The organism is Pseudomonas sp. KD5, from assembly GCF_012932895.1.
GTDB lineage: Bacteria > Pseudomonadota > Gammaproteobacteria > Pseudomonadales > Pseudomonadaceae > Aquipseudomonas.
The window spans coordinates 55,970-99,972 of sequence record NZ_JDWJ01000018.1; the positions used below are offsets into that span (position 1 = coordinate 55,970).

Annotated in this window: 44 protein-coding genes and 1 rRNA gene (1 of these 45 cut by a window edge); 18 read left to right on the forward strand and 27 right to left on the reverse strand. The window is 59.7% G+C overall.

Annotated elements, in window-relative coordinates:
- The 3 genes from cysN to AF70_RS28035 form a co-directional block, all read right to left on the reverse strand.
- Positions 1-1,612 carry the 5' portion of a sulfate adenylyltransferase subunit CysN gene (gene cysN / locus AF70_RS28025; RefSeq protein WP_028940296.1) on the reverse strand. Its footprint begins 287 nt before the window's first position, so only the first 1,612 of its 1,899 coding nucleotides appear in the window; it begins with the start codon at positions 1,610-1,612; its stop codon lies off the left edge, out of view.
- Between the two features lie 9 nt (positions 1,613-1,621).
- Positions 1,622-2,539 (reverse strand): sulfate adenylyltransferase subunit CysD, encoded by a 918-nt coding sequence (gene cysD / locus AF70_RS28030; RefSeq protein ID WP_007941268.1) that lies wholly within the window; start codon positions 2,537-2,539, stop codon positions 1,622-1,624.
- A gap of 146 nt (positions 2,540-2,685) precedes the next feature.
- On the reverse strand, positions 2,686-3,444 hold the full coding sequence (locus AF70_RS28035) for a Nif3-like dinuclear metal center hexameric protein (protein WP_018927191.1): 759 nt from the start codon (positions 3,442-3,444) through the stop codon (positions 2,686-2,688).
- 102 nt (positions 3,445-3,546) lie between these two features.
- Between AF70_RS28035 and algW the strand changes: the two genes are divergently transcribed.
- The gene (gene algW / locus AF70_RS28040) at positions 3,547-4,707 is read left to right on the forward strand and encodes a Do family serine endopeptidase AlgW (RefSeq protein ID WP_018927192.1); all 1,161 of its coding nucleotides are present in this window, start codon (positions 3,547-3,549) and stop codon (positions 4,705-4,707) included.
- Positions 4,708-4,762: 55 nt separating this feature from the next.
- Here algW and hisC read toward each other — a convergent pair whose 3' ends face one another.
- The 10 genes from hisC to AF70_RS28090 all read right to left on the reverse strand — a co-directional run bounded on the left by hisC (position 4,763) and on the right by AF70_RS28090 (position 12,713).
- On the reverse strand, positions 4,763-5,815 hold the full coding sequence (gene hisC, locus AF70_RS28045; RefSeq protein WP_028940295.1) for a histidinol-phosphate transaminase: 1,053 nt from the start codon (positions 5,813-5,815) through the stop codon (positions 4,763-4,765).
- Between the two features lie 2 nt (positions 5,816-5,817).
- On the reverse strand, positions 5,818-7,143 hold the full coding sequence (hisD, locus tag AF70_RS28050) for a histidinol dehydrogenase (protein ID WP_018927194.1): 1,326 nt from the start codon (positions 7,141-7,143) through the stop codon (positions 5,818-5,820).
- A 125-nt stretch (positions 7,144-7,268) separates the two neighbouring features.
- Positions 7,269-7,904: an ATP phosphoribosyltransferase gene (gene hisG, locus AF70_RS28055; RefSeq protein ID WP_007941260.1), complete on the reverse strand. Its 636-nt coding sequence runs from the start codon at positions 7,902-7,904 to the stop codon at positions 7,269-7,271.
- Positions 7,905-8,030: 126 nt separating this feature from the next.
- Complete coding sequence (murA, locus tag AF70_RS28060; RefSeq protein WP_018927195.1) at positions 8,031-9,296, reverse strand: UDP-N-acetylglucosamine 1-carboxyvinyltransferase; 1,266 nt, start codon at positions 9,294-9,296, stop codon at positions 8,031-8,033.
- Positions 9,297-9,318: 22 nt separating this feature from the next.
- Positions 9,319-9,558, reverse strand: coding sequence for a BolA family protein (locus AF70_RS28065; RefSeq protein ID WP_018927196.1), 240 nt, complete (start codon positions 9,556-9,558; stop codon positions 9,319-9,321).
- A 114-nt stretch (positions 9,559-9,672) separates the two neighbouring features.
- Positions 9,673-9,978 (reverse strand): lipid asymmetry maintenance protein MlaB, encoded by a 306-nt coding sequence (locus tag AF70_RS28070; protein ID WP_028940294.1) that lies wholly within the window; start codon positions 9,976-9,978, stop codon positions 9,673-9,675.
- Positions 9,975-10,628: a phospholipid-binding protein MlaC gene (locus AF70_RS28075; RefSeq protein ID WP_028940293.1), complete on the reverse strand. Its 654-nt coding sequence runs from the start codon at positions 10,626-10,628 to the stop codon at positions 9,975-9,977. The genes AF70_RS28070 and AF70_RS28075 overlap by 4 nt, the downstream gene beginning before the upstream one ends.
- Before the next feature lie 11 nt (positions 10,629-10,639).
- Positions 10,640-11,107 (reverse strand): outer membrane lipid asymmetry maintenance protein MlaD, encoded by a 468-nt coding sequence (gene mlaD, locus AF70_RS28080; RefSeq protein ID WP_018927199.1) that lies wholly within the window; start codon positions 11,105-11,107, stop codon positions 10,640-10,642.
- Positions 11,107-11,904: a lipid asymmetry maintenance ABC transporter permease subunit MlaE gene (mlaE, locus tag AF70_RS28085; protein ID WP_019581164.1), complete on the reverse strand. Its 798-nt coding sequence runs from the start codon at positions 11,902-11,904 to the stop codon at positions 11,107-11,109. Before mlaE ends, mlaD begins: the two co-directional genes overlap by 1 nt.
- The gene (locus AF70_RS28090; RefSeq protein ID WP_019581165.1) at positions 11,904-12,713 is read right to left on the reverse strand and encodes an ATP-binding cassette domain-containing protein; all 810 of its coding nucleotides are present in this window, start codon (positions 12,711-12,713) and stop codon (positions 11,904-11,906) included. The genes mlaE and AF70_RS28090 overlap by 1 nt, the downstream gene beginning before the upstream one ends.
- Before the next feature lie 275 nt (positions 12,714-12,988).
- Between AF70_RS28090 and AF70_RS28095 the strand changes: the two genes are divergently transcribed.
- The 10 genes from AF70_RS28095 (at position 12,989) to AF70_RS28140 (ending at position 20,010) form a co-directional block, all read left to right on the forward strand.
- Entirely contained in the window at positions 12,989-13,963 is a 975-nt protein-coding gene (locus tag AF70_RS28095) for a KpsF/GutQ family sugar-phosphate isomerase (protein ID WP_028940292.1), read from the forward strand.
- A complete protein-coding gene (locus AF70_RS28100) occupies positions 13,963-14,487 on the forward strand; it encodes an HAD family hydrolase (RefSeq protein WP_008037377.1) in 525 nt (174 codons plus the stop codon). The genes AF70_RS28095 and AF70_RS28100 overlap by 1 nt, the downstream gene beginning before the upstream one ends.
- A 7-nt stretch (positions 14,488-14,494) precedes the next feature.
- Entirely contained in the window at positions 14,495-15,067 is a 573-nt protein-coding gene (lptC, locus tag AF70_RS28105; protein WP_019581167.1) for an LPS export ABC transporter periplasmic protein LptC, read from the forward strand.
- Positions 15,054-15,599: a lipopolysaccharide transport periplasmic protein LptA gene (lptA, locus tag AF70_RS28110; RefSeq protein WP_019581168.1), complete on the forward strand. Its 546-nt coding sequence runs from the start codon at positions 15,054-15,056 to the stop codon at positions 15,597-15,599. Before lptC ends, lptA begins: the two co-directional genes overlap by 14 nt.
- Entirely contained in the window at positions 15,599-16,324 is a 726-nt protein-coding gene (gene lptB / locus AF70_RS28115; protein WP_018927206.1) for an LPS export ABC transporter ATP-binding protein, read from the forward strand. Before lptA ends, lptB begins: the two co-directional genes overlap by 1 nt.
- Positions 16,325-16,508: 184 nt before the next feature.
- Positions 16,509-18,002: an RNA polymerase factor sigma-54 gene (locus AF70_RS28120; protein ID WP_026331852.1), complete on the forward strand. Its 1,494-nt coding sequence runs from the start codon at positions 16,509-16,511 to the stop codon at positions 18,000-18,002.
- A 74-nt stretch (positions 18,003-18,076) separates the two neighbouring features.
- The gene (gene hpf / locus AF70_RS28125) at positions 18,077-18,385 is read left to right on the forward strand and encodes a ribosome hibernation-promoting factor, HPF/YfiA family (RefSeq protein ID WP_007941242.1); all 309 of its coding nucleotides are present in this window, start codon (positions 18,077-18,079) and stop codon (positions 18,383-18,385) included.
- A 12-nt stretch (positions 18,386-18,397) separates the two neighbouring features.
- Positions 18,398-18,862, forward strand: a complete 465-nt coding sequence (gene ptsN, locus AF70_RS28130; protein WP_018927208.1) for a PTS IIA-like nitrogen regulatory protein PtsN — start codon at positions 18,398-18,400, stop codon at positions 18,860-18,862.
- 2 nt (positions 18,863-18,864) lie between these two features.
- Positions 18,865-19,722, forward strand: a complete 858-nt coding sequence (rapZ, locus tag AF70_RS28135; RefSeq protein ID WP_018927209.1) for an RNase adapter RapZ — start codon at positions 18,865-18,867, stop codon at positions 19,720-19,722.
- Between the two features lie 15 nt (positions 19,723-19,737).
- On the forward strand, positions 19,738-20,010 hold the full coding sequence (locus tag AF70_RS28140; protein WP_018927210.1) for an HPr family phosphocarrier protein: 273 nt from the start codon (positions 19,738-19,740) through the stop codon (positions 20,008-20,010).
- A gap of 127 nt (positions 20,011-20,137) precedes the next feature.
- On the opposite strand, the gene pmbA is transcribed toward AF70_RS28140, so the two are convergent.
- Entirely contained in the window at positions 20,138-21,484 is a 1,347-nt protein-coding gene (gene pmbA, locus AF70_RS28145; RefSeq protein WP_019581170.1) for a metalloprotease PmbA, read from the reverse strand.
- 108 nt (positions 21,485-21,592) lie between these two features.
- Here pmbA and yjgA point away from each other — a divergent pair, with 108 nt between their 5' ends.
- Positions 21,593-22,117 (forward strand): ribosome biogenesis factor YjgA, encoded by a 525-nt coding sequence (gene yjgA, locus AF70_RS28150; RefSeq protein ID WP_007941230.1) that lies wholly within the window; start codon positions 21,593-21,595, stop codon positions 22,115-22,117.
- A 60-nt stretch (positions 22,118-22,177) separates the two neighbouring features.
- Here yjgA and tldD read toward each other — a convergent pair whose 3' ends face one another.
- The 8 genes from tldD to mreB all read right to left on the reverse strand — a co-directional run bounded on the left by tldD (position 22,178) and on the right by mreB (position 33,475).
- Entirely contained in the window at positions 22,178-23,620 is a 1,443-nt protein-coding gene (gene tldD, locus AF70_RS28155; RefSeq protein ID WP_018927212.1) for a metalloprotease TldD, read from the reverse strand.
- A 12-nt stretch (positions 23,621-23,632) separates the two neighbouring features.
- Positions 23,633-24,487, reverse strand: a complete 855-nt coding sequence (locus AF70_RS28160) for a carbon-nitrogen hydrolase family protein (RefSeq protein ID WP_026345655.1) — start codon at positions 24,485-24,487, stop codon at positions 23,633-23,635.
- A 106-nt stretch (positions 24,488-24,593) separates the two neighbouring features.
- Positions 24,594-28,397 (reverse strand): YhdP family protein, encoded by a 3,804-nt coding sequence (locus AF70_RS28165; protein WP_028940291.1) that lies wholly within the window; start codon positions 28,395-28,397, stop codon positions 24,594-24,596.
- A gap of 75 nt (positions 28,398-28,472) precedes the next feature.
- A complete protein-coding gene (gene rng / locus AF70_RS28170) occupies positions 28,473-29,930 on the reverse strand; it encodes a ribonuclease G (RefSeq protein WP_007941226.1) in 1,458 nt (485 codons plus the stop codon).
- A 57-nt stretch (positions 29,931-29,987) separates the two neighbouring features.
- Positions 29,988-30,584 carry a nucleoside triphosphate pyrophosphatase gene (locus AF70_RS28175; RefSeq protein ID WP_028940290.1) on the reverse strand — a complete coding sequence of 199 codons (597 nt, stop codon included), beginning with the start codon at positions 30,582-30,584 and terminating at the stop codon, positions 29,988-29,990.
- Positions 30,585-30,675: 91 nt separating this feature from the next.
- Positions 30,676-31,167 (reverse strand): rod shape-determining protein MreD, encoded by a 492-nt coding sequence (gene mreD / locus AF70_RS28180; RefSeq protein ID WP_018927216.1) that lies wholly within the window; start codon positions 31,165-31,167, stop codon positions 30,676-30,678.
- Positions 31,167-32,294, reverse strand: coding sequence for a rod shape-determining protein MreC (mreC, locus tag AF70_RS28185; protein ID WP_081791064.1), 1,128 nt, complete (start codon positions 32,292-32,294; stop codon positions 31,167-31,169). The genes mreD and mreC overlap by 1 nt, the downstream gene beginning before the upstream one ends.
- A 143-nt stretch (positions 32,295-32,437) precedes the next feature.
- Complete coding sequence (mreB, locus tag AF70_RS28190; protein WP_002555108.1) at positions 32,438-33,475, reverse strand: rod shape-determining protein MreB; 1,038 nt, start codon at positions 33,473-33,475, stop codon at positions 32,438-32,440.
- 210 nt (positions 33,476-33,685) lie between these two features.
- Between mreB and gatC the strand changes: the two genes are divergently transcribed.
- From gatC to AF70_RS28220, 6 genes are all read left to right on the forward strand, one after another.
- Complete coding sequence (gene gatC / locus AF70_RS28195; protein WP_007901429.1) at positions 33,686-33,973, forward strand: Asp-tRNA(Asn)/Glu-tRNA(Gln) amidotransferase subunit GatC; 288 nt, start codon at positions 33,686-33,688, stop codon at positions 33,971-33,973.
- Between the two features lie 16 nt (positions 33,974-33,989).
- Positions 33,990-35,441: an Asp-tRNA(Asn)/Glu-tRNA(Gln) amidotransferase subunit GatA gene (gene gatA, locus AF70_RS28200; RefSeq protein ID WP_028940288.1), complete on the forward strand. Its 1,452-nt coding sequence runs from the start codon at positions 33,990-33,992 to the stop codon at positions 35,439-35,441.
- Positions 35,442-35,451: 10 nt separating this feature from the next.
- Complete coding sequence (gene gatB / locus AF70_RS28205) at positions 35,452-36,897, forward strand: Asp-tRNA(Asn)/Glu-tRNA(Gln) amidotransferase subunit GatB (RefSeq protein ID WP_019581176.1); 1,446 nt, start codon at positions 35,452-35,454, stop codon at positions 36,895-36,897.
- 191 nt (positions 36,898-37,088) lie between these two features.
- Positions 37,089-37,463 (forward strand): septal ring lytic transglycosylase RlpA family protein, encoded by a 375-nt coding sequence (locus tag AF70_RS28210; protein ID WP_007941217.1) that lies wholly within the window; start codon positions 37,089-37,091, stop codon positions 37,461-37,463.
- Positions 37,464-37,513: 50 nt separating this feature from the next.
- Positions 37,514-38,575, forward strand: coding sequence for a calcium/sodium antiporter (locus tag AF70_RS28215; protein WP_019581177.1), 1,062 nt, complete (start codon positions 37,514-37,516; stop codon positions 38,573-38,575).
- Entirely contained in the window at positions 38,572-38,952 is a 381-nt protein-coding gene (locus AF70_RS28220) for a carboxymuconolactone decarboxylase family protein (RefSeq protein WP_019647644.1), read from the forward strand. Before AF70_RS28215 ends, AF70_RS28220 begins: the two co-directional genes overlap by 4 nt.
- Positions 38,953-38,982: 30 nt before the next feature.
- Here the strand turns inward: AF70_RS28220 and AF70_RS28225 are convergent, their stop codons facing one another.
- From AF70_RS28225 to rrf, 5 genes are all read right to left on the reverse strand, one after another.
- Positions 38,983-39,924 carry an AEC family transporter gene (locus AF70_RS28225; RefSeq protein WP_018927222.1) on the reverse strand — a complete coding sequence of 314 codons (942 nt, stop codon included), beginning with the start codon at positions 39,922-39,924 and terminating at the stop codon, positions 38,983-38,985.
- Between the two features lie 129 nt (positions 39,925-40,053).
- The gene (locus AF70_RS28230) at positions 40,054-42,357 is read right to left on the reverse strand and encodes an intermembrane transport protein PqiB (RefSeq protein ID WP_028940287.1); all 2,304 of its coding nucleotides are present in this window, start codon (positions 42,355-42,357) and stop codon (positions 40,054-40,056) included.
- Positions 42,350-42,973: a paraquat-inducible protein A gene (locus AF70_RS28235; protein WP_007941211.1), complete on the reverse strand. Its 624-nt coding sequence runs from the start codon at positions 42,971-42,973 to the stop codon at positions 42,350-42,352. Before AF70_RS28235 ends, AF70_RS28230 begins: the two co-directional genes overlap by 8 nt.
- Positions 42,960-43,619 carry a paraquat-inducible protein A gene (locus AF70_RS28240; RefSeq protein ID WP_019581179.1) on the reverse strand — a complete coding sequence of 220 codons (660 nt, stop codon included), beginning with the start codon at positions 43,617-43,619 and terminating at the stop codon, positions 42,960-42,962. Before AF70_RS28240 ends, AF70_RS28235 begins: the two co-directional genes overlap by 14 nt.
- A 149-nt stretch (positions 43,620-43,768) precedes the next feature.
- Positions 43,769-43,884, reverse strand: a 5S ribosomal RNA gene (gene rrf, locus AF70_RS28245).
- Positions 43,885-44,003: the final 119 nt, after the last annotated feature.

A 44,003-nucleotide genomic window follows, 5' to 3' on the forward strand; every position in this document is an offset into this window, starting at 1 on the left:
GCAGGCCGGCTTCGTTGAACTGACGCGCAACGTGCGCCGCGCGACGCCAATTCTCGGTACGCCCGGCGCGATCCTGTGGCAGACCTTTGTTCAGGTCATGACGCAGGTTCTGGCCATCGAGTACGAACACCGCGCGACCCATGTCGAACAGCTTGCGTTCAACCGCATACGCCAGGGTGCTTTTGCCCGCGCCCGACAGGCCGCTGAACAACACGGTAGCCGGTTGCTGACCGAAGCGCTGGGCGCGTTCTTCGGTGGCTACATGGGCCAGTTTACCGTGGTGGGAGCTGCTGCCATGCGCCAGCGGCTGAGCGATGATCATGCCGGCCGCGACCGTGCCGTTGGTCAAACGGTCGATGACGATGAACGAACCGGTGGTGCGGTTGCTGTCGTAACCGTCCAGCGCAATGGCCGCGTCGAGGCTGATCTTGACCCGACCGATCTCGTTCAGCTGCAACGAGCTGGCAGGCCCTTCGGCCAAGGTGTTCACGTCCACGCGATTGACGATGCTGGTGATCGAGCCCGGCACGTAAGTCGTGGCGCGCTTGATGTCGTATTTCTTGCCCGGCAGCATCGGTTCTTCGGCCATCCACACCAGCATGGCGTCGAAGGCGTCGGTCACTTGCGGCTGGTTATCGGCGTGCACCAGCAGGTCGCCGCGGGAGATGTCGATCTCGTCTTCCATGGTCAGCGTCACCGCTTGACCAGGACCAGCATGCTCCAGCTCACCTTCGAAGGTGACAATGGATTTCACGCGGCTGCTCTTGCCCGATGGCAACACAACGACTTCGTCACCCTTGTGCACGATGCCGCTGGCCAGGGTGCCGGCGAAACCACGGAAGTTCAGGTTCGGACGGTTGACGTACTGCACCGGGAAACGCAGGTCGGTGTAGTTGCGGTCGCTGGCGATTTCGACGGTTTCGAGGATTTCCATCAGCGACTGGCCGGTGTACCACGGCGAGCGCTCGGACTTGTTCACCACGTTGTCGCCCTTGAGCGCGGACATTGGCACGAACGCCATGGTGCTCGGCTTGAACGCGATGCCTTCGGCGAACTTCAGGTAATCGGCCTTGATCGACTCAAATACGCTTTCGTCGAAGCCGTTGAGGTCCATCTTGTTGATGGCGACCACGATGTGCTTGATGCCCAGCAACGAGGCGATAAAGCTGTGGCGACGGGTCTGGGTCTGCACGCCGTAACGGGCGTCGACCAGGATGATCGCCAGGTCACAGGTGGATGCACCGGTGGCCATGTTGCGGGTGTACTGCTCATGGCCGGGGGTATCGGCGATGATGAATTTGCGCTTGGCGGTAGAGAAATAGCGGTAGGCGACATCGATGGTGATGCCCTGCTCACGCTCGGCCTGCAAGCCGTCGACCAGCAACGCCAGGTCGATGTCTTCGCCGGTAGTGCCGACTTTTTTCGAGTCGCGGGTAATGGCTTCCAGATGATCTTCGTAGATCATTTTGGAGTCGTGCAGCAGGCGCCCGATCAGGGTGCTCTTGCCGTCGTCGACGTTGCCACAAGTCAGAAAGCGCAGCATTTCCTTGCGTTCATGCTGGCCCAGGTAGGCGAGGATGTCCTCGCTGATCAAATCAGATGCGTGCGACATGACAACCCCTTAGAAATAACCCTGACGTTTCTTTTCTTCCATGGAACCGGCGCCATCGTGATCGATGACTCGGCCCTGGCGTTCGGAAGTTCGCGTCAGGAGCATTTCCTGAATGATGTCGGTCAGGCTGGTGGCCTCGGACTCGACAGCACCGGTCAACGGGTAGTCGCCCAGTGTACGGAAACGGACCTTCTTCTTGACGATGCGCGCCTTGTCTTCGTCGCTCAGGTGATTGAGCAGGCGTTCGTCGTCGATCATGATCCAGGTGCCGTTCATCTCGATGACATCACGCTCGGCAGCGAAGTACAGCGGCACGATCGGGATGCCTTCCAAGTAGATGTACTGCCAGATGTCCAGTTCGGTCCAGTTCGACAACGGGAATACGCGGATCGATTCGCCCTTGTTGACCTTGCCGTTGTAGACGTTCCACAGCTCCGGGCGCTGGTTTTTCGGGTCCCAGCGGTGCTTGCTGTCACGGAAGGAATACACGCGCTCTTTGGCACGGGACTTCTCTTCGTCACGACGGGCGCCACCGAATGCAGCGTCGAAGCCGTACTTGTCGAGGGCCTGTTTGAGGCCTTCGGTCTTCATGATGTCGGTGTGCTTGGCACTGCCGTGGGTCAGCGGGTTGATACCCTGCGCAACACCCTCGGGGTTGACATGTACCAGCAGGTCCAGGCCGAGCTCTTCGACCATGCGGTCGCGGAACGCGTACATTTCCTTGAACTTCCACTGGGTGTCGACGTGCATCACCGGAAACGGAAGTTTGCCCGGGAAGAATGCCTTGCGCGCAAGGTGCAGCATCACGGCGGAGTCTTTACCGACGGAGTACAGCATCACCGGGTTATCGAACTCGGCGGCGACCTCGCGGATGATGTGGATGCTTTCGGCCTCCAGCTGTTTCAGATGCGTCAGTTTGTCGACCATGGCTACTCACGAAAACGATCTTATGGACGGCCTGCGGGCCGTGTTCGAGCGGGGAATCCTAGCACAGCGCCCTCTTCTAATCAGGACGGCGGCTAGATCGAAAGGGTATATGAATATACCCCCTCGTTTGGGCTCCAGCCCTGTAGTCAAATCGGGTTCGGGCAATCGATGAAGATGTGCTCGAGGGCGAAACGTCGCGCCAGGTAATCACCCAAAGCCTGCACACCGTAACGCTCGGTGGCATGGTGGCCGGCGGCGATGAAACTGATGTCGTTTTCCCGGGCGCTGTGGAACGTCTGCTCGGAGGCCTCGCCGCTGAGGTACAGATCGACACCGGCCAACACCGCCTGGTCAATGTAACCCTGGCCGCCACCGGTGCACCAGCCGACCCGACGAATCATCTCGCTGCCTTCGATCAGCAGCGGCTCGCGCCCCATGACTTCCTGTACCCGACGGGCAAAATCGCGGGGAGTCATCGGTTCGCTCAACGAGCCGACCAACCCGACGATTTTCAGGTTGTCCGGATCCAGTGGGCCTTCGACGGTAATGTCCAATTGCCGGGCAAGCTGTACGTTGTTGCCGACTTCAGGGTGCAGGTCCAGCGGCAAGTGATAGGACAGCAGGCTGATGTCGTGCTTGAGCAGGGTTTTCAACCGGCGCTGCTTCATGCCAGTGATGCACGGGTTCTCGCCTTTCCAGAAATAGCCGTGATGCACCAGCACCAGATCGGCCTGGGCCTCCACCGCGGCGTCCAGCAACGCCTGGCTGGCGGTGACACCGCTGACGATGCGCATTACTTGCGGCCGGCCTTCGACCTGCAAGCCGTTGGGGCAGTAATCGGCAATCTTCGCACTTGCCAGGTAACGGTCGGCTTCTTCGACCAGGGTGCTCAGGGCGACGGCCATAAAAGACTCCTAAATATCCCGTTCAGAGGCGCGCGCGGCCTCGTATAATGCGCGACATTATGGGCGGTCTCATACCGCCTGCAACCTCTCAGGACGTGCTTAATGCTCAAGGCGCTGCGTTTTTCCGGCTGGCCGCTGTTGGCCGGCGTGCTTGTCGCTCTACTGATTATTCAGCGTTACCCGCAGTGGGTCGGGCTGCCAAGCCTCGACGTCAATCTGCAACAAGCCCCGCAAACCCTTGGTGTGCAGCAGGGCCCGGTGTCCTATGCCGATGCGGTGACCACGGCTGCGCCGTCGGTGGTCAACCTTTACACCACCAAAGTGGTCAACAAACCCAGCCATCCGCTGTTTGAAGACCCGCAGTTCCGCCGCTTCTTCGGCGACAACTCGCCCAAGCAGAAGCGCATGGAGTCGAGCCTCGGTTCGGGCGTGATCATGAGCCCGGAAGGTTACCTGTTGACCAACAACCACGTGACCAGCGGTGCCGACCAGATCGTGGTGGCGCTCAAGGATGGTCGTGAAACCCTGGCCCGGGTCATCGGTAGCGACCCGGAAACCGACCTCGCGGTATTGAAGATCGACCTGAAAAACCTGCCGTCGATCACCGTCGGCCGTTCTGACAATCTGCGCATCGGCGACGTGGCCCTGGCCATCGGCAACCCGTTCGGCGTCGGCCAGACCGTGACCATGGGGATCATCAGCGCCACCGGGCGCAATCAGTTGGGCCTGAACAACTACGAAGACTTCATCCAGACCGACGCCGCGATCAACCCCGGCAACTCCGGCGGTGCACTGGTGGACGCCAACGGTAACCTGACCGGCATCAACACGGCGATCTTCTCCAAGTCCGGTGGCTCGCAAGGCATCGGCTTCGCGATCCCGGTCAAACTGGCGATGGAAGTGATGAAGTCGATCATCGAACACGGCCAGGTGATTCGCGGCTGGCTCGGTATCGAAGTGCAACCTTTGAGTCAGGAACTGGCGGAATCGTTTGGCTTGTCGGGACGCCCGGGAATTGTGGTCGCGGGGATTTTCCGTGACGGCCCGGCGCAGAAGGCCGGCCTGCAACTGGGCGACGTGATCCTCAGCATCGATGGTGAACCGGCTGGCGATGGTCGCAAGTCAATGAACCAGGTGGCGCGCATCAAACCGACCGACAAGGTCACGATTCAGGTGATGCGCAACGGTAAAGAACTCAAGCTCACCGCAGAAATCGGTCTGCGTCCGCCGCCGGCACCGATCCAGGAAAAAGAAGAAGAGTAAGCGGGGCCCTGTGGGAACGAGCCGCACCGCTCGCTCCCACAGGAACAGTGTTGGTCTAGAGGTCGCCGAGGCCGTCGATCAGTGCCTGGTTCTGCTCCGGTGTGCCGATGGAAATACGCAGGAACTGGGCAATCCGCTCTTGCTTGAAGTGCCGAACGATCACGCCCTGCTCACGCAACTTCGCCGCCAGCCCTGCCGCATCGTGCTTCGGGTGACGGGCGAAAATGAAGTTCGCCGCCGACGGCAACACTTCAAACCCCTTCGCCTCCAGTTGCGCGATTACCTTCTCGCGACTCTCGATGACCAACCGGCAAGTCTTGTCGAAATACTCGCGATCCTCGAACGCCGCCGCAGCCCCCACAATCGCCAGACGATCCAGCGGGTAGGAGTTGAAGCTGTTCTTGATCCGCTCCAGCGCCTCGATCAGGTCCGGATGCCCCACCGCCAGGCCAACCCGCAGGCCGGCCAAAGAACGGGACTTGGACAGGGTCTGAGTCACCAACAGATTCGGATAACGGTCCACCAGAGTGATCGCCGTTTCCCCACCGAAGTCGATGTAAGCCTCATCCACCACGACCACCGAATCCGGGCTGGCCTTGAGGATTTGCTCAACAGCGTCCAGTGCCAACAGGCAACCGGTTGGCGCATTCGGGTTCGGGAAGATGATCCCGCCGTTCGGCTTGGCATAGTCCGCCGGGTTGATCTGGAACTGTTCGTCCAGCGCAACCGCATCGAACGTGATGCCATACAACCCGCAGTAAACAGGGTAGAAGCTGTAGCTGATGTCCGGGAACAGCAGCGGTTTATCGTGTTGCAGCAAACCGTGAAAGATGTGCGCCAGGACTTCATCGGAACCGTTACCGAGGAACACCTGATTGCCCTGCACGCCGTAGTACTTGGCAACGGCTTGTTTGAGCAGGTCGCTGTTCGGGTCCGGGTACAGACGCAGGTTGTCGTTCAGTTCGGTTTGCATCGCCGCCAGGGCTTTTGGCGATGGACCGTACGGGTTTTCGTTGGTGTTGAGCTTCACCAGTTTGGCCAGTTTCGGCTGCTCGCCCGGCACATAAGGCACCAGATTCTTGACGAACGGGCTCCAGAATTTACTCATGTTCAGTTCCCCTGCTTGTCATCAAGAATGCGGTATTCAGCACTGCGGGCGTGAGCGCTCAGCGATTCGCCACGGGCCAGTACGGAGGCGGTCTTGCCCAGTTCGGAGGCACCCTGCTCGGAGCAGAAGATGATCGACGAACGTTTCTGGAAGTCGTAAACACCCAGCGGCGAAGAGAAGCGCGCAGTGCCGGAGGTCGGCAATACGTGGTTCGGACCTGCGCAGTAGTCGCCCAGTGCTTCGGAAGTGTGGCGGCCCATGAAGATCGCGCCGGCGTGACGGATCTGCGGCAGCCAGGCCTGCGGATCGGCGACCGACAGCTCCAGGTGCTCCGGGGCAATGCGGTTGGCCACTTCGATGGCCTGTTCCATGTCGCGAACCTTGATCAGCGCACCACGGCCATTGATCGAGGTTTCGATGATCTCGGCGCGTTCCATGGTTGGCAGCAGTTTGGCGATGCTTGCCGCGACCTTGTCGAGGAACTCGGCGTCCGGGCTGACCAGAATCGCCTGGGCGTCTTCGTCGTGCTCGGCCTGGGAGAACAGGTCCATGGCGATCCAGTCCGGATCGGTCTGGCCGTCGCACACCACCAGAATCTCCGACGGGCCGGCGATCATGTCGATGCCGACCTGGCCGAACACGTGGCGCTTGGCAGTGGCGACATAAATGTTGCCCGGGCCAACCACTTTGTCGACCTTCGGCACGCTTTCGGTGCCGTAAGCCAGCGCCGCAACCGCCTGCGCGCCGCCGATGGTGAACACCCGGTCGACGCCGGCGATGCAGGCTGCGGCCAGCACCAGTTCGTTGACTTCACCGCGCGGGGTCGGCACGACCATGACCACTTCGGTCACGCCCGCCACCTTGGCCGGAATCGCGTTCATCAACACCGAGGACGGGTAGGACGCCTTGCCACCCGGCACATACAGACCGGCGCGATCCAGTGGCGTGACCTTCTGGCCCAGCACCGTGCCATCGGCTTCGGTGTAGCTCCAGGAATCCTGTTTCTGCTTTTCGTGGTAGCTGCGCACACGGGTCGCGGCTTTTTCCAGGGCTTCGCGCTGAGGCACTGTGATGCGGGTCAATGCCAGTTCCAGGCGTTCGCGCGGCAGGATCAAGTCCGCCATGGACGCCACTTGCAGGCCATCGAACTTCTGGGTGAACTCGACCACCGCCGCATCGCCACGCTCGCGCACGGCCTTGATGATGTCCAGCACCCGCTGATTGACCGAGTCGTCAGACACACTTTCCCAGCTCAGCAGATGATCCAGATGATGTGCGAAATCCGGGTCAGCAGCGTTGAGTCGGCGAATTGCAGTCGGTGCGGTCATAGCGAGAGCCTCATAGGATTGGCAAAAACTCGGGCGCCCTAAGCTAGCCGTTGATCCGCTTGGGCACCCGAGAATTCTGGCTATGAGGCGGATAGACGGGCGCGACTCAAGGTCGCGCAGGTGAATCAGCCGCGGTGTCGAGACTCCACTGCCTTGCGCAGGGTGTCGATCAACGCCTGGATACGGGCATGCTGCATTTTCATCGACGCCTTGTTGACGATCAGACGGGAGCTGATGGCAGCGATAAAATCCTGTGGCTCCAGGCCATTGGCCCGCAGCGTGTTACCGGTGTCGACCACGTCGATGATCTTGTCCGCCAGACCGATCAGCGGCGCCAGCTCCATCGAGCCGTAGAGCTTGATGATGTCGACCTGACGACCCTGTTCGGCATAGTAGCGCTTGGCGACGTTGACGAACTTGGTGGCAATGCGCAGACGGCCCTTGGGCTCGACTGCGCCGACTTTGCCGGCCGTCATCAGTTTGCACTGGGCGATTTGCAGGTCCAGTGGTTCGTACAAACCCTGGCCGCCGTATTCCATCAGCACGTCTTTACCGGCGACGCCCAGATCGGCGGCACCATGCTCGACATAGGTCGGCACATCGGTGGCACGCACGATCAGCAAGCGCACATCGGCCTGGGTCGTGGGGATGATCAGCTTGCGGCTCTTGTCCGGATTCTCGGTCGGCACGATGCCCGCTTCAGCCAGAAGCGGCAGGGTGTCGTCAAGGATGCGGCCCTTGGACAGTGCGATAGTCAACATGGGAAACGTCAGTCCTTATCAAGGTACTCATGCCCGGTCGCAAACGGCGCCGGACACACATCGAGCCGGAAACCGGCTCGACTTCAACAAATCAACGGACGCGTCCCTGCGCCCATGCAGCAGAAACTAGCCCGGTACGCGGCGGATCTTGGCGCCGAGCATCTGCAGCTTCTCTTCGATGCACTCATAACCACGGTCGATGTGGTAAATGCGATCGATCAGGGTATCGCCTTCGGCGATCAGCGCCGAGATCACCAGGCTGGCCGAAGCACGCAGGTCGGTGGCCATGACTGGCGCGCCCTTGAGCTTTTCGATGCCGGTGACGATGGCGGTGTTGCCTTCAACCTGGATGTGCGCGCCCATGCGGTGCAGTTCGTAAACGTGCATGAAACGGTTTTCGAAGATCGTCTCGATCACGGCACCAGTGCCTTCGGCAATGGCGTTGAGGGAGATGAACTGCGCTTGCATGTCGGTCGGGAACGCCGGGTATGGAGCGGTCCGCACGTTGACGGCTTTCGGCCGCTTGCCGTGCATGTTCAGCTCGATCCAGTCTTCACCGGTGGTGATTTCGGCGCCGGATTCGCGAAGTTTTTCCAGAACGGCTTCGAGGATGGTCGGATCGGTGTCCTTGACCTTCACACGCCCACCGGTGACCGCTGCCGCCACCAAATAGGTGCCGGTCTCGATACGGTCAGGCATCACTTTGTAAGTGGTCGTGTGCAGACGCTCGACGCCATCGATGGTGATGGTGTCGGTGCCGGCGCCGGAAACCTTCGCGCCCATGGCGTTCAGGAAGTTCGCCAGGTCGACGACTTCAGGCTCGCGAGCAGCGTTGGCCAGAACGCTGCGGCCCTTGGCCAGAGCGGCCGCCATCATGATGTTCTCGGTACCGGTCACGCTGACGGTGTCGAAGAAGAAGTGCGCACCGCGCAGGCCGCCTTCAGGAGCCTTGGCCTTGATGTAGCCGCCTTCAACGTCGATGACCGCGCCCATGGCTTCAAGACCACGGATGTGCAGGTCAACCGGACGCGAACCGATGGCGCAACCGCCAGGCAGTGCAACTTCGGCTTCACCGAAACGGGCAACCATCGGGCCCAGCACCAGGATCGAGGCGCGCATGGTTTTAACCAGTTCGTACGGCGCGATCAGGGTCTTGATGGTGCGTGGGTCGATTTCGACGCTGAGTTTCTCGTCGATCACAGGTTCAATGCCCATGCGACCGAACAGCTCGATCATGGTGGTGATGTCGTGCAGGTGCGGCAGGTTGGCCACGGTCACCGGGCCATCGCACAGCAAGGTGGCAGCCAGAATCGGCAAGGCAGAGTTCTTTGCCCCGGAGATGCGGATCTCGCCATCAAGACGAGCGCCACCAGTAATAATCAATTTATCCATAAGAATCTCGACGCCCTTGGGCTCAGGTGCGCTCGGCCCAGGCCGCGCTGCTGAAAAATTTCATAGTGACCGCATGGATGCTGCCATCGACAATCCACGGGTTCAAATGGGCATAGACCTGCTGCTGACGCTTCACCGGGCTCAACGCCGCCAGTTCATCGCTGATCACGTTCAGCTGGAAATTGCAGCCTTCGCCTTCAACTTCCACCTTCGTGTTTGGCAGCTTTCCTTCAAGGAAGCTCTTCACTTCTACGGCCTGCATGCTCAACCTCAATCGGCGCCCTGTGCGCGCGGGTCGGACATCATACAAAAAAGCCCCGCGCCTGCGAACCCCGCGAAGCAGGACTCTGACGGGGGGCTTCTTTATAGATGCGGTTCAGGGGCGCGCCAACAGCTCGGTCAATTCGCTGACCTGAGCGATTTTGCGCATGTCTTCGGGCATCGCGCGAATGCTCACGGCCTTGCCGGCCACCTGAGCATCGCGCATGAAGCACAGCAGCAGCGACAAGCCGACACTGCTGGACTTCTCCACTGCGGAGCAATCGACCACCAGCGCAGGCGCCTTGCTGGACTTGATCAGTACCTGCCCCTGCTTGCGCAAGTTCGGGCCGGTCCGGTAATCCAGCACACCGCTGAGCAGCAGCTCGCCGGTTTCGCTTATGCGAATGGCCGACTCACTCATTGGGCTTTCTTCTCAACAGCTTTTTCGGTGTTTTCCTTGGCTTTGGCGACTTCCCCGGCCCAACCATTGATGGTCTTGTCCAGGTCGTTGCCATTGCGCTGCATCGCATCAGCGAACTGATCGCGGAACAGCTTGCCGATGTTGATGCCGTTGATGATGACGTTACGCAGCTTCCATTCGCCGTTGATCTTTTCGAGTGTGTAAGACACAGGATAGATCGCGCCGCTGCTGCCTTTGACCGTCATGCCAACGCTGGTACGGTCTCCCGATTCATCCTTGGCAGGCTCAACAGTGATGCCCTGGTTGTTGTATTCGAGCAATGCGTTGCCATAAAACTGGAACAGGCCCTTTTTGAAGTTTTCTTCAAACGTCTTCATTTGCTCGGGCGTTGCTTTGCGCGAGTATTTGACGGTCATGATGCTTTTGGAAATGCCTTCGGCATCCACCACGGGGCCGACGATGGTGTTCAACGCCGTATAAAAGTCTTGTGGATCCTGCTTGTACTTCTCTTTATTGGCCGACAGGTCGGCGAGCATCCGGGTCGTGGTGTCCTGAACCAGATCGTGCGCCGACTGCGCCGCCAGGGCGTTAGCCATCAACGGCAAGGCCGCGAGCAATATCAACAGGCCACGTCGCAAGATAGAGATCATTGAAAAGCTCCTCATTTGGCGTCTTTGCTAACGGTATTGAGCAGAAATTTACCGATCAAGTCCTCGAGCACCAACGACGACTGCGTGTCGTGGATGGTTCCACCATCCTTGAGCAGGGCTTGTTCCCCACCCACGCTGATACCGATGTATTTCTCACCCAACAGGCCAGCGGTCAGGATAGATGCAGTGGAGTCAGTCGGCAGGTTATCTACGCGCTTTTCCAGTTGCATGGTCACCCGACCGGTGAAGCTGTCGCGATCCAGATCGATCGCCGTGACCTTGCCGATGGTCACACCGGCCATGGTCACTTTAGCTCTGACAGTCAAACCGGCGATATTATCGAAATATGCATAAAGTTTATAAGTATCGGTGGTTGCGCTCGGGGACAGGCCACTGACCCGCAACGCAAGCAACAGCAAAGCCAGGATGCCAGCCAGCAAGAAAAGGCCGACACCGATTTCCAGGGTGCGGTTTTGCATCAGAAATCTCCAAACATCAAGGCGGTCAGAATAAAGTCCAGGCCGAGTACCGCCAAAGAGGCGTACACCACGGTCTTGGTAGTGGCACGACTGATCCCCTCGGAAGTGGGCTCGCAGTCATACCCTTGGAATACGGCGATCCAGGTCACGACGAAGGCAAAAACGATGCTTTTGATAATGCCGTTCAGCACATCGTCGACAAACATCACGCTGTTTTGCATGTTCGACCAGTAGGAGCCCTCATAGACACCCAGCCAGTCGACGGCCACCCACGAACCACCCCAGATACCCACCACGCTGAAAATCATCGCCAGCACCGGCAGGGAAATGAAGCCGGCCCACAGGCGCGGAGCAATAATGTACTTGAGCGGGTCAACCCCGATCATTTCCAGACTGGACAGTTGCTCGGTGGATTTCATGTTGCCGATTTCGGCGGTCAGCGCCGAACCCGCACGCCCGGCGAACAGTAAGGCCGTGACGACCGGCCCCAGTTCACGCAGCAGCGTCAGCGCAACCATCTGCCCGACGGCCTGCTCCGAACCGTAGCTGGACAGGATGTTGAAGCCCTGTAGCGCCAGCACCATGCCGATGAACACCCCGGAGACCACGATGATCACCAGGGACATCACGCCAACCGAATGCAGTTGCTTGACCAGCAGGCCAAAACTGCCGCCGATGCCACCGCGACCGAGCAAGGCATGAAACAGGAACAGCGCCGAACGCCCGAACACCGCCAGCACATCGATGCCGGCGTGGCCGAAACGGCGCACTCTTTCTATTAATGAAATCTTGCGCATCAGCGCTTCCCCAGAAGATCTGCGCGGTAATCCGTCGCTGGAAAGTGGTATGCGACCGGGCCGTCGGGTTCGCCAGTCATGAACTGGCGAATCCGTGGCTCCTGCGAATTCATCAATTCCTTGGGTGTGCCCTGCCCCAACACTTGCCCGTCACCTACCACAATGATGTAGTCGGCGATGCTCGCGGTCTCGGCCAGATCGTGGGAGACCACGATGCTGGTGATGCCCAGCGCATCGTTGAGCAAGCGGATCAGGCGCACCAGCACGCCCATGGCGATCGGGTCCTGGCCAACAAAAGGCTCGTCGTACATGAGAATTTGCGGGTCGAGGGCAATCGCCCGGGCCAGCGCGACTCGACGTTTCATGCCGCCAGACAATTCGTCAGGCATCAGGTCTAGGGCGCCACGCAAGCCCACGGCCTGCAATTTGAGCAGGACAATGTCGCGAATCATCTCTTCCGGCAGCGTGGTATGAACACGCAGCGGAAAGGCGACGTTCTCGAATACATCGAGATCGGTAAACAGCGCGCCGCTCTGAAACAGCACGCCCATGTGCTTGCGCGCATCGAACAAATCGCTGCGCGACAACGTTGGCAGGTTCTGGCCATTGACCCAGACTTCGCCGCTGGTGGGGCGCAATTGGGCCCCCATCAACCGCAACAGCGTGGTCTTGCCACACCCGGAAGGCCCCATGATGCCGGTGACCTTGCCGCGTGGTATGCGGATATCAATGTTATTGAAAATGCTGCGCGCACCGCGCTTGAAGGTCAGTCCCTTCAGCTCGACCGCGTAGGCGTTATCGGCACTCATCTAAACTCCTTGCGATGCAGCCTCTCACTCGGACGCCTGGCTTTCTGACGAAAGCACATACCTTCCCGGGCAGGCCGAACTGGCGGCGAACTATATCACTGCAATCACCAAGCGCCCAAGGCCCAAGCCGGGCACTATCAACAACATGAGCGCCTGGAATCATCTATTTAGAGGATTCGGCAACAAGGAATGACAAACCGCGACGAACTTACGTGAGGGTTTTGATCATTACCGTTATAATCGCCGCCTTTTCATCAGGCTATACGATTTCTGACATGAGCCAATCCAGCGACCTGATTCAATCTGCACAACGCACCATCCGTCTCGAACTGGAAGCCGTGCAAGGCTTGTTACCCCATATCGACGCAGATTTCGTACGCGCTTGCGAGATGATTCTGGCCAGCAAAGGCCGCGTAGTCGTGGTCGGCATGGGCAAATCGGGGCACATCGGCAACAAGATTGCCGCCACCCTGGCCAGCACCGGCACCACGGCGTTCTTCGTGCATCCAGCCGAAGCCAGCCACGGCGACATGGGCATGATCACGCGTGACGACATCATCCTGGCACTATCGAACTCCGGCTCCACCAATGAAATCGTTACCCTGCTGCCACTGATCAAGCGCCTGGGCATCAAATTGATCAGCGTCACCGGCAATCCCGACTCGGCGCTGGCCAAGGCCGCCGAGGTCAACCTCAACGTCCACGTCGAGCACGAAGCCTGCCCGCTGAACCTGGCGCCAACCTCATCGACCACCGCCGCTCTGGTGATGGGCGATGCCCTGGCGGTGGCGCTGCTGGAAGCCCGCGGCTTTACCGCTGAAGATTTCGCCTTTTCCCACCCAGGCGGCGCACTTGGCCGACGCCTGCTGTTGAAAGTGGAAAACGTCATGCACGCCGGGCAAGAGCTGCCGCAGGTTAAGCGCGGCACCCTGCTCAAGGACGCATTGATGGAAATGACCCGCAAGGGCCTGGGCATGACCGTGGTTCTAGAGGCCGACGGTAAACTTGCCGGGATCTTCACCGACGGCGATCTGCGTCGCACCCTGGACCGCAGCATCGACATCCACAGCGCCACCATCGAGCAGGTCATGACCGCCCACGGCAAGACCGCACGTGCCGAGATGCTGGCTGCCGAGGCGTTGAAAATCATGGAAGACCACAAGATCAACGCATTGGTCGTGGTCGACAGCGAAGACCGCCCGGTCGGCGCCTTGAACATGCACGATTTGCTGCGCGCTGGAGTAATGTAATGAGCACGGACCTGCTGCAACGCGGCAAACAGATCAAACTGGCGGTATTCGACGTCGACGGCGTGCTGACCGACGGGCGCCTGTACTTCCTCGAAGACGGCAGCGAATTCAAGACCTTCAACACGCTCGACGGCCAAGGCATCAAGATGTTGATGGCAGCCGGCGTGCAGACCGCTATCATCAGCGGACGCAAGACCCCGGTGGTCGAACGACGGGCCAAGAACCTCGGCATTCCACACCTGTATCAGGGTCGCGAAGACAAACTGGTGGTGCTCGACGAGCTCCTTGCCCAACTCAACCTGAGCTATGAACAAGTGGCCTATCTCGGCGACGACCTGCCAGACCTGCCGGTGATTCGCCGCGTCGGCCTGGGCATGGCCGTGGCCAACGCCGCCAGCTTCGTGCGCGAACACGCCCACGGCATCACCCAGGCCCGTGGCGGCGAGGGTGCCGCGCGCGAATTCTGCGAATTGATCCTGCGCGCCCAGGGCCGCCTCGATGCGGCCAACGCCGCGTACCTGTGAGCCCATCATGCTGAGCAAAAAGATTCGCAACATCCTGATATTCGGTTGCATCGCGGCGCTATTCGCTGCGGTCGGCTACTGGAACATCAGCCCGGAACGCTTCCTCGACAAGCCAGTGGCGCATGTCGATGAAGCCATGATCGACTATTACGCCACCAACGCCCACAGCGTGCAGTACCTGCCGGACGGCAAATTGCAGTATGAAATGACGTCCGACAAGGTCGAACACCTGAAAGCGACGGAAGTGACGTTGCTGTCCAACCCTGACCTGAACATGTTTCGCGGCACCGAATTTCCCTGGCACGTCCAGAGCGAACGCGGCGAAGTCAACCCGGACGGCACCCAGGTCGAGCTGATCGACTCGGTACGTATCACGCGTTTCGACGAAAAAAACCGTAAAACCCTGATTACCACCACCCGTATGACAGTGTTCCCGCAGCAGCAATATGCGCAGACCGATCAACCCGTTAGAATCGACGGCGCCGGCGGTGTATCGACAGGCAACGGAATGAAAGCGTACTTGAAAGAAAGCAGGATACACCTGCTATCGAACGTAAGAGGACAGTATGAGGCTCGTTAAAACCCTCCCTATTTTGCTCAGTCTGAGCGCAGCACTGGGAAGCGTGAGCGCCTGGGCTCTGCCGACCGATCAAGCGCAGCCTATCCGCATTCAGGCCGACGACGCCCAACTGGACGACAAGAACGGTGTTGCCACCTATAAAGGTGATGTGATCATCACTCAGGGCTCGATGAAGGTCACCGGCAACACCGTGACCATCACTCGCACCCCGACTGGCGACATCGACGTGGTGACCTCGGTGGGCAACCTGGCGTACTTCGAGCAATTGCAAACAGCTGGCGACACCAAGCCTGTTCAGGGTTGGGGCGTGACCATCCAATATCACGCCGCGCAAAACCGCGTCGTACTGATCGACAAGGCCAAAGTTGTCGACAAGGACAACAACGTCACCCAGGGCGAAAAAATCGTCTATGACACGGTGAAAAAATTGGCCAGCGCCGGTCGCGCCACGGGCAGCAAGGTCACCGAGGCACGTCCGCGTATCGACATGGTGATCCAGCCGAAGAAGAAAACCGACGAGAAAACCCAGTAATGGCAACTCTGAAAGCTCAGCACCTGGCCAAGAGCTACAAGAGCCGCCAGGTCGTGCGCGACGTCAGCCTGTCCATCGACAGCGGCCAGATCGTCGGCCTGCTTGGCCCCAACGGCGCCGGCAAAACCACCTGTTTCTACATGATCGTGGGCCTGGTACAGGCCGATCAGGGGCGCGTACTGATCGATGACCTGGACGTCAGCCACCAGCCGATGCATGGTCGCGCGAAGGCCGGTATCGGCTATCTTCCGCAAGAAGCGTCGATCTTCCGCAAGCTGTCGGTGACCGACAACATCATGGCCATCCTCGAAACCCGTAAGGAGCTCGACAAGGCCGGTCGCCGCAAAGAGCTGGAAAGCCTACTGCAGGAATTTCACATCCACCACATTCGTGACAGCCTTGGCATGAGCCTGTCCGGTGGTGAACGCCGTCGGGTGGAAATCGCCCGGGCACTGGCCACCAACCCGAAATTCATCCTCCTCGACGAACCCTTCGCCGGCGTGGACCCAATCTCGGTGGGCGACATCAAGCAGATCATCCATCACCTCAAAGCCAAAGGCATTGGCGTGCTGATCACTGACCATAACGTCCGTGAAACCCTGGACATCTGCGAAACCGCCTACATCGTCAACGATGGCCAGCTGATCGCTGAAGGCGACTCCGCCACCATCCTGGCCAACGAACTGGTCAAGGAAGTGTATCTGGGCCATGAGTTCCGCCTGTAAGCGCTGAGGTGCCTGGCCAGTCGCCTCGGCGCTCATCTCAATAAAAAATCAATAGTTTTTTATTGTTACAGCGCTCTAGGCAAACACTTCAGTTTCAGGCATATAATTTGCTTATGTTTGGCGCTTCGGCGCCCTGTAGTGGATGGCGCATGTGCGCCGGCGAATAAGGTGTTAAGCCCCTGCCATGAAACCATCGCTAGTCTTGAGAATGGGCCAGCAGCTGACGATGACACCGCAGCTGCAACAGGCCATCCGCCTGCTCCAATTGTCGACCCTGGACCTGCAACAGGAAATCCAGGAGGCCCTGGAGTCCAATCCGATGCTCGAACGCCAGGAAGAAGGCGACGACTTCGATAACGCCGACCCCTTGGCCGACAAAGCCGAACAGCAACCCAACGCCGACATTCAGGAACCCTCCTACCAGGAAACCGCCCCGACGGTGGATAACCTTGAGGAAGGCGACTGGAACGAGCGCATTCCCAACGAATTGCCTGTCGATACCGCCTGGGAAGACGTCTACCAGACCAGCGCCAGCAGCCTGCCGAGCAACGATGACGACGAGTGGGATTTCACCACCCGTACTTCGGCCGGTGAAAGCCTGCAAAGCCATTTGCTCTGGCAACTGAACCTGGCACCGATGTCCGACACCGATCGCCTGATCGCCGTGACCCTGATCGACTGCATCAACAATCAGGGCTATCTGGACGAAACCCTCGAGGAAATCCTCGAGGCCTTCGATCCGGAACTGGACATCGAACTGGACGAAATCGAAGCCGTCCTGCACCGCATCCAGCAATTCGAGCCCGCCGGTATCGGCGCCCGCAATCTCGGTGAATGCCTGCTGCTGCAACTGCGTCAACTGCCCGCCAAGACCCCTTGGCTGACCGAGGCCAAGCGCCTGGTCACCGATTACATCGACCTGCTCGGCAGCCGCGACTACAGCCAGCTGATGCGCCGCATGAAGCTCAAGGAAGATGAACTGCGCCAGGTGATCGAACTGGTCCAGAGCCTCAACCCGCGCCCGGGTTCGCAAATCGAGTCCACCGAAGCCGAATACGTCGTTCCTGACGTGATCGTGCGCAAGGACAACGAGCGCTGGCTGGTGGAGCTGAACCAGGAGTCGGTGCCACGCCTGCGGGTCAACGCCCAATATGCCGGCTTCGTACGCCGCGCCGATACCAGCGCTGACAACACCTTCATGCGAAATCAGCTGCAGGAGGCTCGCTGGTTCATCAAGAGCCTGCAAAGCCGCAACGAAACGCTGATGAAAGTGGCCACCCAGATCGTCGAGCATCAACGCGGCTTCCTGGAGTACGGCGACGAGGCCATGAAACCGTTGGTGCTGCATGACATCGCCGAAGCGGTGGGCATGCACGAATCGACGATTTCACGGGTGACCACGCAAAAATTCATGCATACCCCACGGGGCATCTATGAACTGAAATACTTTTTTTCCAGCCACGTCAGCACCTCCGAAGGCGGTGAATGCTCGTCCACGGCGATCCGCGCGATCATCAAAAAACTGGTTGCCGCGGAAAATCAGAAAAAGCCGTTGAGTGACAGCAAGATCGCTGGTTTACTGGAGGCACAAGGCATTCAGGTGGCTCGCCGCACCGTCGCCAAGTACCGCGAATCCCTAGGAATCGCGCCTTCGAGCGAACGAAAGCGGTTGATGTAGAGCCACGCCACAGCGTTCCAGTGGTAGATCATCGGATCTACCGCTTTATGCACTGGCAACGAAGGAGAAGCTGTATGCAAGTCAACATCAGTGGACACCAACTGGAAGTGACCGAACCTCTTCGCACCTACATCGGCGAAAAACTCGAACGATTAGAGAGGCATTTCGACAAGATCACCAACGTGCAGGTCACGATGACGGTCGAGAAGCTCAAGCAGAAAATCGAAGCCACGCTGCATATTCCCGGCAATGAGGTGGTCGCTAACGCGGAACATACCGATATGTACGCAGCGATCGACGCACTGACCGACAAGCTGGATAAACAACTCAAAAAGCATAAGGAAAAGACCCAGAGCCTCCTCCAGGGCGCGACCGGTCGTTAACACTCCCAACCCATGATCCGACTTGAAAGCATCCTGACCCCCGGCCGTTCCCTGGTGAACGTGCCGGGCGGCAGTAAAAAGAAAGCCCTCGAGCAAATTGCCAACCTCATCCATCGCGAAGTGCCGGATCTGGCCATGCAGGATGTCTTCGAGAGTCTGGTCGCCCGTGAAAAACTCGGTTCCACCGGATTTGGCAACGGTATCGCCATCCCCCACTGCCGTCTCAAGGGCTGCGGATCGCCCATCAGTGCCTTGATGCACCTGGATGCACCCATCGATTTCGACGCCATCGACGGTGCCCCGGTTGACCTGCTGTTTGTACTCCTGGTCCCGGAAGCCGCCACCGATGCGCACCTGGAGCTGCTGCGCCAGATCGCCAGCATGCTTGATCGCAAGGAAGTGCGTGAAAAACTGCGCAGCGCCCCGAGCAACGAAGCCTTGTATCAGGTTGTCCTGGACGAGCAAAACGGTCACTAATCATGCGCCTGATCATCGTCAGCGGCCGCTCCGGCTCAGGTAAAAGCACTGCCCTCGATGTTCTCGAGGACAACGGTTACTACTGCATCGACAACCTGCCTGCCGGCCTGCTGCCGGAACTGGCCGAACGTGCGCTGATTCATACCGAACTGGCACAACCGCTGGTGGCCGTGTCCATCGATGCACGCAACTTGCCGAGCCACCTGTCACGGTTTCCCGAATTGCTGGAAGAAGTCCGCAGCCGGCATATCCAGTGCGATGTGCTGTATCTGGACGCCGATGAAGAGACCCTGCTCAAACGTTTTTCGGAAACCCGCCGTCGTCACCCGCTGAGCAGCGCCAATCGCTCGCTGGCGGAAGCGATAGAGGACGAAACCAATCTGCTGGGGCCGATCGCCGATCTGGCCGACCTCAAGGTCAACACCACCAATCTGAACCTGTATCAGCTGCGCGACACCATCAAGCTGCGCCTGCTGAATCAGCCGGAGCCCGGCACTGCGTTTCTGGTGGAGTCTTTCGGGTTCAAGCGTGGCATGCCGGTGGACGCCGATCTGGTGTTCGACGTGCGCTGCCTGCCTAACCCTTACTGGAAACCGGAGCTGCGGGCACAGTCCGGGCTCGATCAACCGGTGGCCGACTACCTGGCGGCGCAGCCGGATGTCGAAGAGATGTTCCAGGACATTTCCTCCTACCTGCTCAAGTGGCTGCCCCGCTTTGCCGCCAGCAACCGCGCCTATGTCACTATTGCCATTGGCTGCACCGGCGGGCATCACCGCTCTGTCTACCTGACCGAACGTCTGGGCCAGGTCCTGCAACAATCCCTGAAGAACGTCCAGGTTCGCCACCGCGACCTCAGCTAAAGGATTCACATCGCGATGCCTGCTCTGGAAATCGAAATCATCAACAAGCTGGGCCTGCATGCCCGCGCGTCTGCAAAATTCGTTGGCGTCGCCGGGCAGTTCCCTTGCCAGATCAGGGCTGGCCGTACACCGGAAACGATGGTCGATGGCAAAAGCATCATGGCCATGATGATGCTCGCGGCCGGCAAGGGCACCAAAATCCACCTGAAAACCGAAGGTGAACAAGAGCAGGAAGCTATGGATGCACTGGTGGCGCTGATCAACAACTTCTTCGACGAAGGCGAATAAAGATCAATGAATTACGGCTTTCGATTGCGCCCACAGATGCGTAGGCGCTGACGAAGCTGCGATATTTTGATCCAAAAAAAAGCGCCACCCGATCGGGTGGCGCATTTTTTTGTGCAGCAACCGCAGCTTAACTACCCGCCACCGTCATCCGCTCGATCAACACCGAACCTGTGCGAATGTTGCTGCGCAATTCCAGGTCATTACCGACCGCAATGATCTGCTTGAACATGTCGCGCATGTTGCCGGCAATAGTCACTTCCTGGACCGCGAACTGGATTTCGCCGTTCTCGACCCAGAAACCCGCTGCGCCACGGGAGTAATCGCCAGTGACCATGTTCAGGCCCTGCCCCATCAATTCAGTGACCAGTAGGCCACGACCCATGCGGCGCAACAGGGCCGCCTGATCTTCGTCGCCATGGGTGACGAACAGGTTGTGCACGCCGCCGGCATTCGCGGTGCTCGGCATACCCAGCTTGCGGCCGGAATAGGTGCCCAGCACGTAGGACACCAGCTCGCCGTTTTCCACGAACGGCTTGGCGTAGGTCGCCAGGCCATCGCCGTCGAAGGCAGAGCTGCCCAAAGCGCGCATCAAGTGCGGACGCTCATCGATGGTCAGCCATTCCGGGAACAGTTTCTGCCCCAGCGTGCCTTCGAGGAACGAAGACTTGCGATATAGACTGCCGCCGGAAATCGCCGAGAGGAAACTGCCGAACAAACCGCCGGCCAGCTCCGCAGAAAACAGCACCGGCACTTCGCAGGTCGGTACCGGGCGTGCGCCCAAGCGGCTCGCCGCCCGTTGCGCGGCACGCTGGCCGATGCTCTCCGGGCTGGCCAACAAATTGCCCTGCCGGTTCACGTCGTACCAGTAATCACGCTGCATCTGGCCATCGGCCTCGGCGATCATCACGCAGCTGAGGCTGTGACGGGTCGAGGCGTAACCGCCGATAAAACCGTGGCTGTTGCCGTACACACGGCAACCCTGATGAGTGCTGAGGGTGGTGCCGTCGGCGTTCTTGATCCGACTGTCGGCGGCAAACGCCGCCGCTTCACAAGCAAGGGCCTGCTCGATGGCTCGCTCCGGCGTGATACTCCATTGATGGAACAGGTCGAAATCCTGCAGCTCCTTGGCCATCAGCGCGGCATCCGCCAAGCCTGCGGCTTCGTCTTCAGACGTGTGCTTGGCAATCGCCAGTGCAGCAGCGACGGTTTCGCGAATCGCTTCCGAACCGCTGGCCGAGGTGCTGGCCGAGCCTTTGCGCTGCCCTACATACAAGGTGATGCCAAAGCCCTGGTCTCGGTTGAACTCAACGGTTTCGACTTCCCGCTGACGCACCGTGGTCGACAGGCCCTGCTCCAGCGACACAGCCACTTCACAGGCACTGGCGCCCTGGCGCTTGGCTTCAGCAATGATCTGCTCGACTTGCTCTTGCAGTGCCGGCAACGCTTGTGGGCCGACGCTTTCAACTGCACTCATGCTGTTCTCCACTCAAATTCTGCTTTCGGTAACGGTCATCGAGCGACCGGGCCGGACAAGCGGCCCCCGACTGGTTATCATGGCGGCGTTTCTTTGCGGACGGCCACCATGGTTGATTCTTACGACGACTCCCTCGATACGGGAGAAAAAAGCAAATCCCAGGTCAAACGCGAGCTGCATGCTCTGGTTGACCTCGGCGAGCGCCTTACAACACTCAAGCCTGACCTGCTGGCAAAACTGCCGTTGACCGACGCTTTGCGCCGGGCTCTGGCCGATGCGCCCAAGCACACCGCGAACATCGCGCGTAAACGGCACCTTCAGTTCATCGGCAAGCTGATGCGCGATCAGGACACTGGCGCCATTCTCACTCTGCTCGATCAACTCGATGCCTCCACCCGGCAGTACAACGAACGTTTCCACGGCCTGGAACGCTGGCGCGATCGCTTGATCGCAGGCGACGACGCCGTCCTGGAGAAGTTCGTCGTCGATTACCCGGAGGCCGATCGTCAACAATTGCGCTCCCTGATCCGTCAGGCCCAGCACGAACTGGCGACCAACAAGCCACCGGCTTCGAGCCGTAAAATCTTCAAGTACATCCGTGAGCTGGACGAGACTCAACGCGGTTTGCGTTAAGTCCCGAATCGGGTGAGTTGCCTCGCAACTCACCCGAAGCTTCACTTTTTCAAGAGCCCCTTACGATCCTGTGCCACCCACGGTGATCGCATCGATTTTCAGCGTTGGCTGGCCGACACCCACCGGCACCGACTGCCCATCCTTGCCACACGTTCCCACACCGCTGTCCAGCGCCAGATCGTTACCGACCATCGACACCCGGCTCATGGCTTCCGGCCCGTTGCCGATCAACGTCGCGCCTTTGACCGGAGCGGTAATCTTGCCGTCTTCGATCAGGTACGCCTCGCTGGTGGAGAACACAAACTTGCCACTGGTGATGTCCACCTGACCGCCGCCCAGGTTGGCGCAGTAGATGCCTTTTTTCACCGAGGCGATGATTTCTGCCGGGTCGCTTTCGCCACCGAGCATGTAAGTGTTGGTCATGCGCGGCATCGGCAGGTGCGCGTAGGATTCACGACGACCGTTGCCGGTGCGGGCCACGCCCATCAGGCGCGCGTTGAGCTTGTCCTGCATATAACCCTTGAGCACGCCGTTTTCGATCAGCGTGGTGCACTCGGTCGGCGTGCCTTCGTCGTCGACACTCAGCGAACCACGGCGCCCGGCGAGGGTGCCGTCATCGACGATGGTGCAAAGCTTCGATGCAACCATCTCGCCCATGCGCCCGCTGTAGGCCGAACTGCCCTTGCGGTTGAAATCGCCTTCCAGACCATGACCGACGGCTTCGTGCAGCAACACACCGGACCAACCCGACCCCAATACCACCGGCAACGTACCGGCCGGCGCCGGGATGGCTTCCAGGTTCACCAGCGCCTGACGCAACGCTTCGCGGGCATAGCCCATGGCGCGGTCTTCGCTGAGGAAATAGCGGTAATCGGTACGACCGCCACCGCCATGTCCGCCGCGCTCACGGCGACCGTTCTGCTCGACGATCACACTGACGTTGAAACGCACCAGCGGCCGCACATCCGCCGCCAGGCCGCCATCGGTGGAGGCGATCAGAATTCGCTCCCAGACCCCGGCCATGCTCACGGTGACTTGCTGGATACGCGGGTCGAGGGCGCGGGTCGCCACATCGATGCGCTTGAGCAGCTCGACTTTCTCGGCGCGAGTCATCACTTCCAGCGGGTTGTCCGGCCCATATAACTGGGCGACATCCTGGGTAGTGAACGCCTGCACGGTGCCATTCTGCCCGGCCCGGGAGATCGAACGGGCCGCACGGGCCGCCGCGCCCAGCGCTTCGAGGGTGATCGCATTGCTGTAGGCGAAACCGGTTTTTTCTCCCGATTGCGCACGCACGCCGACACCCTGGTCGAGGTTGAAGCTGCCTTCCTTGACGATCCCGTCTTCCAGCGCCCAAGACTCGGAAATCTGCCCTTGGAAATACAGGTCGGCGGCATCGATGCCCGGGCCGGCGAGATCGCCGAGCACACCTTGCAGGCTCTCGATCGTTACGCCGCCGGGCGCCAGGAGGTGTTCACTGACAGAGGACAACAACTCGCTCATATGCTTTACGCCTTAAATTCGTCGTTCTGATGCAGGTCGCTGGGCGCCCTGCGAGAAAAAGCGCCGGTGAGTGGACACCGGCATCCGCGCCCTGATGGACGCCTGTTCGCTGCTGTCGCGTTCGGCCAGCAGCACGGCCTCGCCCTGATCCTGTTGTGCCAGCACACGCCCCCATGGGTCGATTATCGCGGCATGACCAAAGGTTTCTCTCGGTCCCGGATGAGTGCCACCCTGGGCGGCCGCGAGCACGTAACATTGAGTCTCGATGGCCCGCGCGCGAATCAGCACGTCCCAATGGGCCGCGCCGGTCACCGCGGTAAAGGCCGACGGGGCGGTAATCAATTCCGCGCCGGCGGCACGCAATTCGCTGTACAGCTCCGGGAAGCGCAAGTCGTAACACACCGTCAGGCCGACTCGACCGACCGGCGTATCGGCAACCACCACGCCACTGCCATAAGCATAGTCATCGGATTCGCGATAACGCCCGCGATTGTCCGCCACGTCCACGTCGAACAGGTGCAGCTTGTCGTACCGCGCCACGGTCTCGCCCTGATCATCGACCAGTAACGAGCACGCATGCGCTTTGGCTGTCGGTTGATCCGCCGGCGGCAACGGCAACGTGCCAGCCACTATCCATAACTTGAGGTCGCGGGCGGTCTGTTTCAACCACGGCAGGATCGGGCCTTCGCCCAGCGCTTCGGCGCGGCCAATGTCGGCAATGTCGCGACGGCCCATTGCAGCGAAGTTTTCCGGCAGCACGGCAAGCCGCGCGCCACCGGACGCCGCTTGCTCAAGCAGACGACGGGCCTGGGCCAGATTAGCCAGCACGTCGCTCTGGCTGACCATTTGAATCACCGCTACAGACATGGCCATTTCCTTATCTGGAATCAACACATACCTGTAGGAGCCGCCTGCGGCAGCTCCTACAGGGGACTTACGGCCATGCTACTCCATAGGCTTGGAAAGTGGCTTTTCAAAAAGGCTTGTCGAAGGTGATTTTCGGCTCTTTCCACGGCCCCTTGACCGTGTATCTGACGCTGGCAAAGCGCGCCACGCGGTCACCGATCAGTTTATCGATCAGGAACAGTGCCCCGCCGACGGCCGGAGCACCGACGATCAGCGCGGCAATTGGCAGATTGTTGGTCACCGGCAAAGTCACCAGCAACTTGGCATCGACCTGATCAGCCACCAGGTCCAGAGTGCCGTTGAGCTCCAGATTGCTCGACGGACCGGTCAGCCGGATCGGCTCACGGGTCACGTAGACCCCGTTACTCGCGACCAGCAAACCTTTGACCCGGTCATAGCTCAAGCCTTTGCCGAACAGGTCGGAAAAGTCCAGGCGCAAGCGGCGGCCAATGGAGTTGAAGTTGAGCAGCCCAAATACCCGTAGAGCCTGGGCGCTGCCCTCGACTTCAACAAACTGACCTTTATTGAGCGACGCATCAAGGCTGCCGGAGAAGCGCTTGGTGGCCAGCCACGCCGGTGAGCCAGGCCAGCGACCGTCGACATCCATGTGAAACTCTTCGCTGGTGACGCTCGGCGCAAAGCCCCAGCCCTTGAGCACGTCGGCGAGGTTCTTGCCACTGACCCGGCCCTTGTACCAACTGCTGGAATTGCCAGGTGTGCCTTCCCAACCGCCGTTGCCCTGCAGGAAGATGCCCTTGAGGCCCATATCCAGGGAGTTGAGGGCAATGCCCTTGCCGGTCGGGCGAACTTTCAATAGCCAGGCGCCCACCAAGTCCTGCCCCTGGAACAGTTGATTGATGGTGATATCCAGCGCCGGGATTTTCGTCGGGTCCACAGTGGCCAGCGGATCCGGCGAATTCTCGTCGGCCAGCACCGTCGGGTCTGGGGCCGGCAAACGTACGTATTGCAGATTGATCGCAATCGGTGTGGCTTTGGCATCGGGAATACCGACGGTGCCCTTGGCCTGCTGACTGTCGAGTTGCAGCGCCCAGGCGGCCGGCTTGCGCGTCAACTGCACCGACGCCTGATCAAGGGTGGTGCCGAAACCGCTGAGCTTGCCAACCTTGAAATCCGCGCCGCTGAGCAATTGCTTGGCGCTGCCGCCTGGATCCTGGCCAGCATACTTGCTGACAAGATCCTGCCAGGGAGACACATCCAGCTCGGACAGTACACCGCGCACGCGCAGGCCTTTGTTGCCGGGCAGCACAGCATCACCACCGCCGAGAAACAATTCACCGCGACCGTCGACGAAATTGCCGGTCGGAGCCGCAAACGTGAAGTTCGCCAGCTCACCGTAGTTGACCCAGTAACGCCGCTCCGGTCCTTGCAGGGTCATGCGGAACACGGTGTCGCGGCCGACATCCGCCGCCATGCCGAACGGCGCCGGCAAATCCACCGCCACGCCTTTGAGATTGGAGCTGACGATCAATTGGCTGTCGGCGCCATCAAGGTTCAGTTGCAGCTGATAAGGGACTACACCAGACACCGGCAGCGGCTGAGTGACGTTCAGCCACTCGGTGAGTTTCTTGACTTCGACTTGACCCGCCGCGGTGACCCGAGTGTTGAGCTTGCCCGCACTGCCATCGGCAAAAATCTGCGCGGTCACGGGTTTGTCGAACGCTCGCGCGGTGATCTTCTGCCCACTCAAACCCTTGGTGCTGTCGAAGCGGAAGTCGCCCTTGAGTTGTGTCAGTTCCAGGATGGGCTCGCGAAGTTTCAAGCGAGCCTTGTCGGTCTTGAAGTCGACGAGGATTTTCGGTTGCTCACCTTTGACCAGCGGGATATCCAGGTTGAGCTTGCCTTGCAGATCGCCCTCGCCCTCCCAGCCGGCGAACGTGTCGGCGGTGCCGATGGGTGCTTCCTGCAGAATCTTCAGGCCATCGCCCAACCCGCCAGCAAACCCGCCATCGAGGAACAGGTGGGGACTCTGTCCGGCAGGCACATGGGGAATATTGACGTAGACGTCGTTGACCTGGGTGTCGAGCAATTGGCCCTTGTCCGCGAGAATCCGCACGCCGCTGTCTTCGATGAACACATCGCCGCTGACCTTGCTGACATGCGGCCAACCCGGTTGAAACGCGAGCTCGGCATCGTGAACCTTGAAAAACAGGCTGATGCTGCGAGCCGTTTCCGGGGCGCCATGGTTCAGCGATCCCTGGTACTGGAAGAAACCTTCATCCACCGCGCCTTTGAGAATCGCCGTACGCAGCCATTCGTCCAGCGCCGGGCTCAACACGGCCGGCAGGTACTTGGCGGTGTAGCGACCGTCGCCCTCGACCAGGCCGACCCGCAGGTCCATGTAGTCTTCCTGGGTGTGATCGAAATGCAGGCGAATCAGGAAGTCGCCGGCAATCTTGCCCTCTTCGCCCAGCACCTTCAGGTACGGCGCGATCAGGGTGAAACCTTCTTTATCGAGCTTCCAGGTCAACCGCGCATTGGCCTGAATGTACTGCCATGGCTTGGCGAAAATCGGGTCCAGGTGCAGGGAGAAATCCTTGCTGTCCATGCGCAACTCGCCCTGCCCGAGATCGCCGCTGATGCTGCCACTGACGTTTCGCGCCGCCGGTGCACCGTGATAGGCGTCGAAGCCGACCCGCTCCAGATTGGCGGCAAAGCTGAATTTGCTGTCATCGGTAGCCGCGGGGCGCAAGTCGATCAGCACGTTGCGCAATACCCCGGTGACCTTGAGCCGCTCGACGGCCGTAGCGACACCTTCCGGAAGCGGCCCCAACGCGTTCAGCAACGGGGTGAGCGGCGTGAGGTCGATGCGGTCGGCTTGCAGATGCAAGAGCTCCGGCGTTGTGTCGGTCGCCGCCGTTTGTTGAAATTGCAGTTTCGATTCCCAGCGGGTTTCACCCAGGCTCATCGCCAGAGAATCCAGGGTGACCTGGACGCCTGTGGAGCTGCGCTGGAAATAGCCGTTAAGCGCCAGATTGTTGATCTGGATCGGCTTGCGCTCGGCGTAGGCGCCCTTGAGTTGCGGTGCGTTCAAACGGACCGCGGCGCTTTGCAGGGCGCCCTCGCTCCAGTTCGCCCAGAGCTCGCCGCCGGCCTTTATCTCGGAGAAATTCCATTGTTGGGTCAGGCGCTCGGGCAACCATTTCGACCAATCGCTTTGCGGCAGGCTCAAGTAAGCCTCAACCTCGCCGTCCTGCCACTGGCTGGCGCGGATACGGGTGCGCAGGCTCATCGCAACCGGCTGGCCGTCGGGCAGGGTCAAACGGGCGTCGATGCGCTGACGCGAGACACCGGTTCTCAGATTGAGGCCAACGTAGGTCAGAGTCAGTGGCGGCTGATCCAGTGGCTGCAAGGTCACCTGGCTGTCGAGCACCGACAATTGCTGGACCATCTGCATACGATTGAACAACTGCTCCGGGTCCAGCGGCTGATCCTGCCGCACCGGCAATCCTTCCAGCGCCCAATGACCGTCCTCGCCTTCCTTGAGGCTGATCTTCAGGCCGTTGAGCTCCAGATGCGCGATGCGTATTTCGCGCGCCAGCAGGCTGGCCCAGATATCCGGCACCGCGCGCACCTGGTCCAGGCGCAAGGCATTGGAGCCTTCGCCAACCATCACGTCATGAGCCAGCAGAACCGGGGCGAAGCCGCTCCAGTTGCCCTCCAGTTCGCCGATGTGCAGCGGCATGCCCAAGGCGGCGCTGGCTTTGGTTTCGACATCGGCACGGTATTCGGCCACCAGCGGTGTCAGCTCCCGGCCGAGACTGACAAACAGCGCCATCAACACCAAAACCAACGCGCACAGGCCCAGACCCCAGCGGGTCAGTGCGGCCAATATGCGTGTCAGACGGTCCATGTCAGTTGGCTCCCATGGCAAAAATACTGCAAAAAGCTGAGGCCAGCCGTTCTAGTGGATTTGAAATACAACGCTTCAGAGCAGCACCACGTCGTATTGTTCCTGGGAATACATGGTTTCTACCTGAAACCGAATGGTGCGCCCGATAAACCCTTCGAGCTCGGCGACGTTGCCTGACTCTTCATCGAGCAAGCGGTCGACCACTTTCTGGTTCGCCAGCACGCGATAGCCTTCGGCCTGATAGGCACGGGCCTCACGCAGAATTTCGCGGAAGATCTCGTAGCAGACGGTTTCCGGGGTCTTGAGCTTGCCGCGACCCTGGCAGCTGCTGCACGGCTCGCACAGCACTTGTTCGAGACTTTCGCGGGTGCGCTTGCGGGTCATCTGCACCAGGCCCAACTCGGTGATACCGATGATGTTGGTCTTGGCGTGATCGCGCTCCAGTTGCTTCTCGAGGGTGCGCAGTACCTGACGCTGATGCTCTTCATCTTCCATGTCGATGAAGTCGATGATGATGATCCCGCCCAGGTTGCGCAGACGCAGTTGACGGGCAATGGCGGTGGCGGCTTCGAGGTTGGTCTTGAAGATGGTTTCTTCGAGATTGCGATGACCGACGAAGGCTCCGGTGTTGACGTCGATGGTGCTCATGGCTTCCGCCGGGTCGACCACCAGATAGCCGCCGGACTTGAGCGGCACCTTGCGCTCCAGGGCTTTCTGGATTTCGTCTTCTACGCCATACAGGTCGAAAATCGGCCGTTCGCCCGGATAATGCTCCAGACGGTCAGCGATTTCCGGCATCAGTTCGGCGACGAACTGTGTGGTTTTCTGGAAGGTTTCCCGGGAGTCGATGCGGATCTTTTCGATCTTCGGGCTCACCAGGTCGCGCAAGGTGCGCAACGCCAGGCCGAGGTCTTCGTAGATCACACTCGGCGCGCTGATGGTTTTGATCTGGGCGTTGATCTGGTCCCAAAGCCTGCGCAGGTAGCGGATATCCATGAGGATTTCATCGGCTCCGGCCCCTTCGGCAGCGGTACGCAGAATGAAACCCCCGGCTTCCTTGATACCCTCTTTCTCCACGCAGTCGGTGACCACTTGCTTGAGGCGTTCGCGCTCGGCTTCGTCTTCGATCTTCAGGGAAATACCGACGTGGGCAGTGCGCGGCATGTACACCAGATAGCGCGACGGGATCGACAGTTGCGTGGTCAGGCGTGCGCCTTTGGAGCCGATCGGGTCCTTGGTGACTTGCACCACCAGGCTCTGGCCTTCGTGAACCAGCGAGCTGATGCTCTCCACCGCAGGGCCTTCGCGCAGGGAAATTTCCGAGGCGTGAATGAATGCGGCGCGGTCCAGCCCGATATCGACGAAGGCGGCCTGCATGCCCGGCAATACCCGCACGACCTTGCCTTTGTAGATGTTGCCGACGATCCCGCGCTTTTGCGTGCGTTCGACATGGACCTCTTGCAGAACACCGTTTTCGACCACCGCCACGCGTGATTCCATCGGCGTGATGTTGATCAGGATCTCTTCACTCATGGCAGGGTCTCGTTCAGGCATGTTCACGATAATGGCCGCATCTTGTCAGTACGACGCTCAGTGCGCGTTAAGGGTTTGCCAACAGGGTATGCCGAAATGGCCGAGTAGTTCTGCGGTTTCGCACAGCGGCAAACCGACCACCGCCGAGTAGCTGCCATTGAGCCCGGCGACGAACACCGCCCCCAGCCCTTGAATCCCGTAGCCGCCCGCCTTGTCCCGGGGTTCGCCGCTGGCCCAATAGGCCGCCGCTTCATCGCGGCCGATGGTGCGAAAACGCACTAGACTGCGCACCACCAGAGACTCGCAACGTTCACCATCGTGCACCGCAATCGCCGTCAGCACTTCATGCTCACACCCGGACAACAGCATAAGCATGGCGCACGCTTCGGCTTCATCCACCGGTTTGCCGAGAATTTTCCCGTCCAGCACCACGGCAGTGTCGGCGCCCAACACGCAGAAATCCGCGTCGGACGCGATCGCCCCGCGCCCGACCTCAGCCTTGCCGCGCGCCAGACGCTCGACATAGGCCGATGGGGACTCTTCAGGGAAAGGGGTTTCGTCGATGTCCGCGCTGATGGCGGTGAACGGCACGCCGATCTGCGTGAGCAGTTCACGCCGACGCGGCGAGCCTGAGGCGAGGTACAGCTGTTTCATCAAGACATCTCCCTGTCTAGTGCCCTGTCTCACGAATACTGTTCCTTTTTGGCGAGACAGGGCACCGGGTGCGAGCACATGCCTGACCGAATTAATTAATTTTGTAGCGTCGACGCAAACCGCGCAAACCGAAGCTGATCCAAGGCCAGAGCAACGCACTGACCAGTGCCGGCAACACCAGCGCCAGGGTCGGCTGACGATTACCGGTCAGGGCGCTCAGCCACAACTGAACCAGTTGGGCGAGGCCGAAGATCACCAGGATCACCAGGCTCTGTTGCCACATCGGGAACATGCGCAGGCGCTGTTGCAGCGACAGCACCAGGAACGTAATGAGCGTGAGGATCAACGCGTTCTGGCCCAGCAACGTGCCATACAGCACGTCTTCGGCCAACCCCAGGCACCAGGCGGTGACCATGCCGACTTTATGCGGCAGGGCCAACGCCCAGAAGGCCAACAGCAACGCCAGCCACAAAGGACGCAGGATTTCCATGAATTGCGGCAGCGGTGAAACGCTGAGCAACATGCCGATGGCGAACGTCAGCCAGACCATCCAGCCGTTTCGGGAGGAAGTTGCACCGCCCATTATTCTGTTCCCCCAGTGGTGGCCGGCGCAGCGATAGGCGGTTTGGCAGCAGGCTTCACGGCAGCGGGTTTGGGTTTAGCGGCTGTCGCCGTCGCGGGTGGCTTGGCGGCAGCAGGATGGGACGCGGCAGGTTTGACTGGGGTCGCGGCGGCAGGTGCGGCAGGTGCGGCAGCCGGAGTTGCAGCGGCAGCCGGTACCACCGACGCGGCCGGTTTCGGCACAGTTGCAGGAATGATCGGGCCGCCACCCTGCCGGTCCAGAGCCTCTTGAGCCTGGGCGGCTTCGTTGGCGCGCTCCTCGGCTGTGCGACCATCACTGAACACCAACAGCAAATAACGACTGCGGTTCAGCGCGGCAGTCGGCACCGCACGCACGATGGCGAACGGTTGACCGGAATCGTGGATTACTTCCTTGACTGTCGCCACCGGGTAACCCGCCGGGAAACGCTGACCGAGGCCGGAGCTGACCAGCAGATCGCCTTCTTTAATGTCGGCGGTATCGGCCACATGACGCAGCTCAAGGCGTTCCGGGTTGCCGGTGCCGCTGGCAATCGCCCGCAGACCGTTACGGTTCACCTGCACCGGAATGCTGTGGGTGGTGTCGGTCAGCAACAGTACGCGAGAGGTGTACGGCATCAACTCGACCACCTGCCCCATCAGGCCACGGGCATCGAGCACCGGCTGACCGAGGACCACACCGTCGCGCTCACCTTTATTGATGATGATGCGATGGGTAAAGGGGTTGGGGTCCATGCCGATCAACTCGGCTACTTCGACCTTCTCGTTGACCAGCGCGGAAGAGTTGAGCAACTCGCGCAGCCGAACGTTCTGCTCGGTGAGGGCGGCAAGCTTTTGCATGCGACCCTGCAACAGCAGGTTTTCGGTTTTGAGTTTTTCGTTTTCGGCGACCAGCTCGGTCCGGCTGCCGAATTGGCTGGCCACACCTTGCCATAGCCGCTGTGGCAGGTCGGTGATCCAGTAAGACTGCATCAGCACCAGCGACATTTGGCTACGCACTGGCTTGAGCAGTGTGAAGCGGGCATCGACCACCATCAGCGCGACCGATAGCACGACCAGCACCAACAAGCGCACGCCCAGTGAGGGGCCTTTGGTGAAAAGCGGTTTAATAAGCCGCTCCTCCCAGGCAAATGTTCTCTTTATTCATACGGCATCAAACCGGCCTGGATGCAGACTGACAGAAGATAAACGCCAACAGGCAGCACTGCAAAGTGCTGCCTGCGGGCTCACCAGCATAGATGCATCGGGCGAGATCACTCGCTCGACAGCAGGTCCATGGTGTGTTTATCCATCATTTCCAATGCACGGCCACCGCCGCGAGCAACGCAGGTCAGCGGGTCTTCGGCGACGATCACCGGCAGACCGGTTTCCTGGGCCAGCAACTTGTCGAGGTCGCGCAGCAAAGCGCCACCACCGGTCAGTACCAGACCACGCTCGGCGATATCGGAAGCCAGTTCCGGAGGCGATTGCTCCAGCGCACTTTTCACTGCCTGAACGATGGTGGCCAGCGACTCTTGCAGAGCTTCCAGCACTTCGTTGGAGTTCAGGGTGAATGCGCGTGGAACGCCTTCGGCCAGGTTACGACCACGAACGTCGACTTCACGAACTTCGCCGCCCGGGTAGGCCGTACCGATTTCCTGTTTGATGCGCTCGGCGGTGGATTCGCCGATCAGGCTGCCGTAGTTGCGACGCACGTAGGTGATGATCGCTTCGTCGAAGCGGTCGCCGCCAACCCGTACGGATTCGGCATAGACCACACCGTTAAGGGAGATCAGCGCGATTTCAGTGGTACCGCCACCGATATCGACAACCATCGAACCGCGAGCTTCTTCAACCGGCAGGCCGGCACCGATCGCAGCAGCCATTGGCTCTTCGATCAGGAACACTTCACGGGCGCCGGCACCGAGGGCCGACTCACGGATGGCACGACGCTCAACCTGGGTGGATTTGCATGGAACGCAGATCAGCACACGAGGGCTAGGCTGCAAAAAGCTGTTTTCGTGAACCTTGTTGATAAAGTACTGCAGCATTTTTTCGCAAACGCTGAAGTCGGCGATCACGCCGTCCTTCATCGGACGAATGGCTGCAATATTGCCCGGCGTACGACCGAGCATGCGCTTGGCCTCGGTGCCGACAGCAACGACACTTTTCTGGTTACCGTGTGTCCGAATAGCCACAACCGATGGCTCATTCAGGACGATACCGCGCTCGCGCACGTAAATAAGGGTGTTGGCAGTGCCCAGGTCAATGGAAAGATCGCTGGAAAACATGCCACGCAGTTTCTTGAACATGGGAAAGGGACCCTAGGCAACGCGTGGGTAAAAAAGTGCGGCAAACTCTAACAACGACAGGGATTTTGGGCAAGGCGCCAATATGTTAAATTGGCTGCTTTTCTGTGCACCAAGCACCACAATCGCGGCCTTGAGACCGTAGATATGCGGTAGTGTTCCGACAATCTAACACACGGACGCGGTCCGTTTTGTTTTCCACTGGAGAATCCCATGGCGCTTGAACGCTCCGACGTGGAAAAAATCGCTCATCTGGCCTGCCTTGGCCTCAATGATGCCGATCTTCCACACATCACTTCTGCCCTGAACAGCATTCTCGGGCTGGTCGACGAAATGCAAGCGGTCAATACCGACGGTATCGAGCCGCTGGCCCATCCACTGGAAGCCAGCCAGCGCCTGCGTGCAGACGTCGTGACCGAGACCAATCATCGCGAGGCCTATCAGTCCATCGCACCAGCGGTCGAAAACGGCCTGTACCTGGTTCCGAAAGTCATCGACTAAAGGGAAAGAGCCTGCAATGCATCAATTGACTCTGGCCGAGATCGCCCGCGGACTCGCCGACAAAAAGTTTTCCTCCGAAGAGCTGACCAAAGTCCTGCTGGCGCGCATCGCCCAGCTCGACCCGCAGCTCAACAGTTTCATCAGCCTCACCGAAGACCTGGCGCTGCAGCAGGCGAAAGCCGCTGACGCTCGTCGCGCCAACGGTGAGAGCGGCGCCCTGCTCGGCGCGCCGATCGCCCACAAAGACCTGTTCTGCACCCAGGGCATCCGCACCAGCTGCGGCTCGAAGATGCTCGACAACTTCAAGGCACCGTATGACGCCACCGTGGTCGCCAAACTGGCCGCTGCCGGGACCGTGACCCTGGGCAAGACCAACATGGACGAATTCGCCATGGGGTCGGCCAACGAGTCGAGCTACTACGGCCCGGTGAAAAACCCGTGGAACCTGGAATGTGTTCCAGGTGGTTCGTCCGGTGGTTCGGCGGCTGCGGTAGCCGCTCGTCTGTTGCCAGCAGCGACAGCCACCGACACTGGCGGTTCGATCCGACAACCGGCAGCCTTTACCAACCTCACCGGCCTGAAACCGACGTACGGTCGTGTTTCGCGCTGGGGCATGATCGCCTACGCATCCAGCCTCGATCAGGGCGGCCCGCTGGCCCGTACCGCCGAAGACTGCGCGATCCTGCTGCAAGGCATGGCCGGTTTCGACCCGCAGGACTCCACCAGCATCGACGAGCCCGTGCCTGATTACAGCGCCGGCCTCAACGGTTCGCTGCAAGGCCTGCGCATCGGCGTGCCGAAGGAATACTTCAGCGCCGGCCTGGACCCACGCATCGCCGACCTGGTCATGGCCAGCGTTGAAGAGCTGAAAAAGCTCGGCGCCGTGGTCAAGGAAATCAGCCTGCCGAACATGCAGCACGCGATTCCTGCGTACTACGTGATCGCTCCGGCAGAAGCATCCTCCAACCTGTCGCGTTTCGACGGTGTGCGTTTCGGCTATCGCTGCGAAGACCCGAAAAATCTGGAAGACCTGTACAAGCGTTCCCGTGGCGAAGGTTTCGGCCCGGAAGTGCAGCGCCGGATCATGGTCGGCGCCTATGCGCTGTCGGCCGGTTACTACGACGCCTACTACTTGAAGGCGCAGAAGATCCGTCGCTTGATCAAGAACGACTTCATGGCCGCCTTCAATGAGGTCGATATCATCCTCGGCCCCACCACGCCGAACCCGGCCTGGAAGCTCGGCGCCAAGAACAACGACCCGGTCTCTGAGTACCTGGAAGATGTCTACACCATCACCGCCAACCTCGCCGGTCTGCCGGGCCTGTCCATGCCTGCAGGTTTTGTCGATGGCCTGCCGGTCGGCGTGCAACTGCTCGCCCCGTATTTCCAGGAAGGTCGCCTGTTGAACGTTGCCCATCAGTATCAGCAAAACACTGACTGGCACACCCGCACCCCAACCGGCTTCTGAGGAGAAACACATGCAATGGGAAGTCGTGATCGGGCTGGAGATTCATACCCAGCTCACCACCCGGTCGAAAATCTTTTCCGGTAGTTCCACCACGTTCGGTTCCGAGCCGAACACCCAGGCCAGCCTGGTTGACCTCGGCATGCCCGGCGTATTGCCGGTGCTGAACCAGGAAGCGGTGCGCATGGCGGTGATGTTCGGCCTGGCCATCGATGCCGAGATCGGTCAGCACAACGTGTTCGCCCGCAAAAACTACTTCTACCCGGACCTGCCCAAGGGCTACCAGATCAGCCAGATGGAATTGCCGATCGTCGGCAAGGGCCACCTGGACATCGCCCTCGAAGACGGTACCGTCAAACGCGTCGGCATCACTCGCGCACACCTGGAAGAAGACGCCGGTAAAAGCCTGCACGAAGAATTCAGCGGCGCCACCGGCATCGACCTGAACCGCGCCGGCACGCCGCTGCTGGAAATCGTTTCCGAGCCAGACATGCGCAGCGCCAAGGAAGCCGTGGCTTACGTCAAGGCGATCCACGCGCTGGTACGTTATCTGGGCATCTGCGACGGCAACATGGCCGAAGGCTCGCTGCGTTGCGACTGCAACGTGTCGATCCGCCCGAAAGGCCAGGCCGAGTTCGGTACACGCTGCGAGATCAAGAACGTCAACTCGTTCCGCTTCATCGAGAAGGCGATCAACAGCGAAGTGCAACGCCAGATCGAACTGATCGAAGACGGCGGCAAAGTGATCCAGCAGACTCGCCTGTACGATCCGAACAAGGACGAAACCCGTCCGATGCGCAGCAAAGAGGAAGCCAACGATTACCGTTACTTCCCCGACCCGGACCTGCTGCCGGTGGTCATCGAGGACTCGTTCCTCAACGAGGTGCGCGCCACCCTGCCGGAACTGCCGCCGCAGAAACGCGAGCGTTTCCAGCAGCAGTTCGGTTTGTCGGTGTATGACGCCAGCGTCCTGGCCACCAGCCGCGAACAAGCCGATTACTTCGAGAAAGTCGTGAGCATCAGTGGCGACGCCAAACTGGCGGCCAACTGGGTCATGGTTGAACTGGGCAGTCTGTTGAACAAGCAAGGCCTGGATATCGAGCAGTCGCCGGTTTCGGCCGAGCAACTGGGCGGCATGCTGTTGCGCATCAAGGACAACACTATCTCCGGCAAGATCGCCAAAGTGGTGTTTGAAGCCATGGCCAACGGCGAAGGCAGCGCGGACGAAATCATCGACAAGCGCGGCCTCAAGCAAGTGACCGACACCGGCGCGATCTCGGCAGTACTGGACGAAATGCTCGCGGCCAACGCTGAACAGGTCGAACAGTACCGCGCGGCAGACGAAGCCAAACGCGGCAAGATGTTCGGCTTCTTCGTCGGCCAGGCCATGAAAGCCTCCAAAGGCAAGGCCAACCCGCAACAGGTCAACGAACTGCTTAAAAGCAAGCTCGAAGGCTGATGAGAATGGAGCCAGCTCTCAATATTGGCTCCATTCCTTGTGGCGAGGAAGCTTGCTCCCGCTGGTCTGCGAAGCAGGCCCAAATCGGCAACCGCACTCTTTCAGCGAGAATGCATCAGCCGATTTTGCGACCGTTTCTTGGTCGAGCGAGAGCAAGCTCCCTCGCCACACTTATTTTGGGAGCCGTCCAAATGAAACGTCTGCTCAGCGCTTGCGCCCTGCTCTCTCTACTGGCCGGTTGTGCCAGTACCGACACCATCGATCCACACGGCTACGACAAGACCGGCACGGCTTCGTATTACGGCGCCAAGCACCATGGCAAACGCACCGCCAGCGGTGAGCGCTTCAACCAGCATGGCCTGACCGCCGCCCATCGCCAGTTGCCATTCGGCACCCGGGTGAAGATTACCAACCTGAATAACGACAGATCCTGCGTGGTACGCATCAACGACCGTGGGCCGTATTCTCGCGGGCGCCTGATCGACGTGTCCCGTGAAGCGGCCGAACAGTTGGGCATGCTGCGCAGTGGCACCGCGAAGGTTCGCGTGCAAGCCCTCGACGACTGATAGATGGAGCGCTGACTATTTTCGGACTGGCCGATTTACCCCTGATCAGCGTGATTGAATTGCTCTGCGGTCTGTTTTTACTGATCGCCGGCGCCGAACTAATGGTGCGCGCCGCGGTACGCCTGGCCGCGCGCCTGCATGTGCGGCCACTGATCATCGGCCTGACCATCGTGGCCCTCGGCAGCAGCGCGCCGCAGATGGCGGTCAGCCTGCAAGCCACCCTGGCGCAAAACGCCGACATCGCCGTCGGCAGCGTGATCGGCAGCAGCATCTTCAACATCCTCGTCACCCTCGGGCTCTCCGCACTGATTATTCCGCTACGGGTTTCGCGGCAATTGGTGCGCCTGGATATTCCACTGATGATCGGCGCCAGCCTGCTGGTGTCCGTACTGGCGTGGAATGAAGAACTGACTCGGGTCGACGGCGTGATCCTGCTGACAGCGCTGGCGCTGTATCTGGGCTTGCTACTGCGTCAGTCACGGCACTCGTCCCGTCCGCCATCGGGGGCTCATGAAGCGCCGCAGGCACCGTGGTTCAGCAGTCTGCTGATGATTGTCGCCGGGTTGGCAATGCTGGTGTTCGCCGGGCACTTGCTGCTCGGCGCCGCGGTGGCAGTCGCGACCGACCTGGGGTTGTCGGAGCGGATCATCGGCCTGACCATCGTCGCCGTCAGCACCTCCCTGCCGGAACTGGCCACTTCGTTGATCGCCGCGCTGCGCGGTCAGCGGGACATCGCGGTGGGCAACGTGATCGGCAGCAACCTGTTCAACCTCTTGGGCGTGCTCGGGCTGACCGCATTGATCGCGCCATCACCACTGTCGGTCTCGCCCAACGCGCTGGATTTCGATTTGCCGGTGATGCTCGGAGTCGCGGTGCTGTGCCTGCCGGTGTTCTATTCCGGCTACCGGGTGACCCGCGCCGAAGGCCTGCTGTTTTTGGGCCTGTACCTGGCCTATGGGCTGCACGTGGTGTCGTTCACCACGGGCATGCCGCTGGCCGGCAAGCTTGAACACCTGATGCTGTTTTTCGTCCTGCCGGCGCTGGTGGCGTTTTTGCTGTTCACCTCGCTTCGCGCCTGGCGTCGCCAACACCACAAGAGGGAATTGCCATGAGCACTGATAAGAAGCCTGGGGTTGAAATCCGCCGCCAAGTGATGGGCGACGCGTTCGTCGACCGCGCCCTGGGCAACGCCACCGAATTCACCCAGCCGTTGCAGGACTTCGTCAATGAGCATGCCTGGGGCGGCGTGTGGAACCGTGAAGGTTTGTCGCTGAAAACCCGCAGCCTGATCACTCTCGCTGCGCTGACCGCGTTGAAGTGCCCGCAAGAATTGAAAGGCCATGTGCGCGGTGCATTGAACAACGGCTGCACGGTGGAAGAGATTCGCGAAGCGCTGCTGCATTGCGCGGTGTATGCCGGTGTGCCGGCGGCGATCGATGCATTTCGGGCGGCGCAGGAAGTGATCGACACCTATCAGAAGCCGGAGTAGGCGACCTGAAGAACGCCGCAAATCCCGAGGCTAAATCCACCCCCCCCACTGCAACAAAAAGATCCCGATGTTGGTGGTGACCGCCGCCATCAGTGTAGTAATCACGATGATCGCCGCCGCCAGTTCATGATTGCCATTGGCCTGCCGGGCCATGACGAAACTGGCAGCGGCGGTCGGGCTGCCGAAGTACAGAAACAGAATCCCCAACTCCGCCCCACGAAAGCCCCAGAGCCAGGCGCCGAGTGTCGCCAGCACCGGCAGGCCGATCATCTTCACCAGACTTGAACTCAGCGCCATCGTGCCGCTTTTGCGCATTGCCGCCAGCGACAACGTGCCACCGATGCAGATCAATGCCAATGGCAAGGTGGTTTGCGCCAAATATTGACCGGACCTCTCCAGCCATCCCGGCAAGCCGATCTGGAACCAGGCAAATGGTGCGGCTGCAATCACACTGATGACCAGCGGATTGGCCATCACACTTTTGCAGATGCTCCACGGATCAGACTTGATCACTGGGCTGTAGACCGCCAGCACAATGGTTGAGAGCGTGTTGTAAAACAGGATCACCAGCGCCGCGAGAATCGCCCCAAGGGAAATGCCATAGTCGCCGTACATGCTCGCCGCCAGGGCCAGGCCGATTACCCCGTTATTGCCGCGAAACGCGCCTTGGGTGTAAATGCCCCGATCTTCCCGCGGGCATTTCCAGATCGCCCAACCCCAGGCAATTGCAAAGCACATCAGGGTCGCGACCGAGAAATAGATCAGCAGCGCCGGTTGCAACGCAGCGTGCAGGTCGGCATGCAAGATGCCCAGAAACAGCAACGCCGGCATGGTGACATTGAACACCAGGGCCGACGCAGTATGGATGAAGTTGTCGTTGATCCAGTCGATGCGCTTGAGCAGCACACCCAGAAACAGCATGGCAAACACCGGCGCAGTGATGTTCAGGGTTTCGAGGAAAATAGCCAGCATGCCGGGGGAACCTTGGGTGGGCGTCGTTAGGGGGCTAATGATAAGCCACCGGAGACGTCGGCGTCTGGTAGACCGTCTTCGCGGGCTTGCCCGCGAAGACGTCCTGATAAACGCCAAATTAACCTCGGGTTACTTACCGATAGAAATCTTCGGCGCCCAAGTCAGCCATTCATCTTCAAACTTGTCGAACAGCGGGAACGTTTGTTCAGGCCGCGCCGGGACACCCATGCGGTCGCCATCCGGTGTGGCAAAGGCGATACCGCCCTGGATCAGCGTCTCCAGCGATTCGGTGCGTATGGTTGCGCCTTTGAACAAGCCGTAGTCAAAACCAAAACCACTGGTGTTCCAGAACCGCGTGCCACTGCGTACCAATGGCGCGTACTTCGGCTCGATCAGGATGTGTACCAACACTCGATCCGCCGTCTGCCCCAATTCATAGCCAGTCACCTTGCCTACCGTGATTTCGCGATAGGTGACGGGTACACCGGTCTTCAGCGAACCTCGACGAGCAGCACTCAATACCAGGCTCAAACCGGCCTCTTCCTTGGCGGTTTCCGGAGGATTGGTCAGCGCTACGAAGTCCTTTTGCGGACCGAGATTCTTCGGCGCCGGTTGCACTTCGATGTACTGCCCGGTCACCAGTGTCTCAAGGTTGGACGTCTTGATCAGACCCAATTCAGGTTTGACCACCCAGAACTGACTGCCCACCCGAGCGATACGCTCCGGCACTTCCGTGATTCGCGCAGTCAGCAGCACCGATTGCAGGTCGTCGCTGAGGTCAACGTCTTCGACCTTGCCGACGTCGAGGCCTTTGAACCGGATCGGCGTGCCCGTGCGCAGACCATCGGCGCGATCGACCTTGATGGTCACCACGGCGCCTTTCTGGTTTGCCTCTTCATGACTGGCGAACAGACGGAAACGTGGAATGCGCTTCCGCAACGGCGCTTTGGCTTCTGGGGTTTCGAAAGCAATGCCGCCAGCCATCAGGCTTTGCAACGACTCACTTTTGACCTGGATGCCACCGGTCAGCCCACCTGTCAGCGTAATACCGCTGGCATTCCAGAAGCGCGTCGAGGCGTTGACCAGCCCCTCGTACTCCTTCTCGATGTGCACACCGATCACCAGCTGTTTTTTAGTGCGAGAGAACTGGTAGCTCTGCACCGAACCCACCTTGACCTGCTTGTAGAGAATCGGACTGCCGACTTCCAGTGAGCCGAGGTTTTCGGTGAACAGCACCAGATGCAGGCCCGGCGAACGCAGATCCAGCGGCGGCGCCTTGGCCCGTGCTTCGAACTCGCGCTGCGGTGCGCCCCCCTTGTCGCCAGGGCGCACGGCAATGTAGTTACCTTTGACCAATGCTTCCAGACCGGTGATACCAGCCAGCGAAATCGATGGTTTGACCACCCAGAACTGCGTGCCGGTGACCAGGTAATCCTCAGCCAATGGGTCGAGCGTCAGCTCGGCGGTTGCACTGGAGAGGTCCGGGTCAATCTTGAGCGCCTTCAGATTGCCGACCTGAATGCCTTTGTACATCACCGGTGTACGACCGGCCTGCAGGCCTTCGAAATCGCTAAGTTTGACCTTGACCCGAATACCGGCGGCGGCTGCATCGAAGTCTTCATAGAGACGGAACGGCAGGCTTGGGTCGGTGGGCGGGCTGTCCTTACGGTTTTCCGGTGTAGCAAATGCAATACCACCAGCGACTATGCTGGCGAGGGACTCGCTACGCACTTTCACACCGGACAGGTTGGCATCGATGCTGATGCCGCTGGCATTCCAGAAACGCGTGTGTTTGCGTACCAGGCTGGCATAGGTCGGTTCGATGAAGACTTTGAGTTCAACGGTGTTCTGGTCCGCGGACAGCAAATAGCTTTTGATCTGACCGACCTGGATCTGCTTGTAGAACACCGGGCTGCCGCGATTCAGCGAACCAAGACGATCAGCCTTGATGGTCAGGTGCAGACCAGGCTTGGCGTCCGACAGCGGCGGCTCTTCGGCCAGGGCCTTGAACTTGCGGGTCGGCTCGCCCTCTCCCGGGCTGACAGCCACATAGTTACCCGAGACCAGCGTCTCCAGGCCCGTGATACCGGCCAGGGTTACGCTCGGCTTGACCAGCCAGAAACGCGTGCTGGTTCTGAGGTATTGCTCCACGTCCTTATTCATCTCGATAGTGGCGATCACGCCTTTGGCGCTGCCTTCGTCATCGAGTGTGAGGGCTTTCACCTTACCGACCGACATACCTTTGTAAACGACTTCGGTCTTGTTGGCCTGAATACCTTCGCCGCTTTCGAAGCGCACATGGATCTCAATGCCTGTCTCGCTATAGGCACGCCAGGCGAGCCAACCACCAATGAGCAAGGCGATAAGAGGCAATACCCAGATGGCAGACCAGTTAGAGGCCGGTCGGGTTTTCGCTGTAGGCAAATCAGTCATGGTCGTCGTCCGACTCCGTGTTATCCCAAATCAGTCGGGGATCGAAAGTTACTGCGGCAAGCATCGTCAGAATCACCACACTGGCGAAGGCGATGGCGCCAAGATTGGCTTCGACGCTGGCAAGCCGTCCGAAATTCACAACCGCCACCAGGATGGCGATCACAAAAATATCGAGCATCGACCAGCGGCCGATGAACTCGATAAAGCGGTACATCCATATACGTTGGCGTGCGGAGAGTGGCTGGCGCCGCTGCACCGAAAACAGCAGCAACCCGATACCCACCAGTTTGAACGTAGGAACCAGAATACTGGCGATAAAAACCACAGCCGCGATTGGAATCATTCCGTGCTGAACCAGTTGGATCACGCCGGACATGATGGTGCTCGGATCGCCCTGCCCCAGGGAACTGACGGTCATGATCGGCAGCACATTGGCCGGGATATAAATAATCGCAGCAGTGACCAGCAGCGCCCAGGTACGCATCAGGCTGTTCGGTCGGCGCGCATGAACCAACGCACCACAGCGGGTGCAGACCTGCTCGTCAGTGCCGGCTTCCTGCTTGTTCAACTCGTGGCATTCGGCACAAATCAGAATGCCCGCATCAATCGCCCGCATGGGCATCTTCTCCTGATAATGCCTGCCAGATCTGGTGCGGCGACATCACCACTTCCAGCCAGACCTGGACCAACAACAAACTGATAAAGCACGCCAGACCAAGACCTACGGTAATCGCCGCCATATCGGCCAATTTGACGATCGCGACCAGCACGCCCATGAGGTAAACCTCAAGCATCCCCCAATCCCGAAGATGGTGATAAATGCGGTAGAGCAGCAAACCGTAGCTGCGTCCGATATTGAATCGGATACTCAGCAGCACCACCAATTGGCAGAGCAGCTTGAGCAGCGGAATCCCCATGCTGCAGAGAAATACGACTGCTGCTACGCCCTGCATACCGGTATCGAACAAACCGAGAACACCGCTCCAGACAGTGTCATTCGATGACTGCCCGAGTAGATGGAGCTGCATGATGGGTAAAAAGTTCGCGGGGATATACAACAACAGTGCGGCAATGACCAAGGCGAGACTGCGCTGCACGACATTGTGCCGATGGGCATACAGCTCATAACCGCAGCGTGGACAAATGGCCTTCTCACCATGGGCGAGTTCAGGCTTGCGCATCAGCAAGTCGCACTCATGACACGCCACCAAACCGTCCAGTGGTAAATCTGACAGCCCAGGGGCGTCAACCGGATCTGGCATAAAGGCTCTGGCTCCAAAAAAGTTGGACCTATTCTAGTGTCCTGACTCGAAAATAACTGTGCAATTTTGTGTTGCTAGCGAAGTAGACTTTTTCTGCAGGCAAAACAAAACCCCTACCTGCATACGCAGATAGGGGTTTCGGAATTTAATCTTGACGATGACCTACTCTCACATGGGGAAACCCCACACTACCATCGGCGATGCATCGTTTCACTTCTGAGTTCGGGATGGGATCAGGTGGTTCCAATGCTCTATGGTCGTCAAGAAATTCGGGTACCGAACCGTCTTTCGACGCTTCAGCAAATTGGGTATGCGATAGTTTGTGCGGCTTTTGTGAATGGTTGCGAACTTTCGGTTCATTGCGTCTTCACACACCGCAATCTG

What these genes read in the sequence shown, in the direction of transcription:
- AF70_RS28235 (WP_007941211.1), bottom strand. Translation starts at nt 42,973, where the DNA reads ATGCGGGCGATTGATGCGGGCATTCTGATTTGTGCCGAATGCCACGAG.
- hisC (WP_028940295.1), bottom strand. Translation starts at nt 5,815, where the DNA reads ATGAGTAAATTCTGGAGCCCGTTCGTCAAGAATCTGGTGCCTTATGTG.
- AF70_RS28140 (WP_018927210.1), top strand. Translation starts at nt 19,738, where the DNA reads ATGCCTGCTCTGGAAATCGAAATCATCAACAAGCTGGGCCTGCATGCC.
- hisD (WP_018927194.1), bottom strand. Translation starts at nt 7,143, where the DNA reads ATGACCGCACCGACTGCAATTCGCCGACTCAACGCTGCTGACCCGGAT.
- AF70_RS28035 (WP_018927191.1), bottom strand. Translation starts at nt 3,444, where the DNA reads ATGGCCGTCGCCCTGAGCACCCTGGTCGAAGAAGCCGACCGTTACCTG.
- mreB (WP_002555108.1), bottom strand. Translation starts at nt 33,475, where the DNA reads ATGTTCAAGAAACTGCGTGGCATGTTTTCCAGCGATCTTTCCATTGAC.
- mlaE (WP_019581164.1), bottom strand. Translation starts at nt 11,904, where the DNA reads ATGCGCAAGATTTCATTAATAGAAAGAGTGCGCCGTTTCGGCCACGCC.
- AF70_RS28240 (WP_019581179.1), bottom strand. Translation starts at nt 43,619, where the DNA reads ATGCCAGATCCGGTTGACGCCCCTGGGCTGTCAGATTTACCACTGGAC.
- murA (WP_018927195.1), bottom strand. Translation starts at nt 9,296, where the DNA reads ATGGATAAATTGATTATTACTGGTGGCGCTCGTCTTGATGGCGAGATC.
- lptB (WP_018927206.1), top strand. Translation starts at nt 15,599, where the DNA reads ATGGCAACTCTGAAAGCTCAGCACCTGGCCAAGAGCTACAAGAGCCGC.
- AF70_RS28065 (WP_018927196.1), bottom strand. Translation starts at nt 9,558, where the DNA reads ATGCAGGCCGTAGAAGTGAAGAGCTTCCTTGAAGGAAAGCTGCCAAAC.
- AF70_RS28230 (WP_028940287.1), bottom strand. Translation starts at nt 42,357, where the DNA reads ATGACTGATTTGCCTACAGCGAAAACCCGACCGGCCTCTAACTGGTCT.
- mreD (WP_018927216.1), bottom strand. Translation starts at nt 31,167, where the DNA reads ATGGGCGGTGCAACTTCCTCCCGAAACGGCTGGATGGTCTGGCTGACG.
- hpf (WP_007941242.1), top strand. Translation starts at nt 18,077, where the DNA reads ATGCAAGTCAACATCAGTGGACACCAACTGGAAGTGACCGAACCTCTT.
- gatB (WP_019581176.1), top strand. Translation starts at nt 35,452, where the DNA reads ATGCAATGGGAAGTCGTGATCGGGCTGGAGATTCATACCCAGCTCACC.
- AF70_RS28095 (WP_028940292.1), top strand. Translation starts at nt 12,989, where the DNA reads ATGAGCCAATCCAGCGACCTGATTCAATCTGCACAACGCACCATCCGT.
- pmbA (WP_019581170.1), bottom strand. Translation starts at nt 21,484, where the DNA reads ATGAGTGCAGTTGAAAGCGTCGGCCCACAAGCGTTGCCGGCACTGCAA.
- rng (WP_007941226.1), bottom strand. Translation starts at nt 29,930, where the DNA reads ATGAGTGAAGAGATCCTGATCAACATCACGCCGATGGAATCACGCGTG.
- AF70_RS28175 (WP_028940290.1), bottom strand. Translation starts at nt 30,584, where the DNA reads ATGAAACAGCTGTACCTCGCCTCAGGCTCGCCGCGTCGGCGTGAACTG.
- AF70_RS28120 (WP_026331852.1), top strand. Translation starts at nt 16,509, where the DNA reads ATGAAACCATCGCTAGTCTTGAGAATGGGCCAGCAGCTGACGATGACA.
- AF70_RS28075 (WP_028940293.1), bottom strand. Translation starts at nt 10,628, where the DNA reads ATGATCTCTATCTTGCGACGTGGCCTGTTGATATTGCTCGCGGCCTTG.
- AF70_RS28220 (WP_019647644.1), top strand. Translation starts at nt 38,572, where the DNA reads ATGAGCACTGATAAGAAGCCTGGGGTTGAAATCCGCCGCCAAGTGATG.
- gatA (WP_028940288.1), top strand. Translation starts at nt 33,990, where the DNA reads ATGCATCAATTGACTCTGGCCGAGATCGCCCGCGGACTCGCCGACAAA.
- AF70_RS28070 (WP_028940294.1), bottom strand. Translation starts at nt 9,978, where the DNA reads ATGAGTGAGTCGGCCATTCGCATAAGCGAAACCGGCGAGCTGCTGCTC.
- AF70_RS28100 (WP_008037377.1), top strand. Translation starts at nt 13,963, where the DNA reads ATGAGCACGGACCTGCTGCAACGCGGCAAACAGATCAAACTGGCGGTA.
- cysD (WP_007941268.1), bottom strand. Translation starts at nt 2,539, where the DNA reads ATGGTCGACAAACTGACGCATCTGAAACAGCTGGAGGCCGAAAGCATC.
- AF70_RS28225 (WP_018927222.1), bottom strand. Translation starts at nt 39,924, where the DNA reads ATGCTGGCTATTTTCCTCGAAACCCTGAACATCACTGCGCCGGTGTTT.
- ptsN (WP_018927208.1), top strand. Translation starts at nt 18,398, where the DNA reads ATGATCCGACTTGAAAGCATCCTGACCCCCGGCCGTTCCCTGGTGAAC.
- AF70_RS28090 (WP_019581165.1), bottom strand. Translation starts at nt 12,713, where the DNA reads ATGAGTGCCGATAACGCCTACGCGGTCGAGCTGAAGGGACTGACCTTC.
- hisG (WP_007941260.1), bottom strand. Translation starts at nt 7,904, where the DNA reads ATGTTGACTATCGCACTGTCCAAGGGCCGCATCCTTGACGACACCCTG.
- AF70_RS28160 (WP_026345655.1), bottom strand. Translation starts at nt 24,487, where the DNA reads ATGTCTGTAGCGGTGATTCAAATGGTCAGCCAGAGCGACGTGCTGGCT.
- gatC (WP_007901429.1), top strand. Translation starts at nt 33,686, where the DNA reads ATGGCGCTTGAACGCTCCGACGTGGAAAAAATCGCTCATCTGGCCTGC.
- lptA (WP_019581168.1), top strand. Translation starts at nt 15,054, where the DNA reads ATGAGGCTCGTTAAAACCCTCCCTATTTTGCTCAGTCTGAGCGCAGCA.
- mlaD (WP_018927199.1), bottom strand. Translation starts at nt 11,107, where the DNA reads ATGCAAAACCGCACCCTGGAAATCGGTGTCGGCCTTTTCTTGCTGGCT.
- lptC (WP_019581167.1), top strand. Translation starts at nt 14,495, where the DNA reads ATGCTGAGCAAAAAGATTCGCAACATCCTGATATTCGGTTGCATCGCG.
- AF70_RS28210 (WP_007941217.1), top strand. Translation starts at nt 37,089, where the DNA reads ATGAAACGTCTGCTCAGCGCTTGCGCCCTGCTCTCTCTACTGGCCGGT.
- tldD (WP_018927212.1), bottom strand. Translation starts at nt 23,620, where the DNA reads ATGAGCGAGTTGTTGTCCTCTGTCAGTGAACACCTCCTGGCGCCCGGC.
- algW (WP_018927192.1), top strand. Translation starts at nt 3,547, where the DNA reads ATGCTCAAGGCGCTGCGTTTTTCCGGCTGGCCGCTGTTGGCCGGCGTG.
- AF70_RS28165 (WP_028940291.1), bottom strand. Translation starts at nt 28,397, where the DNA reads ATGGACCGTCTGACACGCATATTGGCCGCACTGACCCGCTGGGGTCTG.
- rapZ (WP_018927209.1), top strand. Translation starts at nt 18,865, where the DNA reads ATGCGCCTGATCATCGTCAGCGGCCGCTCCGGCTCAGGTAAAAGCACT.
- yjgA (WP_007941230.1), top strand. Translation starts at nt 21,593, where the DNA reads ATGGTTGATTCTTACGACGACTCCCTCGATACGGGAGAAAAAAGCAAA.